At 48.3% G+C, this 45,256-nt stretch carries 35 protein-coding genes; 32 read left to right on the top strand and 3 right to left on the bottom strand.

Going from position 1 to position 45,256, the window contains the following annotated elements; translation table 11 throughout:
• Positions 1–165 precede the first annotated feature (165 nt).
• Entirely contained in the window at positions 166–2,832 is a 2,667-nt protein-coding gene (locus tag CHK_RS15385) for a SpaA isopeptide-forming pilin-related protein (RefSeq protein ID WP_046444966.1), read from the bottom strand.
• Between the two features lie 48 nt (positions 2,833–2,880).
• A complete protein-coding gene (locus CHK_RS15380; RefSeq protein ID WP_046444965.1) occupies positions 2,881–5,103 on the bottom strand; it encodes an Ig-like domain-containing protein in 2,223 nt (740 codons plus the stop codon).
• 541 nt (positions 5,104–5,644) lie between these two features.
• Between CHK_RS15380 and CHK_RS15375 the strand changes: the two genes are divergently transcribed.
• From CHK_RS15375 to CHK_RS15330, 10 genes are all read left to right on the top strand, one after another.
• Complete coding sequence (locus CHK_RS15375) at positions 5,645–6,301, top strand: TetR/AcrR family transcriptional regulator (RefSeq protein ID WP_046444964.1); 657 nt, start codon at positions 5,645–5,647, stop codon at positions 6,299–6,301.
• A gap of 77 nt (positions 6,302–6,378) precedes the next feature.
• Positions 6,379–7,650: an MFS transporter gene (locus CHK_RS15370; RefSeq protein WP_046444963.1), complete on the top strand. Its 1,272-nt coding sequence runs from the start codon at positions 6,379–6,381 to the stop codon at positions 7,648–7,650.
• 62 nt (positions 7,651–7,712) lie between these two features.
• On the top strand, positions 7,713–8,381 hold the full coding sequence (locus tag CHK_RS15365; RefSeq protein WP_046444962.1) for a response regulator: 669 nt from the start codon (positions 7,713–7,715) through the stop codon (positions 8,379–8,381).
• A 16-nt stretch (positions 8,382–8,397) separates the two neighbouring features.
• Positions 8,398–9,834 carry a sigma-54 interaction domain-containing protein gene (locus CHK_RS15360; RefSeq protein ID WP_046444961.1) on the top strand — a complete coding sequence of 479 codons (1,437 nt, stop codon included), beginning with the start codon at positions 8,398–8,400 and terminating at the stop codon, positions 9,832–9,834.
• 394 nt (positions 9,835–10,228) lie between these two features.
• Positions 10,229–11,677, top strand: coding sequence for a 4-hydroxyphenylacetate 3-hydroxylase family protein (locus tag CHK_RS15355; protein WP_046444960.1), 1,449 nt, complete (start codon positions 10,229–10,231; stop codon positions 11,675–11,677).
• A 51-nt stretch (positions 11,678–11,728) separates the two neighbouring features.
• Positions 11,729–12,082 (top strand): NifU family protein, encoded by a 354-nt coding sequence (locus CHK_RS15350; RefSeq protein ID WP_131925074.1) that lies wholly within the window; start codon positions 11,729–11,731, stop codon positions 12,080–12,082.
• The gene (locus tag CHK_RS15345; protein WP_052740654.1) at positions 12,066–12,335 is read left to right on the top strand and encodes a hypothetical protein; all 270 of its coding nucleotides are present in this window, start codon (positions 12,066–12,068) and stop codon (positions 12,333–12,335) included. The genes CHK_RS15350 and CHK_RS15345 overlap by 17 nt, the downstream gene beginning before the upstream one ends.
• Before the next feature lie 29 nt (positions 12,336–12,364).
• Positions 12,365–13,675 carry an acetyl-CoA hydrolase/transferase family protein gene (locus CHK_RS15340; protein ID WP_046444959.1) on the top strand — a complete coding sequence of 437 codons (1,311 nt, stop codon included), beginning with the start codon at positions 12,365–12,367 and terminating at the stop codon, positions 13,673–13,675.
• An 11-nt stretch (positions 13,676–13,686) separates the two neighbouring features.
• Positions 13,687–14,799 (top strand): 4-hydroxybutyrate dehydrogenase, encoded by a 1,113-nt coding sequence (locus CHK_RS15335; RefSeq protein WP_046444958.1) that lies wholly within the window; start codon positions 13,687–13,689, stop codon positions 14,797–14,799.
• A 196-nt stretch (positions 14,800–14,995) separates the two neighbouring features.
• On the top strand, positions 14,996–15,682 hold the full coding sequence (locus CHK_RS15330) for a response regulator (protein WP_046444957.1): 687 nt from the start codon (positions 14,996–14,998) through the stop codon (positions 15,680–15,682).
• A gap of 147 nt (positions 15,683–15,829) precedes the next feature.
• On the opposite strand, the gene CHK_RS15325 is transcribed toward CHK_RS15330, so the two are convergent.
• Positions 15,830–17,296 carry a succinate CoA transferase gene (locus CHK_RS15325; protein WP_046444956.1) on the bottom strand — a complete coding sequence of 489 codons (1,467 nt, stop codon included), beginning with the start codon at positions 17,294–17,296 and terminating at the stop codon, positions 15,830–15,832.
• Between the two features lie 362 nt (positions 17,297–17,658).
• On the opposite strand from CHK_RS15325, the gene CHK_RS15320 reads away from it, so the two are divergent.
• The 22 genes from CHK_RS15320 to CHK_RS15215 all read left to right on the top strand — a co-directional run bounded on the left by CHK_RS15320 (position 17,659) and on the right by CHK_RS15215 (position 45,088).
• Entirely contained in the window at positions 17,659–20,253 is a 2,595-nt protein-coding gene (locus CHK_RS15320) for an InlB B-repeat-containing protein (RefSeq protein WP_046444955.1), read from the top strand.
• A 306-nt stretch (positions 20,254–20,559) separates the two neighbouring features.
• Complete coding sequence (locus tag CHK_RS15310) at positions 20,560–21,918, top strand: aldehyde dehydrogenase family protein (protein ID WP_046444953.1); 1,359 nt, start codon at positions 20,560–20,562, stop codon at positions 21,916–21,918.
• A gap of 69 nt (positions 21,919–21,987) precedes the next feature.
• Positions 21,988–23,307 carry an RNA polymerase factor sigma-54 gene (gene rpoN / locus CHK_RS15305; RefSeq protein WP_046444952.1) on the top strand — a complete coding sequence of 440 codons (1,320 nt, stop codon included), beginning with the start codon at positions 21,988–21,990 and terminating at the stop codon, positions 23,305–23,307.
• Positions 23,308–23,380: 73 nt separating this feature from the next.
• Positions 23,381–24,520, top strand: coding sequence for an acyl-CoA dehydrogenase (locus CHK_RS15300; RefSeq protein ID WP_046444951.1), 1,140 nt, complete (start codon positions 23,381–23,383; stop codon positions 24,518–24,520).
• A gap of 16 nt (positions 24,521–24,536) precedes the next feature.
• Positions 24,537–25,319, top strand: a complete 783-nt coding sequence (locus tag CHK_RS15295) for an electron transfer flavoprotein subunit beta/FixA family protein (protein ID WP_046444950.1) — start codon at positions 24,537–24,539, stop codon at positions 25,317–25,319.
• Between the two features lie 17 nt (positions 25,320–25,336).
• Positions 25,337–26,353, top strand: a complete 1,017-nt coding sequence (locus CHK_RS15290) for an electron transfer flavoprotein subunit alpha/FixB family protein (RefSeq protein WP_046444949.1) — start codon at positions 25,337–25,339, stop codon at positions 26,351–26,353.
• Between the two features lie 263 nt (positions 26,354–26,616).
• Positions 26,617–28,107: an aldehyde dehydrogenase family protein gene (locus CHK_RS15285; RefSeq protein WP_046444948.1), complete on the top strand. Its 1,491-nt coding sequence runs from the start codon at positions 26,617–26,619 to the stop codon at positions 28,105–28,107.
• A gap of 28 nt (positions 28,108–28,135) precedes the next feature.
• The gene (locus CHK_RS15280) at positions 28,136–29,197 is read left to right on the top strand and encodes a zinc-dependent alcohol dehydrogenase (RefSeq protein WP_052740653.1); all 1,062 of its coding nucleotides are present in this window, start codon (positions 28,136–28,138) and stop codon (positions 29,195–29,197) included.
• Between the two features lie 691 nt (positions 29,198–29,888).
• Positions 29,889–30,836: an L-lactate dehydrogenase gene (locus CHK_RS15275; protein ID WP_046444947.1), complete on the top strand. Its 948-nt coding sequence runs from the start codon at positions 29,889–29,891 to the stop codon at positions 30,834–30,836.
• A 33-nt stretch (positions 30,837–30,869) separates the two neighbouring features.
• Entirely contained in the window at positions 30,870–32,234 is a 1,365-nt protein-coding gene (fumC, locus tag CHK_RS15270) for a class II fumarate hydratase (protein ID WP_046444946.1), read from the top strand.
• A 154-nt stretch (positions 32,235–32,388) separates the two neighbouring features.
• Positions 32,389–33,189: a CoB--CoM heterodisulfide reductase iron-sulfur subunit B family protein gene (locus CHK_RS15265; RefSeq protein ID WP_046444968.1), complete on the top strand. Its 801-nt coding sequence runs from the start codon at positions 32,389–32,391 to the stop codon at positions 33,187–33,189.
• Positions 33,186–33,578 (top strand): 4Fe-4S dicluster domain-containing protein, encoded by a 393-nt coding sequence (locus CHK_RS15260; RefSeq protein ID WP_046444945.1) that lies wholly within the window; start codon positions 33,186–33,188, stop codon positions 33,576–33,578. Before CHK_RS15265 ends, CHK_RS15260 begins: the two co-directional genes overlap by 4 nt.
• A 194-nt stretch (positions 33,579–33,772) precedes the next feature.
• A complete protein-coding gene (locus CHK_RS15255; protein WP_046444944.1) occupies positions 33,773–35,761 on the top strand; it encodes a CoB--CoM heterodisulfide reductase iron-sulfur subunit A family protein in 1,989 nt (662 codons plus the stop codon).
• Positions 35,749–36,201, top strand: coding sequence for a hydrogenase iron-sulfur subunit (locus tag CHK_RS15250; RefSeq protein ID WP_131925078.1), 453 nt, complete (start codon positions 35,749–35,751; stop codon positions 36,199–36,201). The genes CHK_RS15255 and CHK_RS15250 overlap by 13 nt, the downstream gene beginning before the upstream one ends.
• Positions 36,189–37,211 carry a 4Fe-4S dicluster domain-containing protein gene (locus CHK_RS15245; protein WP_046444943.1) on the top strand — a complete coding sequence of 341 codons (1,023 nt, stop codon included), beginning with the start codon at positions 36,189–36,191 and terminating at the stop codon, positions 37,209–37,211. The genes CHK_RS15250 and CHK_RS15245 overlap by 13 nt, the downstream gene beginning before the upstream one ends.
• The gene (locus tag CHK_RS15240; RefSeq protein ID WP_046444942.1) at positions 37,211–38,242 is read left to right on the top strand and encodes a 4Fe-4S dicluster domain-containing protein; all 1,032 of its coding nucleotides are present in this window, start codon (positions 37,211–37,213) and stop codon (positions 38,240–38,242) included. Before CHK_RS15245 ends, CHK_RS15240 begins: the two co-directional genes overlap by 1 nt.
• Positions 38,232–39,080 carry an FAD/NAD(P)-binding protein gene (locus CHK_RS15235; RefSeq protein WP_046444941.1) on the top strand — a complete coding sequence of 283 codons (849 nt, stop codon included), beginning with the start codon at positions 38,232–38,234 and terminating at the stop codon, positions 39,078–39,080. Before CHK_RS15240 ends, CHK_RS15235 begins: the two co-directional genes overlap by 11 nt.
• Positions 39,081–39,100: 20 nt before the next feature.
• Positions 39,101–39,775, top strand: a complete 675-nt coding sequence (locus CHK_RS15230; RefSeq protein ID WP_046444940.1) for a 4Fe-4S dicluster domain-containing protein — start codon at positions 39,101–39,103, stop codon at positions 39,773–39,775.
• Positions 39,776–39,788: 13 nt separating this feature from the next.
• Positions 39,789–41,402: an FAD-dependent oxidoreductase gene (locus tag CHK_RS15225; protein ID WP_046444939.1), complete on the top strand. Its 1,614-nt coding sequence runs from the start codon at positions 39,789–39,791 to the stop codon at positions 41,400–41,402.
• A gap of 312 nt (positions 41,403–41,714) precedes the next feature.
• Positions 41,715–43,043 carry a PTS sugar transporter subunit IIC gene (locus CHK_RS15910; protein WP_052740652.1) on the top strand — a complete coding sequence of 443 codons (1,329 nt, stop codon included), beginning with the start codon at positions 41,715–41,717 and terminating at the stop codon, positions 43,041–43,043.
• Positions 43,000–43,875 carry an EAL domain-containing protein gene (locus CHK_RS15220; protein WP_052740651.1) on the top strand — a complete coding sequence of 292 codons (876 nt, stop codon included), beginning with the start codon at positions 43,000–43,002 and terminating at the stop codon, positions 43,873–43,875. Before CHK_RS15910 ends, CHK_RS15220 begins: the two co-directional genes overlap by 44 nt.
• A 214-nt stretch (positions 43,876–44,089) precedes the next feature.
• Positions 44,090–45,088: a DUF4432 family protein gene (locus CHK_RS15215; RefSeq protein WP_046444938.1), complete on the top strand. Its 999-nt coding sequence runs from the start codon at positions 44,090–44,092 to the stop codon at positions 45,086–45,088.
• Positions 45,089–45,256 lie beyond the last annotated feature (168 nt).

The raw sequence follows: 45,256 nt of genomic DNA, 5'->3' as shown, positions 1-45,256 counted from the left end.
AAGACCAAGTAGGCAAAAAAGACAGCCGCTTAAGCGGCTGCCCGAGATAGTAATGCGGTGTCAAACTTCGATGCCCCTTGAGGGGCTAAGTCCGCAATTCGCCCTTCCAGGGCGAGCGCAAACCACCAGTTTACTGGTGGTTATGATTGTTAACAACTGGCATTACTATTTTTCATGTTGCTTTTTATATTTGTATCTTAGGAGAACTACCGTTGTTGTGCCAGCTGCCAGGCATAACGCAATCCACAAGCCAAGGCTGCTGTTGTCGCCCGTTTGGGGGCGGCTTGTTGTGAGGGCATCGGGAGACAGCGGTGTATTTGTGACGGTTTGCTCCACGCTGATATGCTGGCCCTTTGCATCATACACAACAGAAAACAGGTGTTTTTCTTCATCCAGTATATATCCATCAGGCGCCTTCGTTTCTACAAAATAATATTCGCCCGGCAACAAACCGGTGACAACGGCCTTGCCGGATTTATCTGTAGTAATATGATCTAATATCAAATTACCATTACTGCTGTACACACTGAACACCGCTTCCGCCAACGGGGCGCCCTGCAGGTCGGTTTTGCTGATCTCCAGATTCCCTTTATACTGGTGGTTGATAAACTTCCGTAAGTCCAGTGTCGGAAATGCGCCTGCATAGCTATCCGTAATAGAGAAGAAGATAGGGCGTTCGTCCAAAACCAGTCCGTCAAGAGTTTTTGTTTCCACGAGCTTGTAGCTTCCTGGCGAGAGTCCGCCAAGGCCAATCCAGCCGGATGAATCGGTCGTGAGCTCGGATATGAGGGATGGGGTATCGCCCATTTTGTAAAGCTCAAATACAACGCCTTCAAGCGGTTGCCCGGTATCGGATTCCTTTACCATACGAAAGCTGCCTTGATAGTCGATAAACGATCCAACCTTTATCACGTCGGGATTGGTGGTTACATCAAACTCCATTGGCGTGGTGTTGAGGATATACTCGTCTGCACGCCTGGTTTCTACAAATCGGTAATGACCGACAGAGAGTCCCTTCACCAATATTTGTCCGGCGCTGTCTGTCGTAAGGTTTTCACGAACGGTCTGCCATCCATCTGCAACCTGCTGCTCGATGGCAAATGTCGCGCCCGAAACAGGCCAGCCAATTTCATTTTCCTTGACAAATTCCACCTGGGTAAGCCCGTTGGTAAAGGTAAAAATATTGTTATCCGGCGATAATGAGATCGGTACGCCGGAGGAGAGCACTGTAGTAAGCGTATATCCAGGCGGCACAGCTACTTCCTGGATGGTATAATCGCCTGAAACCAGATTTTCGTAGGTAATGATTCCCTGAGCGTCTGATGTGGTTATACCGCCGACAGGATCGCCGTTTTTGTCATAGAGCTGGAATTGAGCGCCGGCAAGAGGATTACCATCCATATCTACCTTTTGAATCGTAAGCTTCTGGAAAGCGCCGCGCAAGGTACCGCCACCCCTGTTTACATCTACGCCAAGCGGGGTAGTCACCGATTCTGAGTGAGATCCGCCGTTATTACCTGTGATCGTAGCAGTGTTCGTGATTTGCTGCGTTGCGCTGCCGTTTGAGGGATCGACATAAATAGCCGCCTTGTAGCTCATATAGTATGCGCGGTCGATTGTTGCATATTGCCCTTTCAGGGTAACGGTCAATGTCCATGTGCCGTTGACATTGGTGTAAGCGGCGTCATAATCCGTACCCTGTACGAGTGTAACGCCAAGGTCAGGCGTAAGCTTTCCGGATTGATCCACCTGCATGCCGTTGATTGTAAGCGAGCTCATCAGTATGGACTGGTTGGACGACGGCACGTCTACGACCTTGGTATCCGTGAGCGTAGACTGGCTTGGATTAATGGTAACATTCCAGTACGCATAGCCGTCGGCGCCCTGATAACCGTTTTTATAAGCAAGAGATCCTCCATTATTTACTGCGACTTTACTGGTAAGGGTTTCTTTTGGCGTAAAATCGTTGTAAAAATCCGCTTCGTTCGTATATTCTTTTTTGACTACAGTTCCTTCGACCGTAGTATCAAACTGAACAAGGAACAAAGGAGGAAGCTCGCTCGATGCAACAGGGACGCCCTTCACTGCGTCCGGCGCTGCATCAGGCAGGCGTACGGTTAACGTTTTGTCAGTACCGGACGGATTGGCCGGTTCCGATATCATAAAATAGCCATATTCCTCTGGCGTTAGTTCTCTTAGCTGCGTATATCCGCCATCCGGGGCAACCGAATAGAAATAGATACGTGTAGAGCCGGGGACAAATACCTGATCGTCGGGGATTGGATCATCGATGCGGGCATTTTGCAGGCCTGTTTTTGCATAATTGGTATAGATGCTCCACGTGATTTGTTTGGTAACCGCATTATAGCTTCCGCTTTTACCACCGTTTTGCTGTGTTTGCTTATTAAGCGAAACCTGGGCTTCGGAAGTATAAATTCCAAGGCCGTCTTCAAAGAACGCCGTGTTTTTATATGTGGTCAGCGATGGATCCTGGCCCGTATATTTCAAAGGCGTTTTGAAGGTGATGGTAAAGCTGTGATCCGTTGGGAAAAGGGAAGCGTCAAGCTCCAGCTTAAAACCGGCTGGCAAATTGGTATAAGAATATTTATCGTTCCCGAGCAGCGTATTGCCATTGCCGTCGGAACCATTGTCCACAACGGAACAGTCTGTAACCTGGCCATCGATAATGTAATTTGCCATATCGGTGAGGAGGCCTTTCGTAATCGTCTTGTGATCGTTGTTGAGTACGACCTGCCACGTGATCGTCTTGCCATTGACCGGTGAGGAATAGTCAACGTCCTTCACAGTTTTAATTGCTCCCTGCTGGCGCAATGTGAAAGTGGGCGTTGACGTAATCGGCGTCGAACCGCCCGGAGGCGTTCACTGAGCGGCATTTGCGATCATCTGGTCAGTATTCACAATATTACCCGGGGCTTGCTCTGCTTTGGTTTCATATACAATATTGTATGCACCTGTGAGCTCGTTGGTAAATGTAATTTCGAATCTGTTTCCAGGATCGACATTTTCCGTAAGCGAATATTCACTGCTCGCAAGCGGCTGGTTACTCTGTACAGGATTCCCGTTCCCGTCGAATGTAACAGGATATATTTTCAATGTAGCCGGATCGAAAGACATGGGTACCGTGTTTCCAATATTGTTGTAAATATCGGCGATCATAGTACCCGCGGGGATCGTGTTACCCGCATAATTGTACTGGATCATCCATTTTACAGTTTGCGTTTGGGGAGAATATCCTGTTGACATTTTTTTGAGGTAGCTGTCGTAATTTGCCCTGAGAGTCGCCTGTGCGGACAGGGGAGTTGTATTTCCAGACCAGTCCAGCGTAGCATTGTTTTCAAAAAGTTTATTTTCACCGAGCGGCGCAACAACACTTTTATCGATTGGCGTAGTATAACGGATGCAGTATGCAGTTTTGATAGGCGCGTCAAAGGTAACCGTATCGTTTTTCGTGGTTGTATCACTCACTGTATAGCCTGAGGTGAGCGGTGCGCCATAAGACGTAATATTTCCATATACGTCAAGGTTAACGGGCAGGACCTCTACCGTCGTTGCAGAATAGATCAGTCCGGGGGGAAGCGTATCTGCAACCTTTGCATTGTCCAAAGAGTCCATATTTTTATTGATGATAACATCCCATGTTATGGAATCAGGGTTGCGCGTTTTATCAAATGAGCCTTTTTTTTCGATGGCGCTTCCAACAAGAGGCTTTAACGTCACGCTGGAAGATACGTTTGTTTCGCTTGGGATGCTGATATCGGTATCGCCAGGCTCTGTGACATTCAGGCTGTTGAAGGCTCCGTTAAAATTAATTTGACCTGTTACATCGCGCAACGTACTAATCGCGTCTGTAAAAGTGATGGTAACAGTGCCATCGGTATTGACCGAAAAATTGGCATATGTTTTGCCGCTTACAGGATCAATCATTGGCTGGTTGTAAAGGCCTGTTTTAATCTTTACGTTATCTGGCAGTTCTATCGTATAGTAATCGCCCGCTTTTATTTTGGGCGTCACATCGTTTGGAATTGCCAGGTCAAAATTAAATTTGATCTGTGAATTAATATTTGCTGTCCCGTCGGGCATGGGATTTCCTTGGGCATCGGTATAGCTCAGGTGCATTCCGGATATGATCGTAGCGGGCGTCGTTGTGAAATAATTTTTGATGTCGGTTCCTATTGGGGCCGCCATTGGAACGATAACAGGATAATCCTCCTGCGAGGCACTTTCCTCATTTGAAGTGTCGGCGATCAAAACAGGGACGGGAGCAAAATTTTCACCGCCAATGCTAATCTCAAATGGAGTACTCAATGCGATCTGATCCATATTAAAAGCGGCGTCAAAGGAGAAGGTTCCAACAACAGCAGTATTCTCGGCATGGGCAAAATAATCTCCAGCCGTTATCCTGACAGTACCATTCTGTAATATATCCGCGTTCCCTAAGCTAACGCCAGTCTGTGATTGCTGTATTGGAACCGTTTTGACGATGGGGCTGAGGGTATCCGGCAAGTGAAAACTATAATAATCACCGGATATGAGCTGTGTTGCTATTTCCGCAGGAATGGTTACGTCAAAAGTAAACCGCACGATTGAATCGGGCGATATATTTTCGCCTTCCAAAACAGTTTTCAGGTCTGCGGACAAAAAAGAAACTTTCAGATCAGAAAGAACTGTATGAGTTGCAGGGTTGCTGTATGCTTCTATGCCCTGTGAAGCTAATTGCTCAAAAACAGTTTTTATATCCCGTGGCTGGCCGGAAGGCACTGTGCCGTTCGTTTCAGTTGGCGCTGGGGATTGTGATGCTTCCGGCGTTTCAGCCGCTCCAGCAGGATTGCTTTCCCCGTTGTTATCAGATGGTAAAATGGCATCGCCGCTTGGAGTGGGACTGTCATTTGCGCCGCTCGAAGCACTTGCCGACGGTTCCGGCAAAACTTCGCCGGCAGCCGGTGTTTCCTGTCCTGGGGCATTCTCCATATTTTCGGCCAGAGCCAGCATTGGAACCGCAAAAAGTTGGAGCGTAAAAGCCATACACAAAACAAATATCAACCATTTATTGATATGCTTTTTGTGAAAATTATTTTGTTTCATCGTTTGTCCTCCCCGGTATTCGAACATAAAATACCTGTCGTTCTCAATATTATTGATTATATATAAACGAGCACTGAAGCATAAAACAATGTAAAGGCAAAATGCGCACAGAATCAGGATAGGAAAAATCGTAAATAATCTGCTTTATTTTCTGGCGAAGTGCGAACGTTACGATCAAAAGTAAGCATTAATTTACAAAAAACTCTTTTTTGGCAGGCAAATGTGGTATAATTACTTTGGAGGTTAGAGTATGGAATGTAAGCATTGCGGCTCGCAGATGTATGAGCGTAAATCGAAACAGGCATCAAATTCCACAAGGGTATATATTTGTCCAAAGTGTAATGCAGTCATATATGTCTGGCCTGATGGAGATGTAAAAGAGGAAAAGAAAGAAAATAAGTATTGATCGGAAGATATCCTGGAAAGCCGTTTAAAAAAGACGGCTTTTGTTATTTCAAAACCAATTTAGCTGATTGACAAAGCGGTAAATAAGATTTACAATTCATACATACTATTGGTATGTATTCGAAAGGGAATCAAAATGGCACGAAACAAATATCCGGAAGAAACCGTGCAGAAAATATTGGAAATTGCAGGCCGATTGTTTCTTGAAAAAGGTTACGACCAAACATCCATTCAGGACATCGTAAGCGAGCTTGGAATGTCAAAGGGCGCGGTCTATCACCATTTTCAGAGCAAGGAAGAAATATTCAACCGGATATGCAGCGATTTTTATGACGATAACGAATGGTTTGAGCGCGTAAAGAAGGATAAAAGCCTGAACGGGCTGCAAAAACTCCAACGGGTGTTTTTTGATTCTCTTGGGAATAAGACAAAGCTGAAAATGGACAGGGCATTGCTGTTGCCAATGCTTGAAAATCCGCGTATTGTTGTCGCGCAGCTGCGTGAATCCTTATTTGAAACAGGGCCGATTGTCGCGCGGTTGATCGAAGAGGGAAACAAGGATGGTTCTATGGAGGTATCAAAACCTGCGGAAGCGGCTGAATTGCTCATGCTGCTTACGAATATATGGGCAAATCCGGCGCTGTTTAGCTGGAGCAGGGAAGAATTTATGAGCCGCGTGTCTTTCATAAAGGAGCTTACGGATAAGATAGGGCTGCCGGTGATAGATGAAGAAGTAGCCGCGGTTTGTGGGCATTATTATGATGCTGTTGTCCAAGGGAAAGACATAGAATAAACAGCATTTTTTTGCAAAAATACATACCGACGGTAGGTATGTAAAATATTTTCCAGAGGAAGGACAGAAAAGTTAAGATGGGATATAAATTGTTTAACAGGGATTTTACAATCATGATAGTGGGGCAGATAATGTCCTTATTTGGGAACGCGGTCATGCGCTTTGCGCTTTCGCTGTATGTACTGGATCAAACGGGCTCGTCGTCTGTTTTTGGGATGATACTTGCAATTTCAATGATACCAATGGTCGTGGGAGCGCCTTTTGGAGGCATTTTGGCAGACCGCGTAAGCCGCAAGTGGATTATGGTGGCGCTGGATTATATTACAGCCCTTACGATCGGAATCTTTGGAATTTTGATTCAGGCGGGAGGCATAACTGTGGTTGCGGTGCTGATGTTCGTACTAATGATTATACAATCATTTTACCAGCCTGCCGTACAAGCCAGCGTTCCATTGCTCGCACAGGGAGAAAATCTTGTCCGGGCCAATGGCATGGTCATTCAGGTCAATGCGCTTGCAAATCTGTTAGGGCCTATCATCGGAGGATTTTTATATGGTTTCTTCGGCTTGTGGCCAATCCTTATTGTTGGGTTTGGATGCTTTTTTGCATCGGCGACGATGGAATTATTTTTGCACATCCCTTTTGTACGGCGCGAAAGGAAGCAGGGAATTTTTAAAATGATCAAAAGCGACGCAGGTAGCGCAATGCGTTTTTTGCTGCACGAAAATCCGTCCATGCTCAAATTGTTACTGCTTACAGCGGCGCTCAACCTGTTTATGGCGGCAATGTTTACCGTAGGGCTGCCATATCTCGTCAGGATATTTCTGGGGCTTAGCAGCCAACTTTACGGTTTTGTGGAAGGGGCAATGGCCGTTGGATCCATCATGGGAGGCCTTCTTGCAGGCGCTGTGACGAAGAAGGTTCGATTCAGCGGTTCCAGTAAGTTTCTATTTGGCGCTACGCTGTGCCTGGCGCCGTTGGGGCTTGCGGTTATGGGGAATGGCACGCCGTTTGCTTCCTATGGCGTGATTCTTGTGACGGTGGTGGTTTGTCTGTGTTGCACAACACTTTTTACGGTGATCGCGCAGACATTTATTCAAAAAGTAACACCCAATGAGATGCTTGGAAAAGTAATGGCATTCGTGACAATGTTTTGTACCTGCGCTTATCCGCTTGGGCAGGCAATGTATGGATTCCTCTTTGGAATCGATGGACTTAACCCGGCGGTGGTCGTGGGGGTGGCGGGCATCGCAAGCCTGCTGATTGCGTTTGCCGCAAGGAGGACGCTAAAACGCTTTTCTGAAAAACAGCCGGTCATGCCGAAAGCAAAGGAGATTATGGATAGCTGAATATCGCTTGGTTGACATGGATTGTGAAATCTCTTACAATGAAATCAGGAGAGCAAAAGCATATGTATCAGGTGATTATCGTGGATAACGATCCGATGGTGTCCTATATCAATCGGGAATATGTGGAACGCGACGGACGCTTTCGTGTCGTCGGTGAATTCCAGTGCGGGCGTGACGCGCTTGATTTTCTGGCGGAAAAAGGAGCGGACCTCATGATCCTCGATATTTGCCTGCCTGAATATAATGGAATCGAGCTTTTGAAAGATATCCTAAGGAATAGAATACAGGTGGACGTTATTATGGTCACTGCTGCAAAAAAAACCGATGCGCTCGTTTCTTCGCTGCATCTTGGCGCAGTTGATTATCTGGTGAAGCCCTTTTCCTATAACCGGTTTCAGCAGGCTCTGGATAAATATATCGACTATAAGCAAACCGTAAGCGGCCTTCGTACGGTGGATCAGGAGACGATCGATCATTTGTTCCACGCCAAGGACGCGTCGCTGTCCTATTCGCAGGGCGGCGCTAAGAATGAAACGGAAAAGAAAATTATGGAGTGCTTTCGTGAGAAAGCGGGGCATGATTTCACAGTGAAGGAGTTTGCGCAGCGCCTGGGGCTTTCTACAGTAACAGTAAGACGTTACCTGAAACGGCTCACGGACGCGGGGCGCGTGATTGGCGATATCGACTATAATACCGGCGGACATCCCTGCATGGTCTACCGTCTGCCTTGAATTTTGGAAGGTTTTTATGAAAAACAGACTACCTGCTTATTATGAAAAAGGGGACCTGCTGAGCGATATCAGTAAAGCGCGCAGTGTGCTTGACGTAGTGATCGAAGGATCATATGATGGAATTTATATTACGGACGGAAATGCAAATACCATCATGGTGAACAAATCCTATGAGATATTGTCGGGGCTCAAACGCGAGCAGGTGCTGGGAAAAAACATGAGGGATCTTGTGAAGGACGATTTGATTAACCAGTCTGGAACGCTTGAGGCAATCAGGACGCGGGAGCCTGTGACGCTCGAGCAGGAATTCCAGACAGGAAAACGCGCAGTCATAACCAGCACGCCCACGCTTGACGAGAATAATGAAGTGATTATGGTAATCACCAACGTGCGCGATATTACAGAACTGCACGAGCTGAAAATGAAGCTGCGGGAAAATGAAGAACTGTCGGAGAAGAATGTATCTGAGCTGGAAGCAATAAGAAGGCAGCTGATCGGCGACGGCGAGCTTGTAGTTCGCGATAGGGCGATGCTGAATGTCCTTCAAATGATAGACCGGGTGCGCAAGCTCGACACTACGGTTTTGTTGACAGGTGAGACCGGGGTTGGGAAAGATAAGATTGCATCCTATATATTCCGTGGCAGCAACCGTTCGGCAGAGCGGTTTATTAAAGTGAATTGCGGCGCAATTCCTTCCACGCTGATTGAAAGCGAGCTTTTTGGTTACGAAAGGGGCGCTTTTACCGGAGCAAACAAGGAAGGAAAAATGGGACTCTTTGAGGTGGCGGACAAAGGCACGATATTCCTTGACGAGGTGGGAGAGCTGCCTCCTGATATGCAGGTTAAGCTGCTGCGTGTGCTGCAGGAGCAGGAAATCGAACGGATTGGTTCCAATAAACCAATCAAAGTGGATGTGCGTGTGATTGCCGCTACAAACAGGAATCTATTGGAAATGATGCGTGAAAAAACCTTCCGGGCAGACCTGTTTTACCGCCTGAACGTTTTTCCCGTTACAATTCCGCCGCTGCGGGAACGAAAAGACGATATTATTCCGCTTGCAGAGCAGTTTCTTACCGATTTGAACCATAAATATGGAATGGAAAAAAGGCTTACCGACGCGGCAAAGGATGTGCTGCTGGAGTACCGGTGGCCTGGAAACGTCAGGGAGCTGAAAAATGTGGTGGAGCGTTCTATGATTATGAGCAATACCAACGAGGTTACGCTTGGAAACCTGTTTTTGCACGTTGCATCCGCGGAGGGACAGCTTTTGCAAAGTGGGGAAGGAATCGATCTAAAGGCGCTCGTAGAGCGCATGGAGCTTGATTATATTAATCACGCATACGAGCAGTGGGGAAACGTCCGCGACGCCGCAAAAAGTCTTGGAATGGATGCAGCTACCTTTGTTCGCAAACGAAAAAAGTATCGTGATAAGCTTGGGACGTTGCAAAAATAAAACGCGTTGCAAAAATGAAACGAAATAGAAAAGATTTAAATTTTACCCTATTTCAAGAAGTAAATGAAAAAATTGTTAAAAAATAAACAATGAGCGTTGCGATTTTGCAACGATCGAAGGGAAAATTGGTATTACAATTTTTATTGTGGTGGAATATCGATGTAAACCAAGGTTTGATTTTCACAAAATAGCATTCTTATTTTGAGATTACACAGAAAAAGTGATTAAATTTCAAAAAAGAGTGCTTTTTTTTGAAAAATATGCTATATTTTTATATGGATGGCACGTTATTTGCATATATAAAATTGAAGGTATATAAAGGGGAGATCACTGTTTTGCGGTGAGAAAGCAGTGATTGGGAAAAACAAGCTCATAATTAGAAAGGAAAAGTATTATGGCACTTATGACTGGCGAAGAATACATTGAAAGTATTCGCAAAATCAAAATGGAAGTTTATATGTTTGGGGAGAAAATCGAGAATCCTGTGGATGATCCGATCCTTCGTCCTTCGCTCAATTCCGTTCGTATGACGTATGATCTGGCGCAAATGCCTGAGTACGAAGACCTCATGACGGTAACGCTTGAGGATGGACGTAAAATCAACCGCTTCACAAACATTCATCGTAATACAGACGATTTGATCAAAAAAGTAAAGATGCAGAGGCTCTTGGGACAGCAGACGGCTGCGTGCTTCCAGCGCTGCGTTGGTATGGATGCGTTCAATGCCGTTTACAGCACGACTTATGAAACAGACAAGGCCTGTGGAACGAATTACCATGAAAACTTTGTTAAATTTATGAAATACTGCCAGGATAACGATCTGACGATCGACGGCGCGATGACTGATCCGAAGGGCGACCGCTCTTTGGCTCCCCATGCACAGCCTGATCCGGATATGTACCTGCGCGTGGTGGAAAGACGTCCGGACGGAATTGTCGTGCGCGGCGCAAAAGCGCACCAGACAGGTATGCTTAACTCTCATGAGGTAATCGTAATGCCCACGGTTGCAATGAGACCGGAGGACAAGGATTATGCGGTGTCTTTTGCGGTTCCGCTTGACGCACCGGGCCTCTTCATGATCATCGGCCGCCAGTCCTGCGATACGCGCAAACTGGAAGGCACGGAGCTTGATGTAGGAAATGCTGAATTTGGTGGAGTGGAAGCGCTTACGATCTTTGACGACGTATTTGTTCCAAACGACCGCATCTTCCTCAATGGGGAAACAGAATTCGCAGGAATGCTGGTTGAGCGTTTTGCAGGATATCACCGCCAGAGCTATGGCGGCTGCAAGGTCGGCGTGGGCGACGTGCTGATTGGCGCGGCTGCGGTTGCGGCTGATTACAACGGAGCAGCAAAAGCTTCGCACATTAAAGACAAGCTGATTGAGATGACGCACCTCAATGAAACGCTGTATGCGTGCGGTATCGCCTGCTCGGCGGAAGGGCACCAGACGGAATCCGGCAATTATATCATCGACCTGCTGCTGGCAAACGTCTGCAAACAGAACGTAACGCGTTTCCCGTATGAAATCGTACGGCTTGCTGAAGATATTGCGGGCGGTATCATGGTTACGGCTCCGTCTGAAAAAGACTTCCGTGATCCGAAGCTCGGTAAATATGTTGAGAAATACCTGAAGGGTGTGGAGAGCGTTTCTACAGAGAACCGTCTGAGAATCCTGCGCCTGATTGAAAATCTTGCACTTGGCACGGCTGCCGTCGGCTACCGTACAGAGTCCATGCACGGTGCGGGAAGTCCGCAGGCACAGCGTATCATGATCGCGCGTCAGGGCAACCTGGGAATGAAGAAGGAACTCGCAAAGAAGATCGCGCACATCGAAGAGTAAGAAAAATAAAATCAGCCGCCGCAGGCGCACACAGTGCGTGCCGGCGGCTGGATGCTTTACGGAAGAGAGTGGAAAGGGGCAGTTATGCACGAAGAATTGCAGGAAAGGATCGAACAGGTCCTGCGCGATAAGGTGCGGCCCGCAATGGGTGAGCACCAGGGCGATATTGAGGTAGTCGATATTAAAGACGGCGTGCTTAAGGTGCGTTTTCTGGGCAAGTGCAGCAACTGTCCTTCCGCTTCTTTCACATTGGAGTCTTTGGTAGGCAGTACAATTAAGGAAGAGATACCCGAAGTGAAGGATGTCGTGCTGGTGACGGGCGTCAGCGATGAAACTTGGAATATGGCGCGCAGCATCCTTGACAGAAAACGGGCGGAACGTAATACCAATGAGAATCGGAATTAAATATTGCGGCGGCTGCAATCCGCGTTACGACCGTACGGGGATTGTGCAAAAGCTGAAAAAGGATTTCCCGCAAAGCGAGATTGTGATTGCGGGTGCCGATACGCCTGTTGATTATGCGGTGATTATCTGCGGATGTCATAGCGCATGCGCGTTGCATGATAATCTGGAAGGGCGTTACGGTAAAATGATAATGGCCGAAAAAAATGATTATGCAAATCTCCGGGAGGCGCTCAGGCAAATACCGGAACAATAAAATTTTGATTGTGACAGGGGAGGAAACCAATGGATTGGAAACAAATATACAAATCGCGGCTTACAACTGCCAAGGAAGCGGTAAAGAAGATTAAATCAGGGGACACGGTGGTCATCGCGCATGCGACGGGAGAGCCGGTTCATGTGACGGACGCTATGGTTGCGAATGCGGATGCTTATGAAAATGTGGAAATCATCCACATGGTGTCTATGGGAAAATCATTATATTGCGCGCCGGAGATGGAAAAGCATTTCCGCCACAACGCATTTTTCCTGGGCGGGACGACGCGTGCAGCATGCGCAGAAGGCCGTGCGGACATCACGCCGGTTTATTTTTCCAAGGAGCCGGAGCTTTTACGTACAAACTGCAAGCCGGATGTTGCGCTTGTGACGGTGACGCCGCCGGACGAGCACGGATTTGTAAGCCTTGGAATTTCTGTGGACTATACGATGGAAGCGGTAAAACAAGCAAAAACCGTTATTGCCCAGGTCAATAAATATATGCCCCGCACGCATGGCGATTCGTTTGTCCATGTTGATGAAATCAGTGATTTTGTAGAATTTGACGAACCGATCCTCGAACTCCCCAATCCAAAGATTACGGAAGTGGAAGAAGCGATCGGACGGAACTGCGCGTCGCTTATCAAAGACGGCGACTGCCTGCAGCTTGGAATCGGCGCCATACCGGATGCGGTGCTGCTGTTCCTGAAGGACAAGAAAGACCTCGGAATTCACAGCGAAATGATTTCAGACGGCGTGGTAGAGCTTGTGGAAGCGGGCGTTATCACAAATAAGAAAAAGACGCTGCATCCGGGCAAGAGTATCCTCACATTTGCAATGGGCACGCGCCGCCTGTATGATTATCTTGACGATAACCCGGCAGTTGGCGTTTATCCGGTTGACTATGTAAACGATCCGATCGTGATCGCCCAAAACGACAATATGGTTTCTATTAATTCGTGTGTCCAGGTTGACCTTATGGGGCAGGTGGTTTCTACCTCTGTGGGCCATAAGCAAATCAGCGGCGTGGGCGGCCAGGTAGATTTTGTCCGCGGCGCATCCATGAGCAAAGGCGGCAGAAGCATTATGGCGATGCCTTCAACGGCGGCAAAGGGAAAGGTATCCAAAATTGTCAGCGTCATTGATGAAGGTGCTGCGGTTACGACCTCAAGGTATGACGTGCAGTACGTTATCACAGAGTATGGTATTGCAGACCTGCGCGGCATCACGCTCAGGGAGCGCGCGATCCGCCTGATCAGGATTGCACATCCTGATTTCAGGCCGCAGCTTATTGAGTTTTTCGAGAATAAATTTAAATGTAAATATAGCGAAGAGGACTAAGGAGAGATATTATGAAACAACTTGCAATTAAACCGGTTATCCATGCGTTTGACACATGCAAAGAATTCTGTGAAGCGTTTGAGATTGGAGAGGGCGACCTTATCATTACAAACGAATATATTTTCAATCCGTTGTTTACGGACCTTGGAATCAAAGCGGACGTAATGTATCAGGAGAAATACGGCACGGGCGAGCCGTCCGACGAAATGGCGGAAGCGATGTATGCGGACATGAAAGCAGACTATAAGCGCATCATTGCCATCGGCGGCGGAACGATTATCGACATCTCCAAGATTTTTGCACTTAAGAATGTCAGCCCGATTCTGGATCTTTACGACGGAAAGGCTGAAATCATCAAAGATAAAGAGCTGGTACTCGTGCCCACAACCTGTGGGACGGGCAGCGAAGTGACGAATCTTTCTATTTTAGAACTCAAGAGCCGTCATACGAAGCTCGGTTTGGGCCTTGACGAAATGTATGCGGACAGCGCCGTTATGGTGCCGGAGCTTTTAAAGGGGCTGCCTTTCAAGTTCTTTGCGACAAGCTCGATCGACGCACTGATCCATGCTCTGGAATCCAGCCTTTCGCCTGAAGCGACTCCTTATACGGAGATGTTTGGTTACGAAGCGATCAAAATTATCCTCAACGGATATAAAGAGATCGCAAAGAACGGCGAGGATGCACGTATTCCGCTCCTGAAAGATTTCCTGATTGCGAGCAACTACGCAGGGATTGCGTTTGGCAACGCAGGCTGCGCGGCAGTTCACGCAATGAGCTATCCGCTGGGAGGCACCTACCACGTTCCTCATGGCGAAGCAAACTATTGCCTGCTGATCGGCGTATTCAAGGCATATATGGAACTCGATCCGAACGGTAAAATTAAAAAACTCAACAAATTTATCGCGGATATCCTCGGATGCGGGGAAGAAGTTGTATATGCAGAACTGGAAAAGCTTCTCAACAAAATTCTGCAGTGCAGGCCGCTGCATGAATACGGCGTAACAAAGGAAGACCTTGACGTATTTACGGATACGGTCATGACAAAGCAGGGCCGTCTGATGGCGCGTAACTATGCTACGCTTGACAGGGACAAAGTATACGAGATATACAGCAAGCTTTTCTAAATAAAATACGGGTTTCGCCTGCAGGGTTCCTGCAGGCGGAGGCCTGTTTTGAAACAAAGGAAGGCATACCTCCCCAAAAGACGATTTTTGAGGAGCATGCCGCCTGTATTTGACAAAATTTTAACAAAGAAAAACGCTATTATGACTGTTTGCACCGTGGTGTGCGGTCAGGGAATAACAATCGAGGTTTGATAAAATGTATCGGATGACGGTATTGAAGAGAGGATTCAGAGGGCTGAACAGCAATGCGACTGACATGATCAGGGACAATCGCTTCCAGATTGAGATGCTTTCCTTTAACGAAATGATCTCCTCGCAATATTTTGAGAGACACCCGGCAGATTTGCTTTTGGTAGACCTGTGCACGAACCCCGAAACAGGAGTTGAGCTGATACGCGAATTGCGTTTAAACAGCGTGCGTACGGAAGTGATCGCCTATGTTGCGAGAAACGACTGCGATACGCTTCGTGCAGTGATGCGCCTTGGCGTAGTGGATTGCCTTGTCGATCCGTTTGACACGAGCCGTTTTGAGCAGGCGATTGCGCGGTTTCTCCATCGCGTACAGCTTGTTGAGCAGCGGGGAACGCTGACGCAGGAAAAGGTGGACTGGCTCCTGAAGGGAGCCGAATGTGAGGTTCCGGAACTGCCGAAGGGGTTGCAGAAAAAGACGCTTAACTCTATCAGGGCGGTGTTCAACAGCCAGCCGGATGCTTGTTTTTCCTGTGACGATATTGTTGGGACAGTTAATTTGTCCCGCATTACGGTGCAGCGTTATTTGTCCTATTTGCGCCAGAATAACGAGTTGATCGAGAATACAAATTATCAGACCGGAGGACGTCCGTGCTCGATTTACCGCTACAATCCCGGATTGTTATTTGCATAACGTTTTGGTCAGGATAAACAGCTTGCTGGAAGTAGTTTTATAGTCAGGTGGCGGGCTTTGTGGATTTGTTATGCGCGAGGGCGTAAGGTTTTACAGATGCAAAAAGGTCATGGAACATTTGCTCCATGACCTTTTCTAATGCCTGTTTTATTTATCTGCGAAAACTTCCCTCAGAAGCTGTGGTGTCTGTTTGCATTCACACTCCATGCAGGAACGTTCCAGATAATCGAGAAGCTGCGGGCGGAAGTCCGGATGCGCGCAAACTTCGATAATCTTACGCGCACGGATTCTTGGCGGAAGTCCGCGCAGGTCTGCATAACCATATTCCGTAACAAGGAAATGGATATCGTGCTCTGTATGGTCTACATGCGTTACAAATGGAACAATGCACGAAAGCGTACCATTTTTTGCAGTAGAGGGTGTCATGAAGATGGAAAGGCCCGCGTTTTGCGCAAAGTCGCCGCTGCCGCCAATCCCGTTCATGATTCGCGTACCATTGATGTGCGATGAATTCGTGTTGCCGTAAATATCAACCTCAATCGCCGTATTCATAGCGATAATGCCAAGGCGGCGAATAACCTCCGGATGATTGCTGATCTCCTGGGGACGCAGCATGATCTTATCTTTATATTTCTCAAAATTTTTGTCGTAATGCTCCTGAAAATCCGGGGAGATTGTGAGCGACGTACCGGAAGCAAAAGCGATTTTCCCCGCGTCGATCAGGTCAAATACCGCATCCTGCAAAACCTCGGAGTAAACGTTGAGATTTGTAAAGGATGATTTTTTAAGCCCTGCAAGAACCGCGTTTGCCACGCCGCCCACGCCGGACTGCAGCGGAGGAAGCGGTACGGGCAGGCGTCCTGCTTCCGTTTCCTTTGTGATCAGCTCAACAATATTATCCGCGATTTTTTGCGAAATATCATCAACTGGTTGAACCGCGCGACCTTTATCGGGAATATCGGTCATAACGATTGCCGCGATTTTATCGAAATCACAGGGATAATATTCCGTACCGATGCGGTCGGCCGCACGTACGATAGGGATCGGCTTGCTGTTGGGAACACGTTCAACGGTGTATACGTCATGAATGCCTTTTAAAGATAACGGCTGTGTGGTATTTACTTCAAGAATAACCTTCTTTGCACAGTCAATATAAGTATTTGCCGCGCCGATTGAGGTCGAGGGAATGATGTGCCCGTCCTCGTCTATACCGGAAACTTCGACGATTGCAAAATCGATGTCGCCGAAAAATCCATTTTTGGCCCAAACGGCAAGCTGGCTTAAGTGCATATCAAAATATTCGATCTCGCCGGCGTTAATCGCATTGCGTACGGTGGAATTGGTCTGGTAGGGAAGACGTTTTTTCATAGCGCCCGCGCGCGTAAGAGCACCGTCGATCTGATCTCCAACGGAAGCTCCGGTCATAATCGTAAGATCAAGTTTTTCGCCCGTTTCTTCCGCGCGTTTCGCAATCGCAAGCGGAACCGCCTTTGCATGGCCTGCCGGTGTAAACCCGCTCAGCCCAATCGTAGCGCCCGGATAAATAAGCTTTGCGGCTTCATCTGCCGTCATTACCTTGGATAAATATTTTTCACATTTGATTCTTTCGTTCATAACGATAGTACCCTCCAATTTGCGCCGGAGTTCTTTTCATATCTAAAAACGACGCATTCTATAGCAATTATATATTATACACTGTGGCAAACAACTTTGCATCAATTATTAGCCGATTTTTCCTGTTAACTAACTAAGGAACCGGAAAGGAAGGAAACACTCGTTTTTTTAGTTACAAAAGGTAGTGACTTGTCCTGTGAAAAATTTTGAAAAGCAACCTCTGGAAATTTTAACTTTTGACTGTTTGTTCCGGGGGTATATTAGTTAAAGACTGTAGAAGACGAAATCATTTCAAAGCTGCTTCAAACTTCGGTCTGAATAAAAGGCTATTATATAATACACACAGAGAGGATGCTATTACAATGAATAAGAAAGCAATTATTTCCATATTTGTTTCCGTTTTATTGGTATTGAGTATTTTCAATTTTGCTTATGCAAATGAAGTAATGCCAAATCCAGCAAATGCAATGGAAGAGGAATCAATTTACTCTGAAATGGATACAGAGGCAGCAGAAGAAACGGAAACACCAGAGCCGGCTGCTTCACCTGCCCCCATACTTGAAGAAACGGGGCAACCTTATCAGGAGGAGCAGGCAGCACCGTTAGAAATGCCTCAGTCATTGGAAACTGATGAGGGATTAGAACAACCGGTCCTGGCGGCAAACTCGATCACACCGTTCGTTGCCAGCGACGATACAACGCTGCGCAATGAAATTGCCAGCGCCGCTCCCGGAGGGGTAGTAGAGATTTCAAATAATATTACGATTACGGGGACGCCGTTGACAGTCGACAAAAACCTGACGTTTCGTTCTGCCGGAGGCACGGTACAGCTATTGGTTGCGGGGAACATACGCCATATAAATGCGTCGGCAGGCGTCACCCTGACCTTTGAAGGGGTGGAACTGGTTGGCAATGCCTCTGCAGATGGTGGAGGTATCAATGCGTTGGGCATGATTACACTCAATGGTGCGTCGATCAAAAATTGCCAGGCCGCGCAGGGCGGTGGTATCAATGCCGCAGGCGCAGCAACTATTAATAATTCGACATTGACTGGAAATAAGGCAACAGCGGGCAATGGCGGCGGAGCTTATGCCAGTGGCGCTGTTTTAATATCAGGAAGTACGATTAGCCAAAATACTGCGACAGGCGACGGCGGCGGAATTTATTCGGCAGGCAATTTTACATTTTCAAGTGGAACAGTTAGTGGAAACAGCGCGGAAAGAGGCGGCGGGATTTATACTCCTGCGCCCAACGCCTTCCTGAACGGAGGAACGATCAGTAATAATACGGCCGTCGATGGCGCCGGATTTTATGGGCAAACAGTTTATATGTTGCGTGGGACGGTCACCGGGAATCGCGCGACGGAAACCGGGGGCGGCCTGTTCGCGGTAAATATAACGGTGGAAAATGGACAGGTCAGCGGGAATACGGCCGGTGATAATGGCGGCGGTATTCATACAGAACAGGATTTTGAAATCAACGGTGGTTTGATCGAAAATAACACAGCAGTGAACGGCGGTGGCGTTTATGTATCCGGCGAAGCCCAACTGAACAGTGGCGTGATTTCGGGTAACAATGCAACAACCGGAGGCGGAGCCTATGTGACCGGCAGTACACAATACATCGGCACGGAAATCAAGGGAAATACGGCGGCTAACAATGGCGGCGGACTCTACCAGAGAGGCAATATTGTCATATCCGGTGGAAGTCTGGCAGATAACGTTGCAACGTCCGGCCATGGTGGAGGTATTTATTCAGCAAGTAATTTTACGCTCCAGGATGGAACAGTCAGCGGCAATCAAGCCGGAATAAACGGCGGCGGTGTGTATATGATTGCGCCAAACACATTCCTGAGAGGAGGGACTATCTCGGGTAATACAGCGCAGCAAGACGGCGGCGGTGTGTATGGATCGGTTATATATATGCTGGAAGGCACGATTGACGGCAACCATGCGATGGAAGATGGCGGTGGTGTGTTTGCTGTCAACATCACTATGGAAAACGGACAGATCAATGGAAATGTTGCAGACGGCAGCGGCGGCGGAATTTATGCAGATAATTGGATTGAAATCAATAATGGAACGATCAGCGGCAACAGGGCCGAAAATGGAGGCGGAATAAGTACAATAGGAGACATTGACTTCAACCAGGGCTCTATTACAGGCAACACGGCCTTGCAGGACGGCGGCGGGATCTACGGGACGCTGGCAAATATCTTCGTTCAACCTGGCGCTGTGTTTGCGGATAACAGCGCATCACGCGGATATCTGATTAAGGAGGAGGACAAAGCCCTGTATGCTTCAAATGTCCACACGACGTATATTACGCAGCCGTTTACATACGCATATAACAATTTTGATATCAATTATACCGGTATCGAAATCGAGTATGTGGTGACCTTTGATTCACAGGGGGGCAGCGGGGTAGAGCCCGTTTTGGTTTCTGACGGATCAACGGTGGCAAAACCTGAGGATCCTGTAAGAAACGGCTATACCTTCACGGGTTGGTTCAGGGACGCGGCGGCAACGCAGCCGTGGGATTTTGCAACTGCAATCAACAGCAATATCACGCTGTATGCGGGTTGGCAGGAAACGCCTGTGCCGATCGTGACCTATACGGTAACGTTTGATTCGCGCGGGGGCAGCGCGGTTACAGCGATAACCAATATTTCGGCCGGAAGCCTGATCAGTGCTCCTGCAGATCCCACATACGAAGGATATACGTTTACGGGATGGTTTACCGATGCGGCAACAACGCAGAAATGGGATTTTGCATCGGATGCGGTAAATGGAAATATGACGCTGTATGCGGGATGGAAGGCAAACGACGTGGTAGTTGCCGTTCCAAAAACAGGAGATACGGCCGATCCGTGGTTTTATGTATGGATTGCCGTTGCGGGAGCTTCTATCCTTGCGGGCTTGCTGGTGAAAGTGAAATATCAGCAGAAGAGAAAATAATCTGAATATCGTCTCAGGACAGCGGATGACCGGAGCGTCTCAATGGCGCAGGTCATCCGTTTTTTAGATTAAGCAAAATGATCGGCAACCACGGTGTTTTTAAAGATAAAAACATACGTTAACGGAAAAAACACAAATCCGATTTTTTTAGTTACAAAAGATTGCGTTTTCCCTGAAAATTACTATAATAGTACAAGAAAACTTGTATGCTTTTATATTGGGGTTAAAGGCATTGTAAAAGTGAATTTGTATATAATTTTTAGGCGGATTATATATAATTTTATAATTTTCAGGAGGGTTTAGAAAATGGCTACAATAGCGGAAATATTCGAGAAGGCGCATGTTGCGCAGGCCGAATATGAGAAGAATGCCGACCAGGCAAAGGTAGACGCGGCTGTAAAAGCAATCGGCAAGGTTGTTTATGACCGTGCGGAAGAACTTGCAAAAATGGCGGTTGAGGAATCCGGCATGGGCGTTTACGAAGACAAAGTGGCGAAGTGCAAAGGAAAATCCAAATGTATCTGGAACAGCATGAAGGGCAAAAAGTCCTACGGCATCATTGATGAAAACAAAGAGACCGGAATTATTAAGGTAGCAAAGCCAAAGGGAGTCGTAGGGGCGATCACTCCGGTGACGAACCCTGTTGTTACGCCCATGTGCAACGCGATGTTTGCATTGAAGGGTAAAAACGCGATTGTAATCGCGCCGCATCCGCGCACAAGCAACCTGAATAAATATGTGGTGGATTTGTTCCGCGCAGAGCTGAAAAAACTCGGATTGCCCGAAGACCTTGTTCAGACGATTGAGCATCCGACGCTCGATATGACACAGGAAGTTATGAAGACTGCTGACGTTGTTGTTGCAACTGGCGGCGGCGGGATGGTGAAATCCGCTTATTCGAGCGGCAAGCCGGCCCTTGGCGTTGGCCCTGGAAATGTGCAGGTGATTGTTGACCGCGGCGTGGATTATGACGAAGCCGCATCCATGATTATTGCGGGCCGTAAGTTTGATAATGGAATCATCTGCTCTGGTGAACAGAGTATTATTGCTCCCAAAGATGATTTTGACAAGGTAATCGCTGCCTTTGAGAAAAACGGAGCTTACTATATTGACGATCCGGCAACGGTAGAAAAATTTGCAAAGACCATTTTCCCGGACGGCGTAATCAATAAAGACGTGGTAGGCCAGAGTGTGCAGAAGATCGCGTCCCTTGCAGGCGTAGACGTACCGGAAGGCACAAAGGTTGTCGTTCTGAAGGCGCGCGGCATCGGCAAAGCAGACCTGCTGTGTAAGGAAAAAATGTGCCCGTTCATGATTGCGATTCCATACGATACGTTTGATGAAGCAATGAATATCGCATATGAAAACCTTTGCTATGAGGGAAAAGGACATACCTGCGCGATCCATTCAAACGATATGGAGCACGTACGCATGGTCGGCGAATTCATGCCGGTAAGCCGTATCGTAGTGAACCAGCCTTCCTCCACAACGGCGGGCGGCGCGCTCACAAACGGATTTTCACCGACGACAACGCTTGGCTGCGGCAGTTGGGGAAATAACAGTATTTCTGAAAACCTCAACTATACGCATCTGATTAACGTTTCGCAGATCGGTCTTTACGACAAAGACAAAAAGATTCCGACAGACGAAGAAATCTGGGCGTAATGCAAAAATTGCCTGTATGCGAAGCCTTTGGGCTTCGCGGCAGGCTGATTTGATATCATGGTAACTTAAATGCAGATTGGCATTGAACAAAAGCAGACGCAGTCACAGGTATTGGGACAGCAACTGCAGCAGGCATTGTTTCTGCTGAAGATGAATGCGCTGGAGCTTAATGATTACCTGGGCGGGATGGTGGTTGAAAATCCTGTTTTGGAAATGACAGAACCGGAAAACCTGTTTGGAAACGCGGGAGCTTTCCGTGTGCGTATGGGTACGGATGTATCGCAGGCCGGACAATCCGGCGGTGTGCGCAGCAATGAAGGATTTTTCGAGATCGCAGACAGTGAAGGCCTCAAGGATGAGTTGTTGCAACAACTTGATATACGGGGGCTTGAACCAAAGGAGCTTCTGGCCGCAAAGACCATCATTGACAGCCTTGACGACAGAAGCTATTTTACGGAGCCACTGAGTGAAATTGAGCGCTTATGCGATGCTTCTGCAGAGCAAGTGCAAAAAGCACTTGAGGCGGTTCAGTCGCTTGATCCGGTGGGAGTCGGAGCAAGATCATTGCAGGAAAGCCTGAAATTGCAGCTTGAGCGCAGGCAGGTTCAGGATCCGTGTGTGTACAAAATTCTGGAAGGGTTTCTGGAGGAACTTGCGCATGCAAAGTATGCGGCGATTGCAGCAAAGCTTCATATCTCGGTGCGGCGCGTCAAAGAATACGCGCAGCTTATAAAAAGTCTTTGGCCGGGCGTGAGCAACGACGCAAAGAGAGAAGAAATACAATATGTGTATCCGGAAATTACGATTGTGCGAAACGGGGACGACCTCGAGGTGCAGCTTGACGAAAGAAGGCTGCCAAAGCTTACGATCAATCCGGAGTACCGAAAAGCAGCGGAACAGGATAAAGCTGCGAAGGATTATTTAAAGGAACAATACATAAAAGCGAACAGGATTGTCAGTTCGCTGGAGTTGTGGAAAACGATGCTGCGACGTGTCGCAGAAAAGATCGTAACAGTCCAAAAGCCTTTCTTCCTTGAGGAAAAGCCGCTTGCGCCAATGCGCCTTGCGGACCTCGCCGAAGAGCTTGGCGTAAATGTTTCGACCGTGAGCAGGGCGGTGGCAGGGAAGTACCTGATTTGTGACAGGGGCGTGTTTTCACTGAAACACTTTTTTGTGCGAAGCCTGCCGACGTCACAGGAAAAGCCTGTGAGCAGCGATTATGTGCACGAAGCAATCAGGGAATTGCTTGAAAAGGATTCCTCCCTTTCAGACAGCGCAATGACAAGGCTGCTGAATGAACGGGGAATCAACATTGCACGCAGGACAGTCGCCAAGTACAGGATGAAAATGGGCATTGCTCCCGTTTATCGCAGAAAACAGAAAGTTTGAAATAGTAAGTAGCGTCCAAAGACGCTTGCTATAACATACGTTGTAAAACGAACGCTATTTTTAGGAGAGAGATATGGATTTCACATTAAGCAAAGAACATCAGATGCTGCAAACACTGTTTCGTGATTTTGCAGAACAAGAAGTGAAGCCGCTCGCTGAGGAACTGGATGAAGAAGAACGCTTCCCGGTTGAGACGGTAGAAAAGATGAAAAAGTACGGCTTTTTGGGCATACCCTTCCCCAAGGAGTATGGCGGACAGGGCTGTGATACGCTTGCGTATGTATTGTGCGTTGAGGAGCTTTCCAAGGTGTGCGGTACAACAGGAGTTATCGTTTCGGCGCATACGTCCCTCGGTTCAGATCCGATCAAAAAGTTTGGTACGGACGAGCAAAAACAGAAATACCTCGTTCCGCTTGCAAAGGGCGAACATATCGGTGCGTTTGGCCTGACGGAAGCAGGCGCGGGTACGGATGCTTCCGGGCAGCAGACAAAGGCTGTTCTCGAAGGCGACCACTATGTGCTCAATGGAAATAAGATTTTTATTACCAATGCGGGCTATGCCGATACGTATATCATTTTCGCAATGACCGATAAATCCAAGGGAAACCACGGGATTTCGGCGTTCATTGTCGAGAAGGATTTCCCGGGATTTTCCGTTGGAAAAAAAGAGCGCAAAATGGGTATCCGCGGCAGCGCCACGGCAGAGCTGATTATGGAAAACTGTATTGTTCCCAAAGAAAACCTTCTTGGGAAAGAGGGACAGGGCTTCAAAGTGGCAATGGCTACGCTTGACGGCGGAAGAATCGGCATCGCCGCGCAGGCGCTCGGTATTGCGGAAGGTGCTTTCAATGAAGCTGTTGCCTATGTAAAGGAAAGAAAGCAGTTTGGAAGACCGCTTTCCAAATTCCAGAATACGCAGTTTGTGCTTGCAGATCTCAAAGCGAGAATTGACGCGGCGCAGCTGCTCGTATACCGCGCGGCAGTCGCAAAGGATACAAAAGACCGTTTCTCCGTAGAATCGGCAGTTGCAAAGTTGTATGCTGCGGAAACCGCAATGGAAGTAACGACAAAATGCGTCCAGCTTCTGGGCGGATATGGTTATACAAGGGAATACCCGGTGGAGCGCATGATGCGCGACGCGAAGATCACAGAGATCTACGAGGGTACCAGCGAAGTTCAGCGTATGGTTATTTCCGGCGCTGCGCTGAAGTAAACGGGAGGTAATTACAGTGAATATAGTAGTTTGCATCAAACAGGTTCCGGATACAAATGAAGTTAAGCTGGACCCGGTCACAGGGACATTAATCCGTGAAGGGGTTCCGAGCATCATCAATCCGGACGATAAAGCAGGTCTTGAAGCAGCACTCAGGCTGAAAGATTCTATGGGCGCGAAGGTCAGCGTTATTTCGATGGGGCCGCCCCAGGCAGACCTTGCGCTTCGCGAGGCGCTCGCAATGGGCGCGGACGAAGCGATCCTCGTGACAGACAGGGCGTTTGGCGGTGCGGATACATGGGCGACTTCGTCTACGCTTGCATCGGCGATCAGAAAGCTGCCTTTTGACCTGATCATCACAGGCCGTCAGGCAATCGATGGAGATACGGCGCAGGTTGGCCCGCAGATTGCGGAGCACCTGAAGCTTCCCAACATCAGCTATGCGGAAGAAATCCGGGTAGAAGGCGACAACATCATTGTGAAGCGCCAGTACGAAGACCGTTATCATATGCTCAAGGCAAAAATGCCTTGCCTGATTACGGCTCTTGCAGAGCTGAACGATCCGCGGTACATGACGCCGATGGGAGTTTTTGACGCATATCGCGAGAAAGAAGTGGTGAAGTGGACCTTAGAGGACCTCGATGTGGACAGAAGCAACATCGGCCTGAAGGGTTCGCCCACACACGTGTTCAAATCCTTCACAAAACCTTTAAAGGCAGCGGGAACGGTCGTGAATACGGACGTGCAGGAATCGGTTGAATTTTTGATGGAAAAGCTCCGTGAAAAATTCATTATTTGACGGAAAGTGGTGAAAAGATGAATATACAGGATTATAAAGGCGTATTCGTATTCGCACAACAAGAAGATAATAAACTGACAGGCGTATCCATGGAGCTTGTCAGTAAGGCAAAAGAGCTTGCAGAGGCGCTCGATACGGAAGTAACGGCAGTGGTGCTTGGCTACGAGATCGGGGATATGGCCAATAAGCTTGGACGCTATGGCGCAGACAATGTGATTTTGGCGGACGCGCCGGAGCTTAAGGTTTATATGACGGAGCCTTATGCGCACGTGTTGACGTCGATCATTCAGGAGAAAAAGCCTGAGATCGTGCTGTATGGCGCAACTGCAATCGGAAGAGACCTTGCGCCGAGGGTTTCGGCCCGTGTGCATACAGGCCTTACAGCAGATTGCACAGGCCTCGAGGTCGATCCGGAAACAAAGAATCTTCGCATGACTCGTCCTGCGTTTGGCGGAAACATTATGGCGACGATCATCTGTCCGGATTACCGTCCGCAGATGGCGACGGTGCGTCCGGGTGTGATGCAGCGTATTTCTCCAATCGAGTCCCATGCAAAAGTTGAGAATTATAAGGTGGAGCTTCCAAAGGAAAGCATCAATGTCGAGATCATGGATATTGTCAAAAAGGTCAGCGACAAGATGGATATCCAGGATGCGAAAATCCTTGTATCCGGCGGACGCGGAATGGGCTGCCCGGAGAATTTCAAGCTTCTTGAGGATTTGGCGGAAGCGTTTGGCGGTACGGTGAGCTCGTCACGTGCGTGCGTTGACGCAGGCTGGGTGCCTAAGGACAGACAAGTCGGTCAGACTGGAAAAACGGTTCGCCCGGACCTCTATATCGCATGCGGCATTTCCGGCGCGATTCAGCATCTGGCGGGAATGGAGGACTCCGACGTGATCATTGCGATCAACAAGGATGAAACCGCTCCGATTTTCGAAGTTGCAGACTTTGGCGTTGTGGGAGATGTGATGAAGATATTGCCGGCGTTTACCGAGCAGGTCAAAAAAGCGATCGCTGAAAGAAGCGAAGCGTAACAAAGCAGCAGGCAAAAGGGATACCAAAATGGTATCCCTTTTTTGTTGCGTTCTATTTACCGGGATTTTCCGTATTGCGGTTTCAGGATAAAAGTCTTATAATAAAGCAACAGATAGATAATTTTTTGCTGACAGTTTACATTTCGACATAATCGTTCCTGACATGAATTGAAAATTGAAAATCGTTTCTAAGGTTACATAAGTCGCTTGGCGTGACGCATCACATGCGCGCGGTATAGATAAGAATCGACAGGAGGAGACCGATGAAAAATTTGAAGCTTTTTATCAACAACGAGTGGGTGGACGCGCAGGATAATAAGACCTTTCTTTCCTATAATCCTGCGACGGGAGAGCCTGTTGCGCAGCTTGCGCAGGGATCAAAGACCGATGTAGATAAGGCGATTGCCGCTGCAAAGGCGGCTTTTGACAGCGGCGTTTGGTCTGAAATGGATCCGGAAGAACGCGGCGGCTTTTTGGCGCGCGCCGCACAGATCATGCAGCGCAGGGCGGAGGAGCTTGCGGTGTGCGAAACGCAGGATACAGGCAAGCCGATCAGGGAATCGCGCGATGTTGATATTCCATACGCAATTCGCGCAATGGAGTATTTTTCAAAGGTTATGACAACTTTCAAAGGGGATATTGTCAATATTCCGGGCAATTTTGCGTTTGATTATGTGACATATGAGCCGATGGGCGTTGTGGGAACGATTTCTCCGTGGAATTTTCCGCTTCATTTGTTTACGCGGGCGGTATGTCCTGCGCTTGCCGCCGGAAATACGGTTGTGGCTAAAGCGTCGTCCCTCACGCCGGTTACCTCGCAGCTCATGGGAGAAATTTTTCTGGAAGCGGGTTTCCCGGCAGGTGTTGTAAATATTATATCCGGCCCCGGGGCCGTTGTTGGAGAGGCAATCATGGCAAACGAGAATGTCAGCATGGTTTCCTTTACAGGATCGGAAGAGGTGGGAAGAAGCCTTTTGGAACAGACCTCGCGTTCCAGGGTTATTAAAAAACTCATTTTGGAACTGGGAGGAAAAGGACCGCTGATCGCGCACAAGGATTGTGACATCAGTGGCGCGGTAAACTCAACAATCCAGGGATTTTGCCTCAATCAGGGCGAGGTATGCTGCGCTTCTACGCGGCTGATCGTCCATGAAGATATTTACGACGAATTTATGGAGCTTATGGTAAACCGTTTGGAATCTTTGAAACCGGGCGATATCATGGATCCGTCCACTCAGATTGGCTCGCTGATCAACAAACACCAGTATGATATTGTTGACGGTTACGTGCAGGAGGCGGCAAAAAACGGCGCGACAATATTGTGCGGCGGCAAACGGTATATGGAAGGCAACTGTGCAAAGGGTTACTATTATCTGCCGACAGTGCTTACGGATGTGAAACCGGATATGGCTTGCGTGCAGGAAGAGATATTTGGGCCGGTTTTGTGCGTTTTCAAGTATAAAGATACAGACGAAGCGGTCAGGCTTGCCAACGATACGCTGTTCGGGCTGGGCGCGGCAGTGTGGAGTGAGGACGTCAGGACGCTTTACCATATAAGCAGGAGGCTTAATGCGGGTACCGTATGGCAAAACTGTAATGTCATGTCAAAGCTCGAGGCGCCGTACGGCGGAAATAAAAACAGTGGAATCGGAAGGGAAAACGGAACGCATGGCATCCTTGAATACATGAAAACCAAAAATAATATTCTCTATGTGGGAGAGGAATACGATAATTTCTTCGGATTTCAGGATTGACCGGATAACCGAAAGGCAGAGTGGCGTTATGAAAGCGTTGATGAAGGTTGCAAAAGGCAAAGGAAATCTGGAGATTTGTGATATTCTCAGGCCGAAAATCAAAAATGAAGACGACGTACTGATTGAGGTAACGGCGGCGGGCGTATGCGGAACTGATATCCACATCTGGCGTGATGAATTTCCGTATTATCCGCCGGTGGTTATGGGACATGAATTTGCTGGGATTGTGCGGAAGACGGGAAAAAGCGTTACGCGTTTTTCTACGGGCGACCTCGTGGTGGGAGAACCCCATACGCACTTTTGCGGAAAATGCGAAATGTGCCGTGCGGGGAAGATACAGCTATGTGCGCACAAACGGTCGCCGGGATGGGGGATCGACGGGGCATTTACGGATTATCTTGTGATGCCGGAGCTTTTTCTGCACCATGTACCGGAGGGAGTGGACAGCGTAACGGCAGCACTTTGCGAACCGCTCGCGATTGTGACGACCGGAGTTTTGGAGCATGGAAAGATTGGGCCGCAGGATACTGTTGCCATCGTGGGGGCGGGACCGATTGGGTTGCTGTCCGCCGTGGCCGCAAAATCAGGCGGTGCCGCAAAGGTTGTCGTATTGGGGACGGATGCGGACGAGGCCGTGCGGTTTCCTGCTGCAAGAAAGCTGGGCGCGGACCAGGTGATTAACGTGCAAAGGGAGAATGCAAAAAAGCTGGTCGACAGCCTGACAAGCGGCCGGGGTGTGGATGTAGTGGTTGAGGCCAGCGGCGCCGCGGAGGGGATCAATACGGCGGCTGATATTGTAAAACAGTGTGGGAAAATAACTGTAGTAGGGATGCCGGGAGAAGAAAAGCTAAGCATCAAATGGCTCGAGATGATCCATAAGGTGCTGGATGTTAATTTCAATTTCAGCTCCAGCGTTTCGTCATGGGAGCGCGCGCTTTCTATCATGAAAACGACTCCGTACGATCTTTCAGCGGTGATCACGCACAAAGTCAATATCAGTAACTGGGAACAGGCATTCGACGATATCGCCATTGGGAACGCAATTAAAGTGATGTTTATTCCGCGTCAGGACACATATGATATCGGATGACAGTGGGATGATTTATGAGCAAAATGGAAGAGCCGGCAGTAAAGCCGGCTTTTCTATCTGTATTTTTACATAAGAGACAAATTCCTGCAAAAATGTAAATTTATTATTGCAATTTGGTAAGAAACAGATCAAATTGTTGTAAAATAGAATTGAAAGAAAAATTGAATGGAAAAAGCAGCGATAGAAATTTATTGCAGAGAAAAAGCAGGGAGAAGGACGATGGAAAAATTGGAATGACCATTTTACCAATTTTACCACGAAAAAAGTGTTAGAAACGAGACGTTTTTGTCAGGTGTTTTTAAAACGTGTGAAATAAGCGACAATAGGAGAATTAAAAATTATTGCGATTTTCGCCGATTATATAGATAAGTATTTACAAACGTATTATTATTTGTTAAAATATACACAAAGTATAGCTTTTCATGATGGGCTGGTATGTGCGCCCGCCAAAAAGCAGAAAGAAAATGAGGAAAACGTCATAACCGGAACAGTGGTTTTGCGGGAAATTAAATAGAGGATTGAAAAGGACAATTATGCTTGAAAGCAGCATGGAGTTTCATAATAAAGTATAAAATGTCTATTTTTGTGGAAAAAGAAATTACAGTTTGCAAGAAATGGATTTTAAAATTTCATTTTTTATAATTGATGAGGGATCAGTTAGGCTTAATCATTTTTGAGGGGGAACGGTTTTATGAGCAGGAAAGTAACGGTAATTGGCGCTGGGAGCGTCGGGGCGACGATCACGTACACATTGGCGGTCACAGGGCTTGCTTCTGAGGTTGTGGTAATCGACATCAATACGGAAAAAGCGCTTGGCGAAGCGATGGATGTGCGGCAGGGAACGCCCTTTTGCGCACCGATTAAGATATATGCCGGCACGTATGAGGACGCGGCGGGTTCGGATATCGTAATTATTACGTCCGGGCTTCCGAGAAAAGCAGGGCAATCAAGGATTGATCTTGCGCAGACGAACGTCGATATCATCAAAGAAATTGCACCGGAAATCGTTAAGCATGCGCCGGATGCGGTCTATATTCTGGTAAGCAATCCTGTAGACGTGCTGACCTATACCTTCTGCAAGGTTTCAGGAATCCCGGAAAGCAGGGTGATTGGTTCGGGAACACTGCTTGATACGGCAAGGCTGCGCAGCCGCCTTGCGGAATATCTGGCGATCAGCCAGAAGAGCGTGCACGCCTATGTATTGGGCGAGCATGGGGACAGCTCATTTGTACCGTGGTCCGCAGCGCGCGTTGGCAGTGCAAACATCCTGCGTCATTATGGGGAATTCAACATTGAAGGAGCGGTTAAGGCGGAGCTTAACACAGAAGAAATTGAGCAATACATCAGGACGTCGGGCGGAAAAATCATCGCACGCAAGGGAGCGACCTTCTATGCAATCGCGATTTCCGTATGCCATATGGTAGACTGTGTTTTTGGAAGTACAAGCAGGGTGATGACGGTATCTTCCATGCTGCATGGCGAATATGGAATCGATGACGTGTGCCTGAGCATTCCGTTTGTACTTGGCTCAAAGGGAATCTGCGGGACGGTACTGCCGACGCTCACCGACGATGAGGTCGCAAAGCTAAAGCACAGTGCCGATGTGCTAAAAGATGTTATTAAACAGGTAAAACTATAAATCTGTTATAAAAAATAGTGGGAGGCAGTTGAAATGGAATATCGTATTGAACGTGACTCAATGGGAGAAATGAAGGTTCCGGCTGACAGATACTGGGCGGCACAAACACAGAGAAGTCTGCAGAACTTCGAGATTGGTGACGAGGTAATGCCTCGCGAAATCACGCACGCTTTTGGAATCCTGAAAAAAGCGGCGGCGATTGCAAACTGCAATCTTGGGAAACTCGATGAAGAAAAACGCTCTGCGATCGAACAGGCCTGCGATGAAGTAATTGCCGGTAAGCTGAACGGGCATTTTCCGCTCGTGGTATGGCAGACCGGAAGCGGGACACAGTCCAATATGAATGCGAATGAAGTAATCGCGAACCGCGGGAACGAAATCGCCGGAAATAAGCTGCTGCATCCCAATGACCATGTCAATATGTCGCAAAGCTCCAACGACACCTTCCCAACGGCAATGCACATTGCGGCGGTGCTTGGAATAGAAGATAGGCTGATGCCTGAAATGGATCGTATGATTGAGACGCTCAAGCGTCTGGAAAAGGAAAATGAAGGGATCGTGAAGAGCGGGCGGACGCATTTGCAGGACGCTACGCCCATTGCTTTTTCGCAGGAAATCAGCGGCTGGCGCAATATGATCGAAAAGACAAAGAAAATGCTTGAAGCTGCGCTTCCGGGATTAAAGGAGCTGGCGCTTGGCGGAACGGCGGTTGGTACCGGCCTCAACGCGCCAAAAGGCTTTGCGGAAGAAATTGCAAAGCAGGTCGGCAACCTGACGGGCAAGGAATTTGTGACTGCTGAGAATAAATTCCATGCGCTTACCTCAAAGGACGATCTTGTGTTTGCGCACGGCGCTTTGAAGGCGCTTGCCGCAAACATGATGAAGATTGCAAACGATGTGAGATGGCTGGCCAGCGGCCCGCGTTGCGGATTGGGAGAAATCTTTATTCCGGAAAACGAGCCGGGCAGCTCGATTATGCCGGGCAAGGTAAATCCTACCCAGTGTGAATCGATGACAATGATTGCCGTACAGGTTATGGCAAACGACGTTGCGGTAGGCATGGCTGCTTCTCAGGGGAACTTTGAACTGAATGTATTCATGCCGGTGTGTATCTACAACTTCCTGCAGTCGGTAAGGCTTCTGACGGACGGCCTCAAATCCTTTAACGACAACTGCGTGACAGGGATTAAGGCAGACAGGGAGAAAATGAGTCACAATCTGCACAACTCGCTTATGCTGGTGACGGCGCTCAATCCGTACATTGGCTATGACAATGCCGCGAAAACGGCGAAAAAAGCGCATAAGGATAATATTTCCTTAAAAGAAGCGTGCGTAGAACTTGGATTCCTTACGCCGGAGAAATTCGACGAGGTATTCCATCCGGAGGAAATGATCTGAATCTGGTAAAGCGACACAACCCATTTGCCGGACGGCGGAAAGCAGCCGCGGTCCATTTGAAGGAAAACAGGGGAAAGGGGCGCCGCCCCTTTCCCAAAAAATAAGGGGAGTGCTAGAAGAAGGGAGGTTCCAATAGTTTCTATTGGAAATCAGTATGGTTTTTAGTTATTATCCGGGATGTACTTTAAAAACAAAGGCAAAACAACTGGATGAATATGGAAGAAAGTCTGCAGAAGCGCTGGGCATCAGCCTGGAGGAATTGCCAGAATGGCAGTGCTGCGGCGCGGTTTATCCGATGGCAAAGGATGAGATTGCCACAAAGCTTTCGGCGGTTAGGGCGCTTGACAGTGCAAAGGGGCTCGGAAACGAGCTTATTACGCTGTGCAGCGCATGCCATCATGTCTTAAAGCGTGTCAATAACGACATGGCGACAGATGATGATATTCGCATGAAGGTGAATAATTATCTCAAACTGGAAGAGGATTACGCGGGGGAAACTCCGGTCATCCACTATCTTGAAATGCTGCGTGATAAAGTAGGCTTTGATGAATTGAAAAAAAAGGTGGTAAATCCGCTGAAGGGCAGGAAGATAGGCGCATATTACGGTTGCCTGCTGCTGCGTCCCAGCGATGAGCTGCAGTTTGATAATCCGGAAAATCCTACGATCATAGAGGATTTTATCAGGGCGATTGGCGCAGAGCCTGTTATCTACCCATACCGCAACGAATGCTGCGGAGGATATGTGGTAATCGAGGATAAGGAAGCGCCAAAAAAAATGTGTGAGAATATTATTTCTTCCGCAGAAGGAAAAGGAGCGGAAGCGGTTGTAACCGCCTGTCCGCTTTGCAGGTACAACCTTGACGCAAACAGCGCAAAGCATGATTTGCAGGTATATTACTTTACAGAGCTTTTGGCTGAGGCGCTTGGAGTGAAGGAAGGAGGCGCATCGCAGTGAATGAAGCACAAAAAGACCAACTTGAAACTGTAGTCAGGATCAGCGGCGTCGATCCGAAAAAGTGTATGGTATGCGGGAAATGTTCGGGAACATGTCCGGCTTATGATGAAATGGAATATCACCCGCACCAGTTTGTCGCGATGGTTCGCAAAGGCCAGATAGACAAGCTTGCAAAGTCCGAATCAATCTGGAGATGCCTTTCCTGCTTTGCATGCGTCGAGCGGTGTCCGCGCAGCGTGGAACCGGCCAAGCTCATTGAGGCGGTGCGTCTTATGGTGATCCGCGAGCAGGGTGCAAACCATTTGAAAGTGACGAAGATTCCGGAGATACTGGATGATGAAATGCCACAGCAGGCGATCACCAGTGCATTGCGGAAGTATAATAAGTAGGTATTAGCATTTTAACCTGTTGCAGGAATTGGGCCAAGCTGTAAAAATGTGCGTTCGATGAGACCGCCGGGAACAAGCCGGCGTATAAGGATGGGGCTACGTGTCATTCAACAAACGTACAAGGCGTGGAAAGCGTTGTTTTTTCCGCGAAAGGAGCATGGCGACTGCCACAGGCGAGAGGAGAAGTGATTTTCTTGCAGAGAATAGGAGTTTTTGTCTGTTGGTGTGGAAGCAACATTGCGGCGACAGTTGACGTGGAAGCGGTAGCGGAAGCGCTGAAAAATGAGCCGGGTGTCGTATACACTGCAGATTATCAGTATATGTGTTCGGAGGGCGGACAATCGAGAATCAAGGAGGCGGTCAAAGAACATGGCCTTACCGGGATTGTCGTTTGTTCCTGTTCCCCCAGAATGCACGAAGCAACGTTCCGTAAAACGGCCGTTGCCGCGGGGATCAACCCATACATGGTTGAGATCGCGAACATCCGCGAGCAGTGCTCGTGGATTCATAAGGATAAGGTAGAAGGAACAGAAAAGGCGATCATACTTGCCAAAGCCGCGGTAGCAAAGCTGAACCTGAACGCACCGCTTACGGCTGGCGAAAGTCCGGTTGTAAAGCGCGCGCTTGTGATCGGCGGAGGGATCGCCGGCATACAGACAGCGCTTGATATTGCGGACGCCGGATATGAGGTGGACATCGTTGAGAAGTCGCCTACCATAGGCGGTAAAATGGCGCAGCTCGATAAAACGTTTCCGACGCTGGACTGTGCGGCCTGCATTTTGACGCCCAAAATGGTGGATGCAGCATCGCATGAGAAAATCAACCTGTATACGTACAGCGAGGTGGAAAAAGTATCCGGATTCGTTGGCAATTTCACGGTTGATATCAGGAAAAAAGCGCGTAATGTAAACAGCGACCTTTGTACAGGCTGCGGCGCGTGCACGGAAAAGTGCCCGTCGCGCAAAGCAAAGAGCGAATTCAATATGGGACTTTCAAACCGCGGTGCAATCTATATTCCTTTTGCACAGGCGATTCCGAACGTTCCGGTCATCGACCATGACGCATGTATCCATTTCAAAACCGGAAAATGCGGGTTGTGCGAAAAGGTATGTACGGCAAAGGCGATTGATTTTGAACAGCAGGATGAGATTGTAACGAGGCAGTATGGCGCGATTATCGCTGCGACAGGCTTTAATCCGATCAAACTGGATAAGTTTGACGAATACCAGTATTCACAATGCCCGGATGTGGTAACGTCGCTTGAATTTGAGCGGCTGACCAATGCGGCAGGACCGACAAAAGGCGTTCTTTTGCGCCCGTCGGACGGGGAACATCCCAAGACGATCGTATTTGTGCAGTGCGTTGGTTCACGCGACACCTCCGGCTGCGGAAAACAGTATTGCTCGAAAATTTGCTGTATGTATACTGCAAAGCATGCCATGCTGGTGCGTGAAAAATATCCGGATACGGACGTTCATGTATTTTATATCGACGTGCGTACGCCCGGCAAGAACTTTGACGAGTTCCAGCGCCGCGCGGTAGAACAGTACGATGTGGATTACATCAAGGGTATGGTTGGTAAAATTGCGGAAGAAAATGGCAAGCTAAAGGTGCAGGGATCGGACCTCATCAATGGGGAGCAGATTTTGATCGACGCGGATCTCGTGGTGCTTGCAACGGCAATCGAGCCGGACGACAGCGCACGAAGCCTTGCATCGATGCTGACGGCAAGTATGGATACGAACGACTTCTTTACGGAGGCGCATCCCAAGCTTCGGCCTGTGGAAAGTCCGACGGCGGGCGTATTCCTGTCAGGAGTGTGCCAGGGGCCCAAGGACATCCCGGAGACAGTCGCCCAGGCAGGCGCTGCCGCAGCCAAGGTGATCGGTTTGCTTGCAAAGGATAAACTGACCTGCAATCCATGTGTCGCGGGCAGCGATGAGCTGCTGTGCAATGGCTGCAGCGCCTGCAAGAACGTTTGTCCGTACGGGGCGATCGATTATGTGGAAAAAGAAATCAACGACCACGGAGTGCGCGAAGTGCGCAGGGTTGCATGTGTGAACGAGGCGGTCTGCCAGGGCTGCGGCGCGTGCACGGTTACCTGTCCTTCTGGCGCAATGGATTTGAAGGGCTTTACCAATAAACAGATTATGGCGGAGGTGGATGCGATATGCAAGAACTGAACGAAGAAAAGAAGAGCGAATTTAAACCGCTTATCGTAGCGTTCTGCTGTAACTGGTGCAGTTATGCAGGGGCGGACCTTGCGGGGACGAGCCGGCTTTCCTATCCGGCAAACGTTAAAATCATACGGGTTCCTTGCTCCTGCCGTGTAAATCCGATGTTTATTTTGCGGGCGTTCCAGCGTGGGGCAGACGGCGTGATCATCAACGGATGCCATCCGGGTGACTGCCACTACTCTACGGGAAACTACTACGCAAGAAGAAGAATGACGCTTCTGTTCAGTATGCTCGATTATCTGGGGATCGAAAAGGGCCGCACAAGAGTGGAATGGGTTTCCGCTGCCGAGGGCCAGAGATTCTCTAAGGTCATGAACGAATTCGTCCAGACCATCCATGAATTGGGTGAGAACAAGAGACTGGAGGATTTGAGATGCAAGCAATAGAGAAACAAATCAGGGAAAGGGCGAAGGCGCTTCTTGCCGATGGAATTGTTGACCGTGTGATCGGCTGGAAAAAAGGCGAGTACTTTTACGATAATACGCCGGCAGTTTTTGGCCCGGATGATATTGACGAGCTTATATACAACAGCTTTTGCGGTGCGAACCTCAGCAAATACCTGATTGCGGAAAGCAAAAAGGAAGGCAAGGTACTTGCGCTGTTAAAGCCGTGTGATACCTACAGCTTCAACCAGCTTTTGAAAGAGCACCGGATTAACCGTGAAAACGTATATGTGCTGGGAATTCCATGCCACGGCATGGCGGACATAGATAAGCTGCATGCAAAGGGAATCAAAGGGATCGAAGGCATCGAGCCAAACCGTAACATCAAAGGAGTCGAAGAGGCTGAGGATGACGCAAGCGAGCTCGAGCTTAAGGTTAAGACAATTTATGGCGATAAGACGTGTGCGCTTGGCGAGGTTTTACTTGAAAAATGCTGCGCATGCAAGGGGACGGAGCATGTCATTTTTGACGAGGTGATCGAGGACAGGCACCCAGTTCCACAGAGCTCGTTTGACCGCTTTGGCATGGTGAAAAAACTGGAGGCAATGACGCCGGACGAGAGGTTTAACTTCTGGCGCGCAGAGCTATCCAAGTGTATTCGCTGCAATGCCTGCCGGAACGTATGCCCGGCCTGCTCGTGCCTCAAATGTGTGTTTGATAATGACAATTCCGGCATCAGCAGCAAAGCGAATGTAGATACGTTTGAAGAAAACATGTTCCATATTATCCGCGCGTTCCATGTGGCGGGGCGTTGCACGGATTGCGGCGAATGCAGCCGCGTTTGTCCGCAGGGTATTCCGCTGCATCTGCTGAACCGTAAATTCATCAAGGATATCGATGAATTTTATGGAGAATACCAGGCCGGTAAGGACGATAATTCCCCGTGGCCTCTTGTGGAATACACAGAAGGCGACGTGGAGCCGGACGTTGTAAGCAAAGGAGGAGAAAAGTGATGCAAAAATTGCCTATGAGCCGAATCGGCGAGCTTTTTTCCGCAATGAACGGGAACAGGGAATTATATGTGCCGGTTACGAAGGCCGGTAAGGCGAATTTCGATAAGTGGAGCGAAGATGCGAATGTGAATCTGAGCGCGCTGCATACTGTAAAATCGCCAAAGGATATGTTTTTCCCGCAGAGCGAGGATCTCGTGGCCTTTAAAATGGAAGGCAAGAATATCGATGTACTGCCGCCGGAAGAGCCGGATACGCCCTTTGTGGTATTTGGCGTTCGCCCGTGCGACGCAAGAAGCATGGAAATACTTGACCTTGTGTTTTTAAGCGATCCGGTAGATACCTATTATGAAGCGCGCCGCAAAAATGGCGTGGTGGTATCACTGGCGTGTAACGAGCCGGAGGAAACGTGCTTTTGCGGCGCGTTTGGCATCGATGCGACGAAGCCGGCCGGGGACGTCGCAACATGGATCGTAAACGATAATCTTTACTGGAAGCCCCTTACCGAAAAGGGCGAAGAGTTGACAGCGCAGCTTTCCGGGTTACTGGAAGCAGCGGATGAAACGGAAATTGAAGACGCGACCAGGGCGGTAAAGGAAATCTTAAACAAGCTGCCTCTTCGTGATTTAAGCCTCGAAGGTTTTGGCGAAGACAACATGAACGAATTATTTGATTCGCCGCAGTGGGCGGAGCTTTCACGTGCGTGTATCGGTTGCGGCACTTGCACATTTGTGTGCCCGACCTGCCAGTGCTATGACATCCGCGATTTCAATACGAACGATGGCGTACAGCGTTACCGTTGCTGGGATTCGTGTATGTATTCCGACTTTACGAGAATGGCGCACGGCAACCCGCGTAAAACGCAGGTGGAGCGTTTCCGCCAGCGGTTTATGCACAAGCTGGTATATTTTCCCGCGAATAACGACGGGGTATATTCCTGCGTGGGATGCGGAAGGTGCGTAGCAAAATGCCCGATCTCCATGAATATCGTAAAGGTAATAAAAGCTTTGGGAGTGAATGAAGATGAGCGATAAGATCGATATGAGCAGAAAGGATTCGTTGATCCCAATGGTTGGGGTTATTACGGATATCAGAAAGGATACGCCCGATGTAAAGACGTTTCGTGCCAATGCACCGGGCGGCGGCGTATGCTTTGAGCATATGCCGGGCCAGTGCGCGATGCTTTCGATTCCCGGCGTGGGTGAGGCGATGTTTTCCATTACCTCTTCGCCGACCAATACGGAGTTTATGGAATTCAGCATCAAAAAATGTGGTTGCCTGACAGATTGGCTGCACCAGATGGATGTAGGCCAGCAGATTGCGATCCGCGGGCCTTATGGAAACGCTTTTCCGGTGGAAACCGAGCTGAAAGGCAAGGATTTGTTATTCATTGCAGGCGGTATCGGCCTTGCGCCGCTGCGCTCGGTGATCAATTACGTGCTTCATTACAGGGAAAATTATGGAAAGGTTGATATCCTTTACGGATCGCGTTCCATGGACGACCTTGTGGACTTTAATGAAATTAAAACAGAGTGGTCGAATGCGCAAAACGTGGATGTACATCTTACGATTGACCGCGAGCAGGATGGCTGGGACGGACACGTCGGTTTCGTTCCTGATTATGTCAAGGAGTTGCAGTTCAGTACCGATAAGACGGTACTGGTGTGCGGCCCGCCGATCATGATCAAGTTTACGCTTGCGGCTCTTGAAACGCTTGGTTTTGATAAAACACAGGTATATACGACAATGGAGCTTCGGATGAAGTGTGGAGTCGGCAAGTGTGGGCGCTGCAACATTGGTTCGAAGTATGTTTGTAAAGACGGTCCGGTTTTCCGCTGCGATGAGCTTGAAGAATTACCGGACGAATATTGATTGAGAGGAGAGACAGATAAATGGAAGAAATGGTAAATGTCTTTCTGATGGGAAAAAAATATAGTGTCCCGTCAGGCCTTACCATCATGGGGGCAATGGAATATGCGGGATACCAGCTGGTGCGCGGCTGCGGCTGTCGAAACGGATTTTGCGGGGCCTGCGCGACGATTTACAGGATCAAGGGAGATAATACGCTCAAGTTTTGCCTTGCATGCCAGACGACGGTAGAGGACAATATGTATGTAGCGATGCTGCCGTTTTTCCCAATCGTCAAACCAGTTTACGATATGGAAAAAACCAAGCCTACAGAGCAGATTATGATGCAGCTTTATCCTGAGATTTACAGCTGTATTGGCTGCAACGCCTGCACAAAGGCCTGCACTCAGGAGCTTAAGGTAATGCAGTATATTGCACACGCACAGCGTGGCGAATATGAGAAATGCGCGGAAAAATCTTTTGACTGCGTGATGTGCGGCGTGTGCTCGGCACGTTGCCCGGCAGAGATTTCCCATCCGCAGGTCGCTCTTCTCGCGCGCCGGTTGACCGGAAAATATATCGCGCCCGAATCAAAGCATCTGACACAGCGCGTACACGATATCGAGAACGGCGATTTTACAAAGCTTCTCGAGGATGTTGCGGGAAAACCGATCGAAGAATTAAAAGAGCTCTATAACCATAGAGAGATCGAAGAATAAGGAGGCGGGAATTATGTTTACACCAGAAATGCTTGAATCCATCAAAAAGGTGGAGGCGACAAGGGCAGACAGAATCGGCGTAGAACCCAAAAGAATGACCGCCGAAGAAAAAGAAACGCTTTTGAGCAAGTTTCATCCGGACTATAAAACAGATAGCTTTGAAGCGCTCAAAATAGGCCCAAACAAGGGCGATAAGGTGCCGATTGAGCTTGCTGCGCTTTTGCAGGCCAACAGCAGGGTAAAGGGGCTTGACCTAGACCTTGAAAATGTGGCATATGATGTTGACGTACTCATCATCGGTGGCGGTGGCGCAGGCGCTTCTGCGGCGATTGAAGCGCATAACGCAGGGGCAAACGTTATGATTGTAACGAAGCTTCGCATGGGCGACGCCAACACGATGATGGCTGAGGGCGGCATACAGGCAGCCGATAAAGCGAACGATTCCCCGGCGATCCATTATCTGGATGCGCTGGGCGGAGGCCATTACGCAAATAAACCTGAGCTTTTGAAAAAGCTGGTGTCCGAAGGGCCCGGCGCAGTAAAATGGCTCAACGAGTTTGGCGTGATGTTTGATAAAGCGCCGGACGGAACGATGATCACAACGCATGGCGGAGGTACGTCGCGCAAAAGGATGCACGCAGCAAGAGATTATTCCGGCGCAGAGATTATGCGCGTGTTGCGTGACGAAGTCATGAACCGTGAAATTCCGATTGTTGACTTTACAGCGGCGATTGAGCTGATTTTGGACGAAAATGGTAAAGCTGCGGGCGCAGTGCTGCAGAATATGGAAACGTGCGAATATCTGGTAGCGCGTGCAAAGACAGTTATTATTGCAACCGGTGGGGCAGGACGCCTGCATTATCAGGGGTTCCCGACCTCCAACCATTACGGCGCTACGGCAGACGGACTCATTCTTGCATATCGTGCGGGTGCACCGCTTTTGTATGCGGATACCCTGCAGTATCATCCTACGGGCGTTGCGTTCCCGGAGCAGATATTCGGCGCGCTTGTGACGGAAAAGGTGCGCTCTATGGGAGCGATGCTCATCAACTCCGAAGGGGAGGCTTTCATGCACCCGCTCGAAACGCGCGATGTAGCGGCGGCTTCGGTTATCCGCGAATGCAACGAACGCCATAAGGGTGTGGAGACTCCGGAAGGTTATGGCGTATGGCTTGATACTCCAATGATCGATATCATCCACGGCGAGGGAATGCTGGAAAAAAGACTTCCTGCGATGCTGCGGATGTATATGAAATATGACATCGATATGAGAAAAGTACCGATCCTGATTTATCCGACTCTTCACTACCAGAACGGCGGAATCGATATCAGCGTCGACGGCATGAGCCATGTTGAAAACCTGTTTGTAGCGGGAGAGGCTGTTGGCGGAATCCACGGGCGGAACCGGCTGATGGGTAATTCATTGCTCGACGTAATCGTATTCGGCAGGAATGCAGGGCAGAATGCGGCTGCGAAGGCTTCCTCAGTGAAGGTTGGAAAGTTGACGCTCGATCACGTGGATAAATACGCAAAGGAAATGGAACAGGCGGGCATCAAGAGCGATAAAGTATCGCCGCTGCTGCTCCCCACATATACGCATGGCAGGGAAAAACGCCAGGCGGAATAAAGACGGGGCAGCGGAATCAGCAAGTTTATTTTGAAAGACTGTAAAATTGTTATACACAGCATACGTTTTAGCCATTTTTGGCGGAGCGTATGCTGTTTGCCTTTCAGGTATCTAATGAGGTCTGGCCGGATGGCTTATTGAAGCGGGGAAGAAAACATCGTGAGTGATACGGAAGTAAAACAACGATGAACAGGGTAGCAAAAAATAATGAGCCAAACACCGAACAGGACAGAAATATCAAAAATGCAAATTAAAAATAACACATACAGCGATCTTCTATGATATAATAAATATAATACAGGATAGTACAGGTTGGGTATCAAAGTGTTTCACAAAATCGCAAAAGCTTTTCAGGGAATTCTGGATAAAATCGAAAATAGCAAGGTTTCCCGTGCGATACGCAAAGGGCTTATTACTGCTATCCCGGTTCTTATGATCGGATCCATCGCGCTTATTTTATTGAGTTTGCCAATCGAGGCTTTTCAAAGCTTTCTTGCTTCTTTTGGCGGCGGAATTTTGCATCAGATTTTGAGCCTTGTCCACAGTGCGGCGTTTGACTTTCTCGCAATCGTTTTTTTAATCACGATCAGCTATAGCTACGCGCAGATTTGCAGCAACAAAATGTCTATGAGGATTGGCGTTCCCGTGATTGCATTGTGCTGCTTTATGATTATGTCGGGCGCGGGCACGGATAGCTTTTCCATGTCCAACTTTGGCGTCAACGGCCTTTTTATTGCAATCCTTACGGCTGTTTTTTCCAGTATGCTCTTTATCAGGCTTGCATCCGTACCAAAACTGGCGTTGCATATTTATGCCGATGGTACCGACCATGATTTCAATACGGCCTTTTCCATGATATTGCCCGGCGCGATTGTGCTGCTTGCTTTTGCCACTGTAAACTATGTTCTAACCAACGTTTTGGGAGTAAACAATTTATCTGATTTTCTGGCGGAGAAAATGATTACCCTGTTTATGGGATTGGGGGAGGGACTGCTTTCCGGAATTTTATTCGTATTCTTCCTTGGAACGTTTTGGTTTTTCGGTATCCATGGCGGAAACGTTATGGATCAGGTTTCCCAGCAATATTTTGCGGGAAATGTGGATGTTAATATTGCAAACATTGCCGCTGGTTTACCACCCACGGAAATATTGAGCAAAACCTTTTTTGACGTATTTGTATTTATGGGGGGCTGCGGAACAATCCTCTGTCTCGTAATTGCAGTCTTTTTATTTTCCCGCAGGAGGAGCGTAAAGGACATTGCAAAAATGGGCGTCGGCCCTACCATATTCAATATCAACGAATTTGTAATTTTTGGTCTGCCGGTCGTTCTCAATCCCGTATTTTTTATTCCGTTTGTTTTAACGCCGATTGTGATTACCGTGATCTCTTATTTCGCCGTTTATCTTGGGATTGTACCTTATGTGACGCAAACGGTAGAGTGGACAACTCCAGCCATACTGAGCGGCTTTGTGGCGACGGGCTCTGTTGCGGGAAGCCTTTTGCAAATCGTAAATATTGTTGTGGGCGTTTTGATTTACCGTCCATATTTTCAGGATATACGAGAAAAAACAGCTTGTCAGCGTAAAGAACGATATTTTGAAATTGACAAGAATTTTAAACGAAGCGGAAAAGGAAAATAAACAGCCCGGGCTATTGAACCGGAACGATCGGTTGGGTTCAGTTGCAAAAATGTTGACGACAGATCTTCGGCACGCAATCAAAGCCCATAAGCTGACGCTGTATTATCAGCCGCAGGTGAGGGGAACGGGCGAATGCTTTGGGGCAGAGGCGCTGCTTCGCTGGGAACATGAAATCGGAGGCTTTGTCTCTCCGCCGCTGATCATCGAGCTTGCGCGGGAAGCGGGATTTCTGGGAGAACTGGAGCGGGAAGTGCTTGATATGGCCTGCGCAGGGCTTTCCAGCCTCAATGAAAAGTTGGGAAAGGATTTTGAACTGTCGTTCAATATTACTCCGGATTCCCTCGGGGAGCGGGACTTTTTCGAACAGCTACAGGGTATTGTGCAGAAGAATGCAGTTAATCCGCAAAACTTGTGGATTGAAGTGACGGAGCAGGCTTTGCTCGCAGATACGCCGGAGATGGAAAAGACGATGAATTTGCTCCGCAAGGCTGGCTACAGGCTTTCCCTTGACGATTTCGGTATGGGGCATACGTCTTTGCTGTATTTACAGAATAACCAGTTTGATCAGGTAAAACTGGATGGTTCCATTGTGCGGGATATGCTGCAAAACGACCGCTCGTGCGATATTATTTCTTCTATTCTCTACTTGAGCAAATCACTCCATTTTTCAGTTTTGGCCGAATATGTAGAGGTGCCGGAGCAAAGAGAAAAGCTTATGGAGCTTGGCTGCAATGAGTTTCAGGGCTATCTGTACAGCAAACCGGTACCGGAAAATGAATTTGTAGAGCTGGTTACGAAATGGAGAAAGCTGCATAATGGCGAGAGTCTTTAGGCAGAGCCGTCCAAAGTTTAAGGATTATCAAAATCCGCATTATGAAGGGGAGAGCGGATTTTTTATACATAACGGAAAGAATACTTGTTTTTCATGAAAAAATCGAAGTTTTGATGTACTTTGCAGGAAGAATGATGTAAGATATTAGTGAAAACAATTCATAAAATGTCTTTTTCAATACGCAGGAAATACAGATTAATAGGAGGTTTTTTGTATGCTTTCAAAAAAGGAAATGTATCGTTATGCCGGTGACCTTTCGCAGTTGTTTTATGCCAGACAGTATCGTCTCGTCGGAGGACGTGCGGATGGAATGCGTGCTGTTGACGTAAATAATGGCGCGGGAATTGAATTTACTGTATATGTGGACAGGGCAATGGATATCGGAAGGTTTTCGATCCATGGCGATAACTGCGCTTATCTCTCTAAAGCAGGCATGGCTGCGCCAGCCTATTATGACGACAAAATGGGCGGGTGGCTCAAGACGTTCAACGGCGGGCTTCTTACAACCTGTGGGCTTACGCAGGTAGGACAGCCGTGTGTGGACGACGGCGAAGAGCTTGGGCTACATGGGGATATCAGCGCGGCTCCGGCAGAAGACTTTTGCTGCGAGGTGGATATGGATGCGGAAATACCTGAAATTATTCTTCGTGGCAAAATGCGTACTGCCAGAATATTTGGAAAAAGCATTTGCATGACGCGTGAAATCCGGGTGAAATATGGCGATAACAAAGTATATCTTACTGACAAAGTGGAAAATCTTGCGGCAACCCGCCAGCCATATATGGTGCTTTATCATATGAATATGGGGTACCCGCTCCTTGACGCGGGCGTTAAATTCGAAACGAGCGGCGAATATACCGGCCCATACGCCGAATACCCGGAGGAGAACACTAAGAACCGTTTGATTTACCCGGACGTATCCGATTCAGGGGCGGAAGAGGTATACTATTATAAAAACAAGGCCGAAAGGGACGGAATGGGTTATGCCGGCATCTACAACGAGAAGCTGAAAAAAGGCATCCGCATCTGGACAAAGCCCGAGCAGCTCGACCGTTTTGCAAACTGGAAAAATCCATATGCAGGTGATTATGTGATGGGCGTTGAGCCGAGCAACTGCTTTGTCGGCGGACGGGAAAAAGAACGCGAAACAGGACTTAAATACATTGAACCCTATGAAGTAAAAACGCAGGAACTAATCATAGAAGCTATCTAAGAAATAAAGCAATCAAAAGGCCGTGCATTTTGTACGGCCTTTTTAGTATGTCTTTAGCCAGTTGAGGGAGCGAAGCGAACGAAACAAAAACCCACCCGTTAAACGGGTGGAAAAAGAAAGCTTACAGCGCAAAAAACTCCTTTCGAGTAGAATGTAGATGTTCAGGCT

The sequence above is a fragment of the Christensenella hongkongensis genome (assembly GCF_000981035.1).
Classification (GTDB): domain Bacteria; phylum Bacillota; class Clostridia; order Christensenellales; family Christensenellaceae; genus Christensenella; species Christensenella hongkongensis.
The sequence above is the reverse complement of the archived record's forward strand: the minus strand, read 5'-3'. Positions and strand labels throughout refer to the sequence as shown.

Coding starts and splice junctions, on each gene's coding strand:
- CHK_RS15380 (WP_046444965.1), bottom strand. CDS start 5,103: ATGAAACAAAATAATTTTCACAAAAAGCATATCAATAAATGGTTGATA.
- CHK_RS15375 (WP_046444964.1), top strand. CDS start 5,645: ATGGCACGAAACAAATATCCGGAAGAAACCGTGCAGAAAATATTGGAA.
- CHK_RS15370 (WP_046444963.1), top strand. CDS start 6,379: ATGGGATATAAATTGTTTAACAGGGATTTTACAATCATGATAGTGGGG.
- CHK_RS15365 (WP_046444962.1), top strand. CDS start 7,713: ATGTATCAGGTGATTATCGTGGATAACGATCCGATGGTGTCCTATATC.
- CHK_RS15360 (WP_046444961.1), top strand. CDS start 8,398: ATGAAAAACAGACTACCTGCTTATTATGAAAAAGGGGACCTGCTGAGC.
- CHK_RS15355 (WP_046444960.1), top strand. CDS start 10,229: ATGGCACTTATGACTGGCGAAGAATACATTGAAAGTATTCGCAAAATC.
- CHK_RS15350 (WP_131925074.1), top strand. CDS start 11,729: ATGCTTTACGGAAGAGAGTGGAAAGGGGCAGTTATGCACGAAGAATTG.
- CHK_RS15345 (WP_052740654.1), top strand. CDS start 12,066: ATGAGAATCGGAATTAAATATTGCGGCGGCTGCAATCCGCGTTACGAC.
- CHK_RS15340 (WP_046444959.1), top strand. CDS start 12,365: ATGGATTGGAAACAAATATACAAATCGCGGCTTACAACTGCCAAGGAA.
- CHK_RS15335 (WP_046444958.1), top strand. CDS start 13,687: ATGAAACAACTTGCAATTAAACCGGTTATCCATGCGTTTGACACATGC.
- CHK_RS15330 (WP_046444957.1), top strand. CDS start 14,996: ATGTATCGGATGACGGTATTGAAGAGAGGATTCAGAGGGCTGAACAGC.
- CHK_RS15325 (WP_046444956.1), bottom strand. CDS start 17,296: ATGAACGAAAGAATCAAATGTGAAAAATATTTATCCAAGGTAATGACG.
- CHK_RS15320 (WP_046444955.1), top strand. CDS start 17,659: ATGAATAAGAAAGCAATTATTTCCATATTTGTTTCCGTTTTATTGGTA.
- CHK_RS15310 (WP_046444953.1), top strand. CDS start 20,560: ATGGCTACAATAGCGGAAATATTCGAGAAGGCGCATGTTGCGCAGGCC.
- rpoN (WP_046444952.1), top strand. CDS start 21,988: ATGCAGATTGGCATTGAACAAAAGCAGACGCAGTCACAGGTATTGGGA.
- CHK_RS15300 (WP_046444951.1), top strand. CDS start 23,381: ATGGATTTCACATTAAGCAAAGAACATCAGATGCTGCAAACACTGTTT.
- CHK_RS15290 (WP_046444949.1), top strand. CDS start 25,337: ATGAATATACAGGATTATAAAGGCGTATTCGTATTCGCACAACAAGAA.
- CHK_RS15285 (WP_046444948.1), top strand. CDS start 26,617: ATGAAAAATTTGAAGCTTTTTATCAACAACGAGTGGGTGGACGCGCAG.
- CHK_RS15280 (WP_052740653.1), top strand. CDS start 28,136: ATGAAAGCGTTGATGAAGGTTGCAAAAGGCAAAGGAAATCTGGAGATT.
- CHK_RS15275 (WP_046444947.1), top strand. CDS start 29,889: ATGAGCAGGAAAGTAACGGTAATTGGCGCTGGGAGCGTCGGGGCGACG.
- fumC (WP_046444946.1), top strand. CDS start 30,870: ATGGAATATCGTATTGAACGTGACTCAATGGGAGAAATGAAGGTTCCG.
- CHK_RS15265 (WP_046444968.1), top strand. CDS start 32,389: ATGGTTTTTAGTTATTATCCGGGATGTACTTTAAAAACAAAGGCAAAA.
- CHK_RS15250 (WP_131925078.1), top strand. CDS start 35,749: ATGCAAGAACTGAACGAAGAAAAGAAGAGCGAATTTAAACCGCTTATC.
- CHK_RS15245 (WP_046444943.1), top strand. CDS start 36,189: ATGCAAGCAATAGAGAAACAAATCAGGGAAAGGGCGAAGGCGCTTCTT.
- CHK_RS15240 (WP_046444942.1), top strand. CDS start 37,211: ATGCAAAAATTGCCTATGAGCCGAATCGGCGAGCTTTTTTCCGCAATG.
- CHK_RS15235 (WP_046444941.1), top strand. CDS start 38,232: ATGAGCGATAAGATCGATATGAGCAGAAAGGATTCGTTGATCCCAATG.
- CHK_RS15230 (WP_046444940.1), top strand. CDS start 39,101: ATGGAAGAAATGGTAAATGTCTTTCTGATGGGAAAAAAATATAGTGTC.
- CHK_RS15225 (WP_046444939.1), top strand. CDS start 39,789: ATGTTTACACCAGAAATGCTTGAATCCATCAAAAAGGTGGAGGCGACA.
- CHK_RS15215 (WP_046444938.1), top strand. CDS start 44,090: ATGCTTTCAAAAAAGGAAATGTATCGTTATGCCGGTGACCTTTCGCAG.